Genomic DNA, 56,280 nt, shown 5'->3' with positions numbered 1-56,280 from the left:
GAACCCTTTCAAGTGTTTAACTACACGGTGGATGCCGAACTGCGGGTCGCACTTGATGAGTAGATGGACGTGATCAGGCATGATTTCCATTTCCACAATCTCAGCTCGAAGTTCTTCTGGTTTAAGCTGGAACAGTTCATTTAATCTTACATCAATAGGAGGTATTAGAACTTTGCGTCTATATTTCGGGCAAAATACAACATGGTACTTACAGTCAAATGTTGCATTGTGATTACTTTCCACTTCTCGCTGTGACATCGATTCATTCCAAGAAAATTATACCATAAAACAGTAGATTGCCATTGGGTGATAAAGGCAGCTTTAGCTGCCCTTCACCCGAAGCACCTTACATCCCCATAGCTAAAGCAAGGGGTCTTTCGGCGCTAAATTACAATCTCGAAAAGCTCGAAAAGGAAACGGCCGGCAAGGACGCAAACCTTAACCTAGCGGCTAACATCGGGGCCAGCACGCAAGAAATCAACCGCAAGAAAAGCGCAGCTACCGCACTTAAAGGCGCAGCCATGATTGTCGGCGGCGGGCTTCTGCTTGCCAGCGCTGCCACGCCTGTCGGCTGGTTATTGCTTGGCGTTGCAGGCACAATCGGCGGTATTACCGCCATCTATAAATTTTATAAGAAACGTACGCGCAAGGAAGAAATCGTTGATCGTTTCCTTGGGGTGGATAAGAAGGTTGCCGAGCTTCAAGCGGCTGATCCGCAGGCCAAACCCGACAAGTCCGTCATTCGCGGCAGCTTGCTCCAGCAAAACGGCTTTAACTCCGTTGGTCAATGCTACAGCCAGATCATTACCGACCTCGCTCATACCGTTTACAAGAAAGGCGTCCTAGAATCCGATCCGCAGTATATTACCTTAATCAAAAATATCGGCCTAACGCCTGATTCTAAGAAGAAAACACCAAAAGTCGATCTGATTGCGAAAAAGCTGCACACTTAGATGCAGCCGGGAGGTATATATGACAAACTTTTCAACAGGCCCAAACCGTCTGCTGCTATTACTGGAGACCGACTATCAAGCCGAAGGCTTTCAAACCGGCTGGGCGGAGCCCACATCCGACGATCCGTTCCGCTCGTTCATTGTCCAGTTTGATGAGATTGGCGAGGAAGCGCGGGACATACAGCTGGAGCTTTGCTTTCTTCCGAATATGGAGGATGCCAAGGCTGCGGGCATTTGTATTTTGCAAACCTTCGTTACGATTGCAGAAGAGGTTTCCTCTGCTTATCACGGAGAGCTTCTCTGCTTAGCGGCAAAGCTGAATACAATTCTGCCTCTTGGCGCATTCGGATTGTTCGAAGACACAGGCGTGGTTTATTTCAAGCACAACTCGCTCCTTCTGTTAGGTAATGAGGACGTATCCAACGTCAAAGCCATCGATACGCAAAACGGGCTTATTCTTCACCTTCACCAGCTTTATATGGAGGCATTTCTCAAGGTTGCAGCAGGCAAGGCCTCTTCCGATGATATACTGGAAACGCTCACTCTGTAGCCGTTTTGACCGTTTGCTGCTAGATTAATATCTTCTCACATACGTTTCCGCCAATCGACAATTTTCTGCTCGGATTGTATAATTCTGTTGTTCCTTCAAAAAATAACGGTGGTGACGATTATTTTATACGCACTCTCTCTAGTGGTTTCCTTTGCAATCGTTTATTTCTTGATACCGCCCTTTGGCAGGCTGGCTTTCCGTCTTGATTTTGTGGACAAGCCTCGCAAGGACGTTGAGCGCAAGCTTCATCGAGAGCCAATTCCACTCACGGCAAGCTATGTGATCTTTATTGGTTTTTTCCTTACGTATTTGCTAGTCACCAGGGATTTCTCCCTGCAGACCGGCGCTATTTTCGCAGGGGGCGTGCTGCTGCTCATCATTGGTACGGTCGATGATTGGTATAAGACAAAGGGCAAGGATTTCCCTTCGCTTCCCAAATTTATTGTGCAAATATCGGCTGCGGTGCTTGTTTATGCCTCCGGCATTTCCTTCACCGGATTTTACAACCCGTTATCAGGCGAATATGTACTGCTTCCTGTCATTTTGCAATTTTCGCTCACTATTTTATGGATATTCGGCGTTACGACAGTCATTAACTTCTCCGATGGCATGGACGGGCTGGCTGGCGGACTTTCTGCAATATCGGCCGTCACGCTTTTTGTTGTTGCCATTGCAAAAGGTCAATCCAACTCCGCCATTATGGCCATTATTTTAGTAGGGGTCACCATTGCCTATTTACGATACAACAAGCCGCCGGCCAAAATATTCATGGGTGACGCCGGAGCTACCTTTCTCGGATTCATCTTGGCGGTTATCGCGCTGGATGGCGCTTTTAAGCAAGCGACCGTCATGTCGTTGTTCATTCCGATTTTGGCGCTGGGCGTTCCAATCTTCGATAATTTGTTCGTCGTGGTGAGACGGATGCTGCAAGGAAAAGCGATCTATCAGGCAGATGCCAGCCAAGCGCATTACCGCCTGCTCCGGGCGGGCTTAAACCATAAGCAGGTCGTTATGTTTCTCTGCTTAATCAGCACCTGTCTATGCTTATCCTCTATTATTTTGCTGCTTGTTCAGATTTAAAGTTAGCCAGTACAGCAAGCTGTATAGCTGACTGTCAAAGGCAGCTCAGAATAAAACTAAACTCTTTAACAGACGGTTTGAAGAGGCTGTCCATAAAGGCATATTGCCTTTGGGACAGCCTCTTCGTTCGTTCACCCTTCATTTTGAGCAATAAAAAGACAGTACCGCAGGCCAGTTCCACTGTCCATAATACGAATCCGCAATGTCGAGCCGTTTGATCCACTCCCCAGCATGGCGTCCGTTCTCATCCGCCAACATCACGTCTGCCTCAGCCCCGTTATATTTCACCCAAGCCAGCATCGAATGCAGCGCAATTGGATTGTAAGCGCCATGCTTCTTAGACGGCTTCGTGATTAGCTTCTGCCTGCCGTTCTCCAGCTCCACCCTGACTAGATAAGGATATGCAGCTTCGGACAAGCCGCTGCCTTCCTTCGATTCGACTGCTCTCGACACGACCATATGCGCCAAACCCTGCCACGCAAAAGCTTGATCGACAAAATCTTTAGGCGTATATTCAGCCGCTTTCTCCGTGGTCACCGCCAGCACCCTCAGCTGTTTATTCCTTGTTGCCTCGCGTCCAACTCCGGCAATATAGGCTAAATGGTCACCGCGGTCTGCCCATTCAAACCACTGCGCGTTATTCACCATCTCGTCCAGTGTCCGAAATACGACGCCGTCCGCTGAAACGACGCACAGCGTATTGCTATCGGCCGATAATGAAGCCGTCGGCGTAGCCAGAAAAGCGATCCAACGGCCGTCAGCAGACCATTTGAACACGCTTGTCCCAACTGCAAAAAAATCATCCGACTGCTTTGGCAGCACGTGAACCGTTATATATTGACTTATGTCTCCCAGTGCTTTAATCGGTATCCGGTAAAGAATGATTGGCGTCCATCCGTCTGGCAGCAGCTCGGACTGCGAGGACGCAAAGAAGCCATCGCCGCTTGGCAGCCATGAGTAATTGCCGATTCCATCAGCTGTTCCAAGCGGTTTATTAGGGCTTCTTGCATCGACATATTGCAGCTGTCCGTTCATTTGATAGGCCAGCTTCTCTTCACTAGGCGACCACTGGAAACGAGATCCGCCCTCCGGATGGACAAGACTGCTCCTAGCCGTACTCAGCTCCAGCACCCAAAGCTCCTTTTCGAATTCTCCCTTCGTATAAGCGAGCCACTTCCCGTCAAACGACCACCTCGGGTTTCGGATAAAAGGCCCGCCGGCCAGCTTCTTCTCTTGGTTATTTCTCTTTATCCAAAGATCTCCGTTTCTCACAAAAGCGGCAATAAGCTCGTTGTCCCCCTTTACGGCCTCAGCGTCTTCCGTACCTCCTGCCATCCAAACCAAAGCAAACAACAACATGGCCAACCCTATTTTCAAAGATTTCACGTGTTCTGCCTCCTCCGAAAAATCACATTAAGGTTACCGTTCCCTCCAGCCGCCGAATCATACTTCTTTTCACTCGCAGCCTTGCGTTTTGTTGTTTCCGGTTGGATACCGGTTTGTAACTGTTCTGTTACGAATTTTTTCGTCTTTCACTCTATAATTGCTATTACAACGATTTATCATCCAGAGGGGCTGAACATCATTTTTTCAATCCGTATCCACACTAACCGCTGCTTGTCTCACGATCTTCGTCTAACCCGCCATGCCGCAAGTCTCCCCATCCCGTGTTGCGAAGGAGGAGTATGCCATGCCTAAACCAATCGGCAACAGCGGCCGATATATGCCCGGGCTCGATGGCCTGCGCGCAATTGCTGTTCTCGCTGTTATCGCCTATCATCTAAACCTCAAAGCCGTGCCGGGCGGTTTGCTTGGCGTGAGCATGTTTTTTGTCCTCTCTGGGTATCTCATTACCGACATCTTGCTTAAACAGCTGGGCCAAAGAAAGTCGATTGATTTAAAAACATTTTTCATCCGCCGAGCTAGACGGCTTCTGCCTGCCATGTTCCTCATGATCGCATTTGTATCCCTATGGCTAATGATCAGCGATGCCGACAGACTCTTTTCCCTAAAAGGAGATATCGGCTCCGCTTTACTCTATATAAGCAACTGGTGGCTCATTTTTCATGAGGTCTCCTATTTCGAGAGCTTCGGCCCCGAATCCCCATTCGGGCATTTATGGTCGCTCGCGGTCGAGGAACAATTTTATCTCGTATGGCCGCTCGTATTGATCGCTGTCATACGCTTCGTTCCAAAACGCGGCATGCTCGCCTTATGGACGCTTGCGGCAGCCGCAATCTCGGCCGGCGCTATGGCGCTGCTCTATCAGCCTGGCATGGATCCAAGCCGCGTTTACTACGGTACGGACACGAGAGCGTTCGCTCTCCTTATCGGTGCGGCGCTTGCCGTCGTCTGGCCGAGCTGGAAGCTTTCCGCATCGGTTTCCGTCCGTGGCCGCCTTCTTTTGGATACCGTGGGAACGGCTGGTTTGATTATTATTTTGTTTATGATCGGCCAAACCGGTGAATACGATGCTTCACTATACCGCGGCGGCATGGTGCTGCTCGCTATAGCAACCGCGGCCGTCGTCGCTGCAACGGCGCATCCCGCAAGTAAACTTGCACAGCTCATCGGCAGTAAATTTCTTGCGTGGATCGGCGTCCGCTCCTACGGCATTTATTTGTATCATTATCCGATTATCGTATTGACTACACCTACTGCAGAGATCGGTGAGCTCCAACCTGTACGCGCTCTTATTCAAGTCGCTCTTACCTTTGTTCTTGCGGAGCTATCCTGGCGGTTTGTGGAGGAACCGATTCGGCATGGCGCGCTGGGCAAGCTATTCGCCTTGCTTAAGAAGCAAGCTCTGCGGATTAGCCTTCCGCAATTTCGTAAATCAACGTCTTATTTCGCAGGCATCGTGCTTATTGTTTCCTGCGTTTCCTGCACTAGCAGCGTCGATTTGCAATCTGCAAACAGCAACGGCAGCGATATCGGCACGGTTAAGCCCGGCCATTCTAATGAGGCAGCTGAACTGCCTAATACGGAAAAACACATGGAAGTCGGCCAAGGAGGAACGGTTACAAAGCCTGATTCGAATGGGCAAGATAAACCGGCTCCAACTCCAACATCAACATCGACGCCGACGCCTGAAGATCCCGCTTCATCCATCGGGAAACCATCGGAAGAACCGGGTTCAGGTGCAGTAGGTGGCAAGAAGCAGCCAGATACCGTCACAGCGGGAGGCAAGCCTGTAACCGATACAACAACGGATACGGAAGCAGCGGGCAGCAGCAGCGGTACGGCAAAGCCTTCGGATGGCAACGAGCCTGACGCTTCCGGCAATGTAAGTAAAATTACGGCAATTGGCGACTCCGTTCTGCTAGATGCAGGTCCCTATCTTGAAAAACGGCTGCCAGGCATCCATATAGACGGCAAGGTTGGCAGACAGTTTTCTCAAGCAGAGGAAATTATTAACGAGCTGAAAAGGAACAGCAAGCTAGGCGACAAGGTCATTATCGAGCTTGGCACAAACGGGGCCTTTACTGCCAAACAGATGAATGCGCTGCTTGATGCAATCGGAGAAGAACGCGAGGTTATAATGGTGAACACGCGCGTACCGCGCAAGTGGCAGGATACCGTAAATAAAATGCTAGCCGAAACGGCCAAAAACAATAAACACGTGACTGTCGTGGATTGGTATTCCGCAAGCAAAGGAAAAGAAGATTTCTTCTCCAAGGACGGCGTACACCTGAAGACGCATGGCGCGGAGTTTTATGCGGATTTGCTGGCTGATGCTATTTGAGAATAAATTTATGAGGTTATTTTTTGCTGGGCGGCTCCCAAATTAAATGATCTCGCACACTATCCCATGTAGCAGGAATTTCTCCTGCTACATGGTTGGTATTAGGCTGAAGTCTACACTTAACAGAAATATCTCCTGTTATATGAATGGTATTGTGCTACGGTCTATACTTAACTGGAATTTCTCCCGTTACATAGTTAGTATAGTGCTGCAGCGTTCACTTAGATGGAATTTCTCCCGTTAAAGTAAGCGTTCTTAAGTGAAAATCGCCAATCGATACGAATTAACATGATGTTTACCCGTTATATTCAATAAATCCGAATAAAACGAACAATTAACGGAAGTTTCTCCTTCTAAATTAAAAGCTGCATAGCAGCATCCTGCTGACGTTAACGGGTTAATAAACCAAGCCTAAACGGCGGTCGTTGTCCTCCATAGTAAAAGCTGTTGTTTTGCAGAGATAGAAATGTACACCTATTAGTGGTAACTTAATAATTCGCATCTAAAAAATGGAGCAGTTGAGCGCGATTCCATTCACATCGCTCTCAACTGCTCCATCTTATTTACCTGCCCGAAGCTCAAACAACCTCGCGGTTCTCACGTCTTGCAAGCTAACCTCCAGCATGCCTTCCGCTTCATGCCAAACCATTTCAGTGCCATGCGATTCGGCAGGATACACGCACCTCATCTCCAGCTGCTGTTCCTTCCACCTTGCAAGGGGCAGCTTAACCGTAGGCGAGCTTCCCTTAATGCGCCACACGGCCAAATAAATCCGGTCCTCATGGCGCAGGCCATAGCTGATCCAGTCATCCTGCTGTGTCGGGAGACCGAGCGGCCAGAACGGCAGCGCTGCAGAAATATCGCCGCGAATGATTTTATAATAATCCAATGCTTCCTTTACCAGCTCTCTGCGCCGCGGGCTAAGCTCCGCCAAATGACCGCTCTGGTGAACCCTCAGCAAAAGGGCGTTGACCATGTTGAAAATAACTTCCTCATCGTCGCCCTCGCGCAGCGGATAGGACCAAATGGCCGATTGCTCTGGAGTTAATACAGCCGGTGAGCTCGCAGCAATCGCCGCGTATTTCACGTAATCCTCTTGGTCGCTTGTCGACTGAATGCTATGCCTGCTCAGCATCGCATAGTCCATGCGCATGCCGCCGCTAGAGCAGTTCTCAATAACCAGGTCCGGATACTTGGCGAACGTTTTGTCGAGCCAGCTTAAATACGCGCGGTTATGTTGAAGCAGTCCATCCCCATAGCTGTCGGCATCACTTTCTGTTCCAATGCCGGCATTGATGTTGTAATCCATCTTGATGTAGCCGACGCCGTAATCCTCGACCAACCGCCGAATGACCTCATCCGCATGGGCAATAACCTTCGGATTGCGATAGTCGAGCTGATAACGGCTGCGGTCCTTGACCCGCTTGCCGTGACGCATGAAAAACCAGCTGTCATCGGTCTCCGCCAGCTTCGGACTATTGATGCCCATTACTTCGAGCTCCAGCCATAAGCCGGGAATTAATCCTTTGCCGCGGATGTAATCCAGCACATACTTGATGCCCTCCGGGAATCGCTCCTCAGAAGGCAGCCACTCACCAACGCCGTCCCACCATTCGCCCGGCGCATACCAGCCCGCGTCGATACAGAAATATTCACAGCCCACATCGGCGGCGGCATCAATAAGCGGAAGCAGCTTCTCGGTGGTAGGAGCACCCCATAGGCAGTTCATATAATCATTGAAAATAACCCGCAGCAGCTGGTTATCCTCATTCGGTCTCCGAATACGTCTGCGATACGTCGTCAGCTGCTCGATGGACTCTTCGAAGCCGCCTTCTACCGAGCCAATGGCAAGCGGCACCGAGACAAATTCCTCGCCTGGCGCCAGCTTCAGCCACCAGTGATTGTCATGCTCTGTCGGACCGCTGATGAGCACGGTCAGCAAATCAGACTGTTCAATGATTTCCCAGTGCCAGGAGCCGTTATGCTCAATTTGCCAGAACAAGCTAGTTCCTGCTTCCTCATTTTGCAGAACAGCCATCGGAATATGCTCTGCCGCTGACCATGAGCCGGTATTGCTGCAGGATACGCGCTTGGAGCCGCGGTCAATCAAATGCGACATGCCCAGCTCCGGCAACTTGTAAGAGCGCCATTGCAGCTCGCTTTGCCAGCCGTTATGCGCCAAGTAGAGCCTCATTTTTTCATCGCGGTCCTGCTGGCCTTCTTTGTCGATTCCGGTCAGCGCAAAGGAGGACACATATTCCACTTCTGCATCCGAGGCTCCCTCATTCTTTAGCACCGTCCAGCTGCGAACCGTTTGTAAGCCGTCATAGAACTGAAAATGCTGAACGGCCTTTAATCCCGTAACCTCATCCCGCAATGCAAGCTCCAGCTTGCGTCCCCCTTCATTGCGAGAATCCTCATGCGAATCATATATCATTCTCAGTCCGGGATAAGAAGCACGATGCGTACGCCCGTGATACTCCGCTCGGTCCTCGCCTGTTAATTGCAGCTCCAGCAGCCGAAAGCCCGGCTTTTGCTTCTCTTCAATAATATCCTTAGCCAAAGGCTGTGCTCCAAAATGGAGAAAAAACACATCGCCGCTTTCGGTAATCTCAAACTGCAGGTGCAGTCCGTTTTCTACGATTTCAATAAGTTTACTCATCGCGCATCCCCATCCTTAACCGCCATTTTTTCTGCCCTAAAAACAGCTTAACTCAGCACTGTAAAAGTGCTGAGTTAAGAAATTGCCTATTGATAGCCTTACTCTGCAGAACCGAATTGAACCCAAGCTTTCTGAATTTCGTCAATGGCTTGGTCTTTCGTTTTGCTGCCGCCGATGTAAGCTTGCATCAACTCACCAAACTTTTGGTGGAACGTATCTAGAGAGTAGTTAACCGACAAATCGCCGGATTTTTCTGTTTTCATAATCTCTTCCATTTGCTTCGGCATATCCAGCTCAGGAAGCGGAGCATCCTTAATTGGAGGAATAACCTTCGCTACGCTGGAGAACCAGTTTTTACCGTAGTCGGAAGTGTACAGCCAGTTGAAGAATTCAATCGTTTCTTTTGCAACTTTAGAATCTTTGTTAATGCGAAGCGCTTGGTCCGCACCAGTTACGAGCAGTGTTTGCTCTGCTTTCTCGCTTACAGGGTAACCAACGATGCCAAGCTCAAAGTCTGGCGTAATTTTTTTGATCGCTTCTTCATCCCATGCGCCTTTGCCTGTCATGAATGCTGCTTTGCCCGAAGCGAAGTCACTTACTTCAGCATTGCTGTCACGCTCAAGCGGTTTGTTCGTGCCATGTTTTACAGTCGTATCGATGAAGCTGAAGAAGTTGTCTTTCAATACAGGATGATCATTGAACGTTGTGTCGCCGGCAATAAATTTGCCAACCAATTCTTTCGGCGTGATGCCTGCATCTTCAGCAGCCGCATTCACGAAGTTTTGGAAAATATGTTTCCATACCCACCACTCTTTATAAGCGTTGGCAAACGGCGTGATGCCTTTTGCTTCAAGCTTCGCGATCGCATCCTCCATTTGGGAGGTTGTTTTCGGCACTTCAGTAATGCCTGCTTCCGCAAGCAGTTTTTTGTTGTAAACCATGTTCATCAGATTGCCTTTGACCGGGAAGCCAAGCACCTTGCCGTCTTTGGAGCTCATGTTGATTTTGACAGAATCGGTCATTGCAGCCGCAAGCGGCTCGTTAGTCAAATCCGCGCTGTATTCAGCAAAAGTGTCGATATCTCCGCCCGCAGTCGTTTGGAATACGTCCGGCGTGCTTCCTGCAGCGATTTTCGATTTTAGAACCGTATTATAGTCGGCTTGCATAATTTCTAGATTGATTGTAACGTTTGGTTTTACTTTTTTGTATTCTGCGATGTATGCATTGAAAGCATCTGTGTATTCTGGAGAGGCAGTAAACATATTGATTGTGACTGGCTTATCCGTGGCTTCCGTATTATCACCGGTATTTGTACCCTCGTTGTTGCCTGTCGTATTGTTCTTGTCGCTGCCGCAAGCAGCCAGTATTCCGATAATCAGCACTAGGCTGACGGACAGTGCCAGAAATCTTTTAAACATTGTAATGCCCCCATTTCCTTCATTGATTGTGGTCTACGATGCCTATTTTAAAGAAAAAGAAATAGGATAAGAATGCACATAAGTGAATAGTTAAGGGTAAAAAAGTGTCATGCTGCATGCAGTTCACTTTTTAACCGTTCACTTCGAGGACCGATACTCGGTTGGCGACAACGAATAATAGTTGCGGAATGCCTTGCTAAAATAGTTCTTATCCTTGTATCCCAGCATTTCCGAAATATCTTGGATTTTCAGGTTTGGATCGTCCAGCAGCTCCTTCGCCTTGTCCATTCGAACCCTTTGTACATACTCATGAATCCCAAAACCGAACTGCTGCTTAAACAGCTTCATCAAATATTCCCTGCTCAAAAAATACTTGTCCGCAAACATTGAAATTTTGATTTCCTCAAAGTAATGATTGTCGATATAGGTTTTAATATCCCCTACTTCAAACGGCTGATTCGTCATCTGGGATTTCCTAATTTCACCGCTGAAATAATCCAAAATTCCACTTAAAAGCTGCTCGAATTGATCAATATTTGCAAAATCAGTAAAAATGCCGATATCCCGCAGCGCATGGTCACCCCTTAGCGGCAGTTCCTCCTGGTTAACACCCAGCTCAATCGCCATATCGTTTAGCAAAATGACGAATTCATGCAGCGCGCGGTCCGCTTCGCAGATATTAAACCGATCCGAGGAGCGCCATTTTTTCACATAATCGCTCAAAATCGTTTTGGCATTATGTACATTGCCGCTTTCCAGCGCGCTGCGAATGACGAGAATCCGACTGGTTAAGGACTGACTGTCCTTAGGTAGCGCTAATTTATCAGAAGCACTCGCAACAATTGCACCCTTCAGCTTAAGCAGATCAATTCCGCTAATGGATGCTTTGGCCGCTTCATACGAGGAAGCGAGCTCCAGCGCTTCTGTCGTAGAATGTCCGATACCGACAGCTACGATCACGCCGAATAGCTCCTTTAAGGTGGAAACTACTTTATTTAACTGATGCATGGAGCGATAAGCGATATCCTCCGGGTACCCGCCCTTCATCGTTAGAATCGCAATTAGCTCACGCTCCTGCTTCGGACTGGCGAAGCTGAATGCCCCGAAATGATCACCCGCAATTTCATTCATCACATTGGCCACCGCAAAATGCAGCAAATCCGTGTCCTCATGGAATCGGCTCTTTCTAATCTGCTCCAAATTGAGCACCCGCAGCACGACGGCCGTAAAACGATTGCTTGGGTCGTCCGCGCCGATCAACGGCAGGAAAGCTTCATTCGACTGGCTCTTGAAGCTCCGCTCAATAATGGATTGATACACTTTCTCCTTCAGGCGCGGCAGCGACATATTTAGCGTGATGTTGCGATTAATAAAATCGCTCTCTTTCTTTCGCTTCGCATCCAGCACATCGATCGCCTTGCGCAGCGATTGATTCAAATCCTGCCGATTTACCGGCTTTAGCAAATAATCGACAACCTTGGAGCGAATCGCCTGACGCGTATACTCAAAGTCGTTGTAGCCGCTTATGACAATCGTCAGCAAATCGGGATAATCGCGCTCTATGATTTGCAGAAGCTCCATTCCATTCAGCTCCGGCATCTTCATATCCACCATGGCCAGATCGATTTTTTGCTCAGCCAGCATCGCAAGACCGACCTTCCCGTCCGTCGCCTCCAGCACCTCTGAAACGCCTAATCCCTTCCAATCGCCTAAAATACGAATCGCCTCGCGAAGCGGCTCTTCATCATCAATTATGAGTACACTATACATGGCTCACGCCCCCCAGCGGTAATAACATTTCCATCTCCGTGCCTGTCTTATCCGTATGGATAATCAGCTCTGCTTCATCCCCGTAAAGAAGTTTCAGCCGCGTATTCAAGTTAACGAGACCGATGCTCTCGTTCTCATCCTCACGGTCCTTCCACTCATTTAAAAAGGATTTCCGCACCTGCTCCAGCCGCTCGGGCGTGAAGCCCGGCCCATTATCCCTTACCGAAATAACGGCATGTGAATCGGTTATTACGGCACGAATATCGATCGTAATGGTGCTCGATACCTTTTCCAGCGCATGCTTGATCGAATTTTCTACAAGCGTCTGAATAGACAGCTTTGGAATTTCCAATTCCAGCATCGAATCCTGCCAATCATAGGTCACCTGCAAACGACTGCCGAAGCGCGCCTTCTGGAGAGACAGGTAGTTCTCAATATGCTTCAGTTCCTCTCTTGCCCGCACGATATCCTTCCCGCTAATGCAGTAACGCAGCGTAAGCGCCAAAGCATCGATCATATCGGCTATGTCATAACGTTCGTTTTTCAAAGCTTTTGTCGAGATTGCTTGCAGCGCATTATATAAGAAATGGGGATTAATTTCGGCCTCCAGCGCCTTTAATATCGCATTTTTCTCAACCAGCTTCATTTTGTAGCGTTCATTAATCAAATCATTCGTACGTCTCACCATTAAGTTGAAATGACGTGATAAATAAGCAATTTCGTCTCTGCCCTTCACCTCGGCTTCTGCATCAAAATCACCTGTACTAAAACGGTTCATGTGATAGGACAGCTTCTGCAGCGGCTTCGTAATCGCATTGGAGAAATAAGTCACGCCGATCGTGGACAGCAGCAGGAATAGAAAACCGATAATAAAGCTTAGATTCCGTGTCGTCCTTGCCGCCTCATAAATTTGCGAGTATGGAATCGGCTTAACAAGCTTCCAGCCCTCCTGTTCACCGATATCGTAGACAACAAGATACTTCTGACCCGCCTCCGACCACGTTAACTGGCCGTTTGGCTTATCCGTCAGCTTATCCGCTAAATCCATCGATTCCGCCCTTTTATAAAAGCTTTTGTCATCCGTATAAAACGGTTCGTTGTCCGGGCTTAAGAATAATAAATGCTGGCCCTCGTCAAAAGGAATATCCTTTAGGATCTCATCGCTTACCGAGGAATCGAAATAAAAAGACAGGACCGCTTGCGGCTGCCTGGATACGATGGAGCGCAATACCCTGTGATAAGCCATAAAGGTGTCTTCTGTCTGAATGGGATAGCCTACCTCGGACTCAGGCTCTACAAAGGACTGATAGGAGCGGTTGAAGGGGCTTTCCATTGCCTTCGAATACCATGACAATTCAGAAATCCCCGGCTCCGTGCCCGTTCGTACCGAGATATTGTAGTTTTCCTGGGAAATAGAATAATATTTTTTCTCCTTTACGACGTAAAGATAAATCGCTTGAAGGTCATTCCGTGAATAATAAAGCTGGCGCAAATAATTTTCCAAATACATCTTAGAGGCATAGTCCTCCGATTCGTGCATGATGGCATACGTAATCTCATCGAACCGGATTTGCGGGAGCGAGAGCTGCTCCATTCCTTTCAAATAATCCTCCATATTCTGATTGACGAGCAGCAGGTTATTGGATGTGCTGGCGATGCTGTTCGTCACGGACTCCTTCTGGAACATCTGATATGAAATAAAAGTCAACGACGCGACAACGAGTATAATAATGGTCGTGAAAAGCAAAATAAGCTTGTTCACCAGTCGTCTATTCACGCGCTCGACCATTGCCAATGCTGCTTTAAACGTTTTCGTTATAATGGTCTTCTCATCCTTTCATCGCATCATTCCGTTCACCTTTTTACCCCTAACTGATTTCTTAAATCCATTTTGCCGGGCGGATGGCTGTTTTATAATACACATTATAGCTAATCCCGCTTTTTTGAAATATAAATTTAGATGAACTCCGTAGAAAAGAGGTGCGACGATGTTTAAAGCATTAGGTAGAAAATGGAGCGAAAAGCTTGAATTCGGCATCTTCACCTTGCCTGTATTAATTTGTATCGCCGTCGCGTTTTACATTCCGTTCGCGATGACCATTCGATATTCCATGACCAAATGGAACGGGATTTCCAAACATCCGAAGTTTGTTGGCCTTGATAACTTCAAGCAAATTTTCATGGGCGACACGAACTTTGCGAACTCCGCATGGTTTACGATCAAATATGCGGTCCTTTATATCGTCATTGTCAATGTTCTTGCCATATTGCTTGCTGTCGTACTCGACATGAAGCTGAAAAGCTCCTCGTGGCTGCGTGCAGCATTCTTTATCCCTTATATTCTTAGCTTGGTTATTGTCGGCTTTATCTGGAAATTCATTTTCATGCAGGGCTTTGAATCGCTCGCGCAGAGCACAGGCTGGGGCATATTCGATCTTAGCTGGCTCGGCGAACCGGGGCTCGCCTTCGTCTCGATCCTGCTCGTATCCATCTGGCAATCGATCGGCTTTTATTTAGTTATTTACATTGCCGGCTTACAGTCCGTGCCTGACGATTTGAAGGAAGCCGCGACGGTAGACGGAGCAGGCCCGGTAAGACGCTTCTTCAGCATTACGCTGCCGCTGCTTGCGCCATCGATTACGATTTCGGTATTTATGGCTTTAACAAACTCCATCAAAGTATTCGATGTCATTCTGTCGCTGACTGGCGGCGGACCTGGCGGTACGACATACAGCATCGCGTATGACATTTATAGAGATACGTTCCAAAACAATCTTTACGGCTACGGTACGGCAAAAGCGCTTATTTTGTTCGTTGCTGTATTGTTCGTAACAATCATTCAATTGACGCTCTTCAAACGCAGGGAGGTTGAAGCCTGATGAAAACGCAAAGCAAAGCAAGAGCAGGTCGCATTGTACTGGAAATCGTTATGGTGCTCCTCTCGCTCGTGTTTCTATACCCGTTGTTCTTGGCCATCAACAACTCGTTCAAGAGCTTTGGCGAGGTCATGACCGACGTCGTTGCCCTGCCGAAGCAGCTCGTATTCGAAAACTATTCCTATGTATGGTCGTTCATCAACTATCCGAAGCTGTTTCTCAACAACTTCATTATTACAACCGTAGGGCTTGCGGGGATCATTCTCGTCTCCTCGATTGCCGCTTACAAGCTGGCTAGAACGAAAACGCGCTGGAGCGCACTGCTTTATCTCGTGTGCATCATGCCGATGCTCATCCCGTTTCAATCGATCATGCTTACGGTTTTGCAGCTGGCTAAGGACTTAAACCTATCCGAGAGCACATGGGGACTCGGCATTCTTTACTGGGGCTTTGGCGCCCCGCTCGCCGTCTTCATTTACCACGGCTTTGTGAAGGGGATTCCGAAGGAAATTGACGAAAGCGCGACAATTGACGGCGCATCCGGCTTCAAGCTGTTCTTTCTCGTGATCTTCCCGCTGCTGAAGTCGGTTACAACGACAATCATCATTATCGATGTCATGTGGATTTGGAATGACTTCTTGCTTCCGCTTCTTATGGTTAACGGCTCGCCTGATACCAAAACATTGACGCTCGCAGCCTATACCTTTGTCGGTCAATACACTTCCGACTGGCAGTATGCAATGACTGCTATGGTTATGGCCGTGCTGCCATCGATCGTCGTATTTATCTTCTTGCAAAAATACATCGTTAAAGGCGTTGTCGCCGGAGCGGTGAAAGGTTAATATCTCAAACGACAAGAGGCAGCTCCAAAGTCATGGACTTTGGAGCTGTTTTTTTCTAGCTGCAAGATACGACTCAAATTCCGGATATATGCGACCAAGTGTTTGATTTATTAAGCCGTTTCCAGCATGTTTTTAAAAACCAATTCTTTAATTTGCTTCGGGTACTTCCTCCCCGTTCGGTGTGTAATACTAAGTGATACTTAGCATTACATATTTGGTATTCGGACTAAATGTCTTGACGATATTGGGCTTTCCAGACGTCGTCTCATTCGTTTCGACTGTCACGGTTCCAGCAGAAAGCCAAGGAAAGTTAGATCCCACGACAGCCTTATCTAGCAGTTCTGGTCGTATTCAAACGCGTGATATCCAAGCGCAGCCGCATCAAGCCCGAATAACTTATAAATGCTTTTATTACAAAAAGCCCCTACCGGCGAATGATCGCCAAGTACGGGCTTTTTTGGGTTAGGCTCTTCGAGCAGTGGGGAGATTATAGCACTAGCAGCAGTAATAGCAACGCAAGCAGTGCGGGCAGGCCTTGTGCGACGAGAATCGACTTCTTCGCTGTTAATCCGCCGTAAACAGCGGCCACAAGAACACAGATTAAGAAGAAAAGCTGGATTTGATGGCCGAAGCCGGCATTCGGATGAATAAGCCCCTTAAATCGGCCTTTCGATTGAGAACTGCTCGCCAAGCTTCGCATAATCGCTTCCCGCCAAGCGGCTGACCGGCTTCAAAGCCTTGGCATCGATGCGTCCGTTTTCATACAAGGCTTCATCAATATGAAAACGAACGACTCGGCCAATTAGAAGGTCGCATGCCGGTGATTCTGCGCTGCCGCCAAGCGGGAGCGCTTGCTCCAGCACACATTCCATGCGGATTCTCGCCTCGGCCACCCCGGGCACGCTTATCGCTTGGCTTGCCACGGGCGTTAATCCCGCGAGCACAACCTCGCTCTCCTCCGCCGGCAAATTCGCCGCCGTTACATTGATCGCTTCGACGTAGCTCTCATCCGATATATGGACAACGAACTCCCCTGCGCTGACGGCATTTCGGGCGGTGTCCTTTTGGACACCGCCCGGTTTGCGCTGTACGGATACCGCCACCATTGGCGGATTTGCCGTCACGATATTGAAGAAGCTGAAAGGTGCTGCATTCAGCACCCCTTCGCTAGATCGCGTCGTAACAAAGGCGATGGGTCTTGGCACAATGCTGCCGATGAGCAGCTTATAATTGTCCTGCACGCTCTGGCTCGCTGGATCAATGGTTTTCACGAACAGCCCCCCTTTTACGGCAATAAGTTACAATTAATTAGTCCTTGAAAGCTTCTTTATACCAAGCAGCTGCGGCTGCTACTTCGGAGCTCGTCAGCTGATGACCGAACTGCTCCCAGTGGAGATTGACGGCTGCGCCCGCTCCTTGCAGCAAACGGTTAAGCTCTTCGGTTTCCTGCGGCGTGCACAGCGGATCATTTGACCCTGCGCCGATAAAACAAGGAACGCCAGTCAGATCAGGCAGCTCTAAGCCGCGGATCGGTACCATGGGATGATGCAATATTGCCCCGCTCAGCGTGCCTTTATAGTGGAACATGAGACTTGCCGCGATATTCGCGCCGTTGGAATAACCAACCGCTACAAGATTGCTCCGGTCAAAGCCATACTCTACAGCGGCGCTATCCAGAAAATCATTCAGCTCCTTCGTGCGGAAACGCAGATCCTCTAAATCGAATACGCCTTCAGCAAGCCTGCGGAAATAACGAGGCATCCCATTCTCGAGTACGTTGCCCCGTACACTGAGTACAGACGACGCAGGCGATATCCGTTCGGCGAGCGGGAGTAAATCCCGCTCGGTGCCTCCCGTGCCATGCAAGAGCAGCAGTACTGGCGCAGTTTGATCCGATCCTTGTTTAAAAATATGCTTCATCATTTGTCCTCCTCCAGTACCCTTACTTCAAATGGCGATAATAATTGCTCGATTTGTGTGCGATGCCCTTCAAACCATTCAGGAAGCATGAGTTTCTCGCCCAAGTGCGCCGTCTCTTCATCACGGGAGAAGCCCGGAGGATCCGTTGCAATCTCGAATAAAATGCCGCCCGTTTCCCGGAAATAGATGGCGTTAAAATATTGCCGGTCTACGATTGGCGTAGGCTGAAAGCCATTGCTTTCCACGTGGCTTCTCCACAGCGCATGCTCTGCGTCATCTTTTGCCCGCCAAGCGATGTGATGGACCGTTCCTGCTCCGCCGTGGCCGGGCTCCATGCTTGCGATGTTGACGTCGATGATGTTGCCTAGATCTCCTGTCGACTGAAAACGGACATAGCCGCCTTCTTCGCCGACCTTCGTAAGCCCCATCACATTGACGAGCAGCTCTGCGGTTTGAGCAGGGGCCGTACTGTACAGGATGGCTCCGCCGAACCCTTTAATCGCTTTATCTGCCGAGACGCCGCCAAAAGCCCACTTGCTTTGCGCACCCTGTTCACGGGCTACGATTTCAAGCTTCAAGCCGTCCGGATCTTCGAATTGCAAATAATTTTCGCCGAATCTGGCCGATTGCGTAAATTCAACATGCAGCTTAGCCAGCCGCTCCTTCCAGAAATCAAATGCATCTGCTGGCACCACATAAGTCGTGTAACCGACTTGACCGCCACCAATCTTTCCTTTGCGTGAATTCTCCCAAGGGAAAAACGTAATAATGGTGCCAGGACTGCCTACTTCATCGCCAAAGTACAGATGATATACCTCTGGGGCATCAAAGTTAATTGTTTTCTTAATTAATCGAAGTCCAAGCACTCCTGCGTAAAAATCTGCCGTAACCTGTGCGTTTCTTACAAAAGCAGTAATATGGTGGATACCAGTCGTTTGGGTTGTCATATCAGGTTCACTCCTTATTTTATATGAATATCGAAAGTAATGTAACTAACGAAATTACCGATTAACGAATGATTGCGTCAAGTGAATATTCGCCCGCTCCCGTTAATGCAATACCTATAGCAATGGCTAAGAGCACGAGATTATATTCATAACCGTTGGCAGTAGCCCAAAGCCCGTTCTGTCCATGCACCTTTACGATAGCGACCAACATGGTGAGCACGATCAGCGCTGCGGCAAGCGGAGTGAGTAAGCCTGCTGCGAATAAGATCCCGCCGACCAGCTCCATCAAACCGGCAACAACGGCCATTGCCACGCCTGGCTTAACGCCAATGGACTCTAACCAGCCGCCCGTTCCTTTTGGACCATAACCTCCGAACCAACCAAACAGCTTCTGTGCGCCATGCCCTACGAACAACAATCCGACAACCAGACGAACGATCAACAATCCCAATGCAATACTCATTTTAAATTCCTCCATTTTTGTTTTATTGTTTTTATTACCAATTAAAGAATCTCTAATTTAAGATATATGGCAAGCGATTACGGCTTCCAGCTTCCTTTGACTGCTGGATACCATTTACTTGATATAAATAAGGGGCTGTTTTCTTTAAGCGTACATTCTTATATCTCAAGCGTAAACGGCTGACGCCGTCCTTGGCGGCAAAAGCTCGTTTCGCGGTGAAATATAAGCATCGTATAAGGTTGAATTTTATACTTTCTTATATTTTAAAATAAAGCCCCGCTACTTGTAATGCTCCTGTGCAAATCTCCCCAGCTTCTTGAGCAGCTTGCTCGCGAGCTGTTTCTCTTCCGGTGATAGTCCGCCTACCGCATGCTCGATCGTTTCTTGATGTGCTGGAAACACATCCTCCACGAATTGCTTGCCTTGATCAGTCAGCTCCGCATAAATGAGTCGTCTGTCTTCCGTTGATGCTCTGCGGCGTACCGCCTGTTTCTTCTCCAGCTTATCCACTACATACGTAATGTTGCCGCTGCTCATCAGTACCTTCTCGCCGATTTGCTGCAAGGGCTGCGGTCCTTTGTGATATAAAAGCTCCAGCACGCCGAACTCCGTGCGGTTCAAGCCATTCTTACGAATATCGCGATCCGCATGTGCGTTTACCCACTGGGTCGCTCTAGACAGCGCGATGAAGAGCTCTAATGAATCATTTGGTTTTTGATTTTCCTTTGCCATGATTATCACTCCCTTCTGCGCTGCATTTATCTTTAATTTAATTATCTTGAATTAAAGATAATATATTTTGAACCAACTGTCAACACCTTTTCTAAAAATGATAATATTCATTTGATTCCGTGCCGCAGTCACAGCCTTACACACAACGACACGTATTACATTATGCCTCTATAATGCAATCTCCATCCGACGACCATCAGGTTCATCAGCCATCCACCGCATAACTGGTTGCAAATGCGTTTCCTTTCAGCCAATATCAACTTATAAGGGAGGCGAAATCAATGCTGCATATTGTAAATGGGGACTCTGTCGGAAATAAGCTGAAGGAAGCCGGCGCTCAAGGTGATGTACTCGTGTGGAGGGAAATGTATACGGAAGGCCCCGTATTTCTCCAGCCGGAGCTGCCTGCGAATAGGATAGCTCGAGGCGAATACATGGAGCAAGCAATCGGCATACCTTTGGAAGAATGGCAGAAATCCGCGGAAGCACAGGAAAAACAGCTTGCGGGCTATCATCTTTATGATGATATCGTGCTTTGGTTCGAGCATGACCTGTTTGACCAGACCATTCTGAGCTATTTGCTGCATTGGTTTTCGCAGCGAAGCTTAGGCAAAACGAGGCTTCATTTGTTAAGCATCAATCAGTTCCCGGGCATCCCGTTATTTCATGGCTTAGGACAGCTCTCCGCTGCCGAGCTGTCCAGCCTCATGAATACCTGGGAAGAAATTAGCGGCGAGCAGCTAACGCTAGGCAAAAAAGCATGGGAGGCATACACAGCAAAGACACCAGAGGCGATCCCCGCGCTGCTTCGTGAGGATACCTCTGCCCTTCCTTTCCTGGAGGATGCGTTCAAGCTGCATTTATCCCGTTACCCTTCCGTGCAGAACGGCCTTGGCGTTATCGAGCAAACGACGCTCGAGCTGCTTGCGACAGGAATCGATACGCCTATGCGGCTCTTTCAACAAACAGGCGACAAGCATCACGTGCTTGGCATGGGCGATATCCAGTATTGGTTTTGTCTGCGGCAGCTCTCTCAAGGAGCTCATCCGCTCATTGCCCTTGAAACCAGCGTCAGCATCCCAGGCTTGTACGATTCACCCCAAAGCTTCCTGCATTCAAAAGTAAGCTTAACTAAGCTGGGTGCTGAGATTGTTAGCAACGGCAAGGATTGGGCAAGCATACACGGTATCCATAAATGGTTCGGCGGCGTCTTGCTTTACGGTCTTAATCCTCCATGGCGATGGGACAACAAGCATTCCGCAATCGTTCACTCCTAGCTCAAACAGCCTGCCGAGGAACCCCGGCAGGCTGTTTGATGTTTACCTCCACCAAACGGAAGAGGGATATGACGCCGCTTGGATCAGCACGGTCTCGCCAATTTTGGGAGTCGAAATTCTCGCGTTACGTTCCTTGGCAGCCTTCACGGCGCGTTCCACTGGATCTGTCCAGCTATGCAGCGCCAGCGTGAAAGCTCCCCAGTGTATCGGAATCATTACTGCCCCACGCACGTCCAAATGAGCTTGTATGGTTTCTTCGGGCATCATATGAATGGCAGCCCAGCGCTCGTCATACTGTCCGCATTCCATTAAAGTAAGGTCAAACGGCCCGTATTTATCGCCAATTTCTTTGAAATGGGGGCCGTAACCGCTATCCCCGCTAAAAAAGACCTTTGCCTCGCGTCCATGTATGACCCAGGAACACCACAGCGTGGCGTCACGATCCGTCAGGCTCCTGCCGGAAAAATGCCGCGCCGGCGTACAAGCCAGCCTGAGTCCTTCATAGTCAAACTCATCCCACCAATCATGTTCCTCTATGTTGGCTGGATTGACTCCCCACATTACCAAATGAGGCGCCACCCCTAGCGGAACGATAAACCGCTTCACCTTATCTTTCAGCTTAACTATCGAACCATAATCCAAATGGTCATAATGATCATGAGAAATCAGTACCGCATCGATCACCGGCAGCTTCTCGATTTCAAACGGCAGCTTGCTGTTGAATCTTTTTCCGCCAATGAACGGAAACGGGGAAGGCGCATTGCCGAACATCGGATCAAGCAGCAGGTTTTTTCCGTCCAACTGCAGCATTGCCGCGGAATGGCCGAACCAGGTAAGCTTAGGCTGCCGGACGCCCCGCTTTGAATAGGCATCGCTCATATTCTCGATGACAATCGGCTTACCAGGCTTTGCATGGGGATTGCCTCTAATGAACGCAATAAGCAGCTTAAGCTTTTCGCTTGTCGTGGTGTCCATCACGGTAGGAATTGCATTTCTGAACTTCTTGCTTGCGTACTGCTTCGAACCGCTCAGCTGCTCCCGCCTTTCCTTGGATGGTCTGGCCCCGAACGCAGGGTAATATTGCAGCAGCAAAAAGACAGCGAGTACACAAACAGCAAGAATACCAATCGTTATGAACATTTTATCTAACCTCTTCCGTCTTCGCTTTATAATCACAGAAAAAACCGCTATTGAAGTATACGTTACTACTTCAACAACGGTTTTATCAAGTTTACGTTAAAGTCAGCCTAGGCTCTTCTTGTTCCTCGCAAAATGGCGCTTAAGATCAGTACGACCACAATGGCCCCGATAATGGCTGGGATGAGAGCGAACCCGCCAACCGATGGACCCCATGCACCAAGAAGAAGCGTACCTAACCAAGCCCCGATAAAGCCGGCTATGATGTTACCGATAATTCCTCCCGGAACGTCACGCCCTACCAATAAGCCGCCTAACCAACCGATGACCCCACCAACGATTATCGTCCATAAAAGACCCATATTCATCTTCCCCTCTCTGTCTTGCGATATAACTAAGAGTAACCTCTACAGCACCCTTTGAAACAAAACAAAGAGGTATAAAATATGGAAGCTGCGTAAAGAAGGGGCAATTTCGTCCCAATCATCGCAAGAACACAAAGGGTCTAATCCGCCGGGAGCGTTACCTCAAACAAAGAGCCTTCATGCAGCCGGCTTGCTACCGTGACACCGCCGCGGTGCAGCTCAACGATTTTTTTCACGATCGACAAACCGAGCCCGCTCCCGTCGGCTGTCCTCGTACGCTGTTTATCGCCTTTATAGAAGCGTTCGAAAATACGCAGCTGATCTTCCTTAGATATCCCGATTCCGCTATCGGAAATACTCACTTTGATTTCATTGGCTATCCGATGCAGAACGATTTTTATGCTCCCTTGCGCGGGGGTGAACTTGATTGCGTTATGGATGAGGTTCATCCACACCTGGCTGAGCATCTCTTCATTGGCCACAATGTCGGTTTCCTTCAGCTCGAGTTCGAGCTCCAGCTCCTTCTCCAGCCACTGCGGCTCGCAAGCCAGCACAATGTTCTCAAGCTGCGTATCGAGGCGATAGCGCTTCGTATCAAGCTGCTGCTGCTCAGCTTCAAGCGTGGTCAGCTTGAGCAGATTATCGCTGATTTTGGACAGACTCGTCGTTTCCATTTCAATGATGGATAAATAATGCCGCTGTTCCTCCGGGCTAAGGTCCTCGCGCTGCAGCGTGCTCGCAAACCCTCGAATAGAGGTTAGAGGAGATTGAATTTCATGCGAGACATTTGAAATGAATTCTTGGCGCAGCAGCTCAACCTGCTTGAGCTCATGGGCCATGTCATTAATAGACTCGATGAAAGCGCCAATTTGCCCGTGATATTTCTTGTCTCGGTCGAGCATGACATTGAAATCGCCTTTGGCCATCCGCTTTAACGCATCCATCATTTCGACCCAAACGAGCCTTTGCTTCGAATGGGTGAACAAGTTGATGATCACGACCAGCAAAATTAAGATGAGAACGCCCAGTCCCCAGTTTACGAGCTGTAAAACATATTCAGGCAAATCCACCACATGGCTGGCATAGTACCAATCTGTTAACCAATAAGCAAGTGAGAAAGCGGCGCCGCTGAATAGGAATACCATGGCCGTGGACCCTGCGACGCGCAGCGCAATCTGGACTTTGGATAATCGACGCTTCATTTTAATGCCTCCAACCGATAGCCCAGGCCGCGAATCGTACTGATTTTGATCGAAACATCCCATGCCACAAACCGCTCGCGCAGCCGGTTAATATGAACGTCGAGCGTTCGTTCGTTGCCATCAAAATCATAACCCCAGATGGCTTCGATGAGCTGGTTCCGTGTCAATGTCCGTCCAAGGCGGCTGATTAGCATGAACAGCAGCTCAAACTCCTTCGGGGGAAGGTTCATATATTCGGCATTCACTCTCACCTCATACGTCTGGCGATCCAGCGTCAGCTCTGCAACGGTCACCTGCTGCGATACTGCAATCCGGTAGCGCTTGAGCAGCGCCTTAACCCGGACGGTCAGCTCCGCAGGGTCAAACGGCTTCACTAAATAATCGTCCGTGCCCAGATTGAAGCCCTTTAGCTTATCACCCATTTCGCCTTTGGCCGTCAGCATCAGCAGAGGGATATCGTATTGCTTGCGCAGCTCTTTGCACAGCTCCCAGCCGTCCATGTTCGGCATCATGATATCCAAAATAACCATATCAGCGGGCAAATTCTCCATCTGGGCAAGCGCTGCTTGCCCGTCTGGCGCTTCTTGTACGAGCAGGCCCTCCTTCTGCAAAATAACGCGGACAAGCTCCCGTATATGCGGATCGTCGTCTACAACGAGCAAGTAGCCCATCTCATCGCCCCCATCTCTCGCTTATGATGCCGTTTTGTTCATGCGAAGCTGTCCATTGGCAAACTCGCGATACATCGTATGGCTCGCATACAGCTGATCATGCGTTCCGACGCCTGTAATGACTCCCTTTTCTAAAAATACGATCGAATCCGCATCCACAACCGTCGACAATCGATGGGCAATGACGACCGTTGTCCGCCCGATCATCAGATTTTTGAGCGCGTCCTGCACAACCTCTTCCGATTTGCTGTCTAAATTCGACGTCGCTTCATCGAGCATCAGAATATGCGGGTCCCGCAGCAGCGCTCTGGCAATCGCAATCCGCTGCCTTTGTCCGCCGGAGAGCTTGATACCGCGCTCCCCAACCTCTGTTTCATAGCCGCTTGGCAATGCTTCGATAAATCCATCCGCATACGCCATTCGAGCAGCCTGCTCAATCTCCTCTTGTGTCACGTCGCGGATCAAGCCATAACATAAATTATCTCTTATCGTTCCCGCAATAATTGGACTTTCCTGCGAAACATAGCCGATCTGGCTTCGCCACGAGCGCAGCGAGGCATCCCGGATGTCCGTACCGCCAAGGCGGATAGCGCCCGAGCTTGGATCGTAGAAACGCTCCAGCAGGGAGAACAGCGTCGTCTTGCCGCTGCCGCTGGGCCCGACAAGTGCCGTCACCTTGCCCGCTTCTATCGTTAAGCTTACATCCCGAAGGATCGGCTCCTCCGGTTTATACGCAAAGGAAACATTCTCTACCTGCAGCGTTTGGTTCATTTCCGTAACGGCCTTGCCGCTGTCCTGGTCTTCCTCTTCCGATTCTATAATGCCAATAATGCTCTCCGTCGCACCCATCGCCTTCTGAAATTGCGTAAAGAACTGCGAAATTTGCGTAATCGGCAGCACAATTTGGAACAGATACATGATGAACGCGACTAATTCGCCCGCAGTCATAGCGCCGGATGAAACCTGCACGCCGCCAAACCCGATCAGGCAAACGAGCAGCAATAATATAATAAACGAGACGATCGGCGAAATAAGCGCCTGCATGCGGGCTTCTTTCAAGCCGAAGCCGAACAAATTTTGAATGCCGATGCGACCCTGCTCGTATTCGGCGGGCTCGGAGCCAGATGCCTTCACCAAACGAATTTCCGAGACGACCCGGTTCACGACCGAGGTAAATCTGGCGTTTTCTGCTTGCGTCGACTTGGATATACTGTACATTTTGCGGCCGATTGGCACCATAATTAAAGCAGCTACCGGAAAAACGGTAAGCATAATCAGCGTCATTTGCCAGTTCATATAGAACAGGATCGACAACGCTCCGATAATCGACAAAATTCCAGTGAAAAAGCCGGTTACATGCTCCGTAATAAGGCCCTTCAGCAGCGCCGTATCGTTCGTTAATCGGCTAATCGTATCGCCGGAAGACTTATTGTCATAGTATGGAACCGGCAAGCGCAGAAGCTTGCTCCATAGGCGTTCGCGAATCGATGACACGATTTTGTTGCCGCTGTAATGCAGCAAATAAACCGAAACGCCGCCAGACACGACCTGTGCGATAAAAGCGGCAGCCATGCCGACGATTTGCATCGTGCTCAATGAGCCAAGCGAGAAGCCGTTGACCATGTTTTTCGTAAATAAAGGAATCGTCAAACTTACAAGCGTCGTAATTACGCTAAGTATAACCGCCACGGACAGCATTAATTTTGGAGGGTTCGTCTCCATAATGAGTCCTATGAATCGCTTAACATTGCTTTTTTTATCGTTCATCGGTATCACTCCTGTTTCTCTATTCTCTCCACCACGATTCTTAGTTTACCTTTCTTATTTAAACGCAATTTAAACGACGGCTTTACATTTATCGGCATCCATACCCTACTTCACGGACGGCTTCTTTATATGGTAAATTGAGGTAATGTATAAATCAATAAATATCCGTTTACATGCAATTTTAGGGGGCTTCTTATGAACGAAGAGCAGGTTGTTATAGGAATCGACGGGGGCGGGACGGTTACCCGTGTCATGGTTTGTAATCTTAGGGGCCATGTGCTTTCTTATATAGAGCGAGGCTCCGCTTCCTTCTACAAGGATGAGAACGCTGTTCAAAATGTACAAGGAGCCATATCAGAGGCGCTGCGGCAAGCGAATCGAACGAATGATCACGTGCAAGCGCTAGTCGCTGGCATAGCCGGTTTTGATGCGCCGAACGATCTGGAATGGATTACGCCTTTAACGGACTTGCCCGGCTTGACCTGCCCGAAATGGCATGTCAACGATGCGGTATCCGCCCATTCCGGCGCCTTGATGGGCGAGCCCGGCATCGTTGTTATCGCCGGCACGGGTTCCATTATTGTAGGGATAACAGAGGACGGCCAATTCATACGCAATTATGATTTTCACCATTATGCCGCAAGCGCTGCCCGGTTTATCGCCTATGATGCCGTTTATGAAATATTAGCCGGCAATACGGATGATGCCGATCAGGAGCTTGTGCACGCGATGCTCGCGCATTGGGAAGTTTCATCGGTCGACGAGCTGGCTGCCGCAGCCAAAAAAGGGTTTGCCGGGGATCGCCGTGAGCGCGATAAACAGTTCGGCGAATTTGCCCCGGCCATCACCGCAGCCGCAGCGCAAGGAAGCACCGTTGCCATCCGTGTGTGCAATCGCGCCATTGACCAAATGAAGGTCGGCATCGAGCTGATTGCCGCATCCTTCGCAAGCAGCAAGGTACGCGTCACCTTCATTGGCAGCGTGGCGAACAGCCCTTATTTCTTAGAAAAGCTGGGCCAGCAGCTTTCACGCGGAAACCGCAAGCAATTCAGCGTGATGGAGCCGCAGCTCTCGCCTGTGATCGGCTCTGTCTTATTAGCCTTGAAAAACTTGAATATTCCTATTGATTCCAACGTCATCGGAAATCTGCAAATTGAATTATCCAAGTAGTATGGCTCATCATGCTCCAGCTATTGACTTTAACGTTACGTGCACCTTTATGCTGGGGAAGCTGGGGAGGTATTATTCCCAATCATTTAAAGGAGGGCTAATCCATGCCGGATCATAACGCCATTTATATGAATGAAGCAGAGCGTTATCATGAATTAATCGCGAAGCAGCCGAATTTGAAACCGGTTATTGAAGCCATCATACCGATTAAAGGATTGGATGTCGTTGATCTGGGAGCCGGATCTGGCAGGCTGACAACCGTGCTGGCTGAAGAGGCTGGATCGGTTATCGCACTCGATGCGCAGGCAGCTATGCTGCGAATTACGGCAGAGCGGCTGAACCATGCGGGACATACGAATTGGAACACGAGAGTTGCGGATCATCGAAGCTTGCCCTTGGAGAATCAAAGCGCGGATTTAATTGTGTCAGGCTGGAGCATTTGTTATTTAGGAAGCGATGAGCAGCCGGAATGGGAACTTAACATTCGGCAGGTTATGAGCGAAATCAAGCGCGTGCTCCGCCCGGGCGGAACCGTTATTCTTTTTGAAACGATGGGGACGGGCTTCGAAACGCCGAATCCCCCTAGTTTCTTAATTCCCTACTACACTGCCCTGGAGAAGGACTATGGATTCTCGCATCGCTGGATACGAACCGACTATACGTTTGACAGCACGGAGCAAGCGGAGCAGCTGACTCGCTTCTTCTTCAGCGATGAGCTGGCTGACCGGGTAGCTGCGCAGAAGCTCGTTCATCTGCAGGAATGCGCAGGGATCTGGTGGCTTCAGCTATAAGCTGTTAATCGTCAGCCGGGCTTTTGAATGCTCCAGGTCGTCATGCACCGTTTGCCCGCTACGATGACCGTTTTGAGCGGTTCATACCATTGCCCGTTCAGCTGCTCGGTCAATCCTAGTATCCGTTCCTCATTCACGAGAAAACGTCTGCTTCCGTCAGGAAGCAGATAGCGCCCATCGCCGATTGGCTGCATACTGGACTCCATGCCGATAGAAGACGCCAATCGTGCGAAAAGCTTGCCGCCAGGTGCCAGCACGCGCCAAAGCTCATTCACCATTTGCTCAAAATGAGCTTCATTGTCCGCGAAATGCAGAACTGCGCTGCTGATGACAAAGTCGAAGCTTGCGTCCGCAAAGCTCATCAGCTCGACAGGCTCAACCCGTGCCTGCTCCGACGACCAATCAGTCGCATAAGCAGCTCCCAACCTCTGAACTTCTAAAATAGCCGCCTCTGAGCGGTCGATCGCGTAAACCTCATAGCCGCTGCGAAGCAAATAGACGAGGTTTCGTCCGGAGCCGCAGCCTGCATCGAGAATTCGCATCTCCTTCGTTATTCGTCCCTTCATCAGCTGATCGAACAAATAAATATCAATCTCGCCAAAAAGCTCCTTCAGGTCCGTTATCATAAGGTCGACCCGCTTTCCTATTCATTAATAAACCTCGTAGAGGTATATCTTGGTGCGATAGATGTCGCGGCATATAATCACCTGCTCTGGCTCCCAATCCGGAAGCGCGAAGCAAACGCTGATCACATATGCGCCAGGCTTTAACTGCTCCCGAAATACCGTACTTAACCGCCGCATCGCCCCCGGATAAAGGTAACACACAACCCTATCCACATCCCGGTACGAATATGTGTATAAATCACCCCTAATAAACGATACAGGGGGCCGATTTTCGAGTTTGGCGGCCAAAAAAGATATCCACATGGGGATAACTGAATTTTCTATTCCGATGATTCGCCAGCCCCTGCAGCTTCTTCCAATCTGCAGCGCAAGCGTCCCCCAGCCCGATCCCGCCTCCACCATGATTCCACGGCCCGGCAGCCGTTTCATCAACTGGGCGATCTCCCGCCGCACAGGCGCCGATGCAGGCATGGGAGAAATCCCGTTTCGCCAGCTTACATAAACGATGGATAGCATGGCAACCAGCATCACTGCTGCCGCCGCAAGCATTACAGCCTGATAGACGAAGCTTTCCATAATAATCTCCTGACCTGTATTCAGGACGCCTGCAGCTGCCTGCTTATCTTTCTTCGCACCTGGAGCTGCGCAGCATCCTCTAGCTTTAAGACTTATTCCCTCTGCGAACCTTAAGTTGCTTGCCCTTAACCGTCGTATTTCGCATTACCTCAAGCACCAGCGACCCCTTGCCGTTCAAAATCTCCACATCCGTCACGTTATCCAATATCGTAATAATCCCGATATCATCGGCGGATACACCTTCAATTTTGGCAATCGTTCCGACGAAATCAACGGCTCTAAGCTTCTTTTTCTTGCCGCCATTAAAGTTCAGCTTCATAATCTGCTTATTTAACTGTTCGCGCTTGTCCTTTTTGAGAACCGGCCCGATATTTAGCTTCCGCTCAAAATCCTCTCGACGAAGATCAACAGCCTCTTCGGAAGGCGCTTTTGCTTTATTAATGCTAAATCCAATGTAGCTCTCTATTTCGGCTAAGCGTCTTGCATCCTTTGAAGCTGCGAAGGTGATCGCTTTGCCGGTCTTGCCTGCTCGTCCGGTTCTTCCCGTACGATGGACATAGCTCTCCTTCTCCAGCGGGATATCAAAGTTAATGACATGCGTAATATTCGTAATATCGATGCCTCTCGCAGCCACGTCCGTTGCAATAAGATAACGGAATTGCCCTCTCCGGAAAGCGTTCATTACTTCAAAGCGCTCATCCTGCTCCATTCCGCCGTGAATGCGGTCGCAAGGATAGTCCAGCTCTGCCATTTGGCGGAATACCTGATCCACGTTTTCCTGGGTGCGGCAAAAAATAATGCAGCTATCCGGGTTTTCAACAATCATCACATCTTGCAGCAGGGAAAATTTTTCCGTTTCCTTCACTTCGATAACGGAATGCTCGATCGTTGCTGTCGTTAGCCCCTCCGCTTTTATCTCCACTCGCTCTGGGTCGTTCATATATTTGTGCGACAGCTTCGCAATGTCATCCGGAAACGTAGCCGAGAACAGCATCGTCACCCGATCTGTCGGCAGCAGCTCGATAATGGACTGTACCTGCTCGATAAAGCCCATGTTCAGCATTTCATCCGCCTCATCAATGACCAGGTACTTAATGCGCTCAATAGGAAGCGTGCCCCGTTCGATATGATCATGGACGCGGCCGGGCGTTCCTACGACCATATGCGTTCTTTGCTTGAGCTCCGCTTTCTGAACATGAAAAGGGGCTTTTCCGTAAACAGCCATCGATTTAATCCGTTTGAAACGCCCGATATTCGTAATATCTTCATTAACCTGAAGAGCAAGCTCCCTAGTCGGCGTAAGCACAAGCACCTGAGGCTTGTTCTCATTCCAGTCGACCAGCTCGCATAACGGAATGCCGTAGGCTGCTGTCTTGCCGCTGCCCGTTTGGGACTTAACGACCAAATCCTGCTTCTCCAGCGCTACCGGTATGACCTCACGCTGCACCTCTGTGGGCGTTTCGTAACCCAGGCTCGTAAGTGCTCGAACAATTTCATCACTCAGGGAATAATCCGTAAACTTTATTTCACTCATCTATATACCTCTTCTACGTTTTATTAGTTATTTCATTCGCACTCTTAAGGATAGCACAATAACTTCCCTTTGGATCCCTTTATTGATCTAGTATGTTCAAACCCGCTTCTTATGCAGTCGGAGCAGCGTCAAAAACTTTCTTTTGCGCTGAAGTGATCCAATTTGCATTCCCCTCGTGAGCCTTAGTAAGAAAGCAAAACAACAAAAAGGTAAACTTCTTCATTGGGGTATTATATGGCGCGTCAGATCGCTGCTTCCAAGAGCAGTACTACAAAAAGTGAGTACTAGTTCGCTTTTGATTGGGTCATTATAATACAAGACATACCAACCAGAAAGGCATGTGAGTCCAATGCTACGATTAAACGTTACACGTGTCGGCTTCCTCATGGGCGTGTCTCTGCTCCTTGCTTCCATCATCTACTTTTTCGCTGCCAATTGGGGCGGTCTCGCCCGTGCCGATAAGATTCTCGCCTCCGCAGGAATCATGGTCCTTTTCTATGGCGCATCCTTCGTTTTTTCCAAAATGAAAATCATGCTCGGACATCACTCTTTTTTGTCCGCTATTTTTCTAGTCGGCGGCTGTATCTCGTTCGGCGTTGCCGTTGCCCTGCTTAATCAAATCTATAATTCCCATGCCGACAACTACGAGCTCTTTCTGGTCTGGTCGATTCCCGCTCTGCTGCTGGCTTTTATTACACGCTTTAATCCATTCTTCGTATTGGCTTATACGCTGGTCCATTTGATGCTGTGGCAGTACTTTTTTCCGAGCTCCCTTTATATCGCCCGCAGCGACAACGAGATTGGGCTGATCGGCTGTATGTTTGCCCTCATCAATCTCATCTTGTTCGCAATAATAGAAGCCAAACGATTTTCTTCCGCACCTCTGAAATTCGTAAGCTTCATTGTCTTCCATATTTCACTGCTCTATTTAACGAACTCCACGCAATTCGAGCTGTTTGGACCTTGGATGAATATCGTGAGCGTGGCTGCAATCGCAATTGGTTTCTATTACTTCATCAAGGTTCGTTTGGATAAGGCCATGCTTACGCTTAATGCGCTTGCCGCATCGGCTTTTGCAGTATTTAAATTTTTGGAGCTGCTGTCGGAGCATGCTTCAACTACCTTTTTTGTTCTCGGACTTCTCTTTGTAGCTGTGCTGCTGACTGGAAACTTCTTTTTCTTCCGTTTTCTGAACAAGTTGGATCCGCATGAAGCAAGCACGGATAAGCAGGAAGAAATTCTGCAAGCCGAAGCCCATCATGGCACCCTTGTTGGTAAAATCGTCTCTGCAACCGTTACCGTCATTGGCGTATTAATTGGCAGCATTTCTTTAGTTGGCTTAGTTTTTCTCGCTTCTGACGAGGTAGAGCCGCAGCATGTGCTATTTGTTATTTCTCTGCTGTTTGTGCTTCCCATGCTTCTGCTGCCCCGCCTAAACGCCGTTATCCGTTACACGGTGCTTACGATCGGATATGCCGCAGGGATGATCGCGATCGCTTGGATCGACTTGGCAGGTTTAACCTTGCTTTTCTTAGCCGTTACAGTGGCCGGTTGGTTCAGGCTTCATGGACGGGCACAGCATTTCTTCATTTATTCTTTAATCAATGTGAATATGGCAATTCTGCTTTTCCAGCTGTTCGAATACATCCAGTACTCCTATTCTTTTATCGTGATTATCTTGACAGCACTAAATGCCGTCATCTACGCAAGCCACCATTTGCTCGCTGAGGGGGCTCATAGACGGCATCTGCGTGAATGCGGATTGCTGTTCATGCTGCTCCTGCTGTTTTGGCTTACATTCATGGAGGATATATTCCCTTATTCTTATGAGCTGTTTAATCTAATAAACTTCATCGTCGTAACCGTTCTAGCCTTTCTGTTTGTCCGACGCGGCCAAGCACTCGAAGCGTCAGTTAGCTTAGCGTTTTGGTTTCTGTACTTGGCGTACAAATATTATGATTTATTCTGGACGCTGTTCCACAAGTCGGTTACCCTTGCCTTGTTAGGCATACTTGCCATTGCGGTTACGTATTTCTTCGCTTACCGGGCACGTGCGAGTGTGCCCGATGACGCCGACGCGTACAGGCATCTGCTGCGCAGAAGCCCGATTTTAATCGCCATTGTTGTTGCTCTGCAGCTTGGATACGTTGGATACCATGCGGCAACGAGCGAAGCGTTACTCTCCAGCGGCACTTCTGTTAAGCTGGCTATTGAGCCGCTGGACCCGAGATCACTGCTTCAAGGTGATTATGTACGGCTCAACTACAGCATTTCTACGCCGCCAGCAAGCATCACCGAGGAGTTGGAGGCGCACGGAGGCTCTAGGCGAATCAAGGTTGTGCTTCTGCAAGGCGATAATGGCGTATACGAACTTGAACGTATATACAAAGCCGGAGAATCGTTAACCGGCAAGGAGATCGTTATGAATGGCATCTCAAACGGCTGGGATAACATCTACTACGGGATTGAAACGTATTTTGTCCCCGAAGGCACTGGCGTCGAGACCGAACGAAATGCTCATTTTGCGTATGTAAAGGTTGGCACAAACGGTGACGCGCTCCTTGAACGATTAAGCAAAGATTAAAGTAACCGGCCTTAATATTTTCAAAAAAAAATAGCAGGACATATCCGGCCCCCATGCCGCATACGTCCTGCTATTTTTATAAATATGTCAGCTTGCTCAGATCCGGAAATTCCTCCAAATAACCGTTTCGCTCCAGCTCCATCAATGCTTTGCGAATGCTTTGCTCGTCTTCCCCCGATTGGTCCGAGAGCGCCAGCAGCCCAGCCAGCGTAATATCCTTATGTTCCTTGCAATAGGTCAGCAAACCTTTGGCTGCCCAGGATAAACGGTCATCCTGGAATTCCCCGATCATTTTACGGAAAACTTTATGTGGAATTAACTGCTCATTTACTAATGCCTGCATGGCCTTTATCGCAAGCTTTGTCGACATACGGCCCTTTTTAGCAACCTCATCTATGGTGAGCGATGCGGAATCGGCGGTGCTCGAGCTAAGTACGATATAAATCATTTGCGAATAGATATCCAAGTTCGGATTATAAAAAATTTCGGTAGAAACGGTGAAGTTTCGTACGTTACCAGGTGCAATGTCAGTGGTCATGTTCTTTCTCTCCCTTCCGATTGGTATATACCATAATAAAGGTTCGGATACAGGGTTTCAATTTAGGCTTTATTAGAAAATGTTAATCGTATCCGTCTTTGCCTTCCAATTCAATGACAGCATGATAACGGTATTTGTCCAATTCGATTCGTCCATCCTCGCTCGTTTTAACGCCTTCTGCGTTTAAGTAGAGAATCTGCATATAGCGGGCTTCTTCATCCATGATTGCAATTTCGCCCTTTGCATTAACTACTCTGTGCCAGGGAAGATTATGAATACCGCTTAGCGAATGAAGAATTCGGACCACCTGCCTTGCGCCCCTGCGGCTCCCGGCTTGCTCCGCGATTTGACCGTATGTCATAACCTTTCCTTCCGGAATGGCTTGTATGATGGCGACGACTCTATGCGTAAACGGCTGCGTGGCTCTCACTCTCCTTATGTTCATCATTTTCACATATTCTTGAGGGTTCGATTAGCTCCTTTCATCATACCTTATAGAAGGGCTTGAGCGCTGTTCAGGAATTGGATGAAAGCTGGTCAAATGATCAGGCATCACCCAAAAAGCCAAAAATTGGTGTGAAAATAGACAAAATGTATGCATTCCTCTGTTCCCGATGACAAATTGCAATATTTTTTTGCCAAAAGTAATAAATTTCTTTTTAACTTTTTGTGAAAACGATGTAGAATAGAAGCAAAGGGTTCAATCCGATTTCGTCATACTCGCTAACTCATCCTTCTCCAAGAAACTTGGGTAAGGCTGTTACTAACGCACAGTCGTCTTTTTGAAGAACTATGTGAAAAGTGTAACAAACTTTATGGATGTTCACTCACTTCTAGCGAATGACACAATTGAGACCATAACTTACTTTCAAATTAGCGTAAAGGAGGACATTCTATAATGTCACAACCATCTGCTGGACAAGAGGTCGCAGCTAGCCTCGTTGAAGAAAAGCAAACGTTAGATGTACTTGATCAATTAATGAAGCCGGAGGTTCAACAGTCGCTGACTGTGCTCGTGGACAACCTTCCGAAATTGGCTGAAATGGTAACACTAATGACCAAAGCTTATGATTTCGCACAAAACATCGCTACAGACAAAGTATTGATCAACGATTTCGCTCAAGGTATCGGTGAATTCGTCAAACCGGTTCAAGAGAAAGCAAAAGGTATCGCAGCTGCAGCAATTGAGGCTGGCGAGCGCTCACAAGAAACAGCTAACACTTCTGTTGGCTTGTTCGCTATGTTGAAAATGTTGAAGGATCCGGAAGTTCAAAAAACGCTGCGCTTTGCACAAGCTTTCCTTAGCGTACTGTCTGAACGTAAAAACGAAAAAGCATAATACACTGATTACGCATAGAACGAACGGAGGATGAACATGTCGAAGCAAATTTTAATTCTTGGTGGAGGTTACGGCGGTCTTCTTACTGCTCTAACGGCCCGCAAGCACCTGACTGCAGCAGAAGCCAGTATCACAATCGTTAACCGTTTCCCAACTCACCAAATCATCACTGAGCTGCACAGACTTGCCGGGGACACAATCGCTGAGCAAGCCGTTGCGCTGCCGCTTAGCAAGCTTCTTGGCGACAAGCAAGTGAATATCATCGTTGATTCGGTGAAAGAAATTAAACCAAACGAAAAACAAGTTGTTCTTGCGAGCGGTCAAGTACAGAAGTACGATACGCTTGTTGTTGCCCTAGGCAGCGAAACGAACTACTTCGGTATCCCTGGTCTGGAAGAGAACAGCCTTGTTCTTAAATCCGTTGCCGATGCTAACCGCATTCGCAAGCATGTTGAAGACCGTCTTGACGCTTACAAAAAATCAGGTAACAAAGCAGACGCAACGATCGTTGTTGGCGGCGGCGGCTTGACTGGCGTTGAGCTTGTCGGCGAATTCGCTGACAGACTTCCAGAGGTTTGCCGCAGCAAAGGCATCGACTTTAATGATATTTCGTTGTATTGCGTAGAAGCAGGCCCTGCCGTTCTGCCAATCTTCCCGAAAGTATTGATCGACCGTGCGGTAACAAGCCTTGAGAAACGCGGCGTAAACTTCATTACGAGCGTAGCTATCACTGAAGCAACAAAAAACTCCGTATCGCTTAAAGACGGACGCACTATCGAATCCAGCACAATCATTTGGACTGGCGGCGTAAAAGGCAATCCAGTTGTCGGCAGCAGCGGCCTTGCAGAGGACCGCGGCCGTTCAACGGTTACGCCTACTCTACAATCGACTTCGCATACCGATGTATTCCTTGCCGGCGACTGTGCAGTCGTATTCCCAGAGGGCGGCGATCGTCCTTATCCTCCAACGGCTCAGCTTGCTTGGCAAATGGGCGAAACGGTAGGCTTCAACCTAGCGGTTCAAATCAAAGGCGGCGTAATGGATAAATTCGTTCCTGTATTCTCCGGAACGCTTGGAAGCCTTGGCCGCAAAGACGGCGTAGGAACAATCGGCGGAAACGCAACGCAGCTGAAAGGCTTGCCTGCATCCCTGATGAAGGAAGCAAGTAACATTCGCTACCTGTCGCATATCCATGGTCTATTCGCTCTAGCGCACTAATACACACAACAAATAGAAGGAGGGCTTGATGCCCTCCTTCTTTTTGTTGTCCTTTTTTTTGCAAACAGCCATTCTTATGATTAGCCCGCTTATGCCTTCGTAATCTGGTTTTTTCCCGAATCCTTAGAGGTATAGAGCGCCTTATCGGCCAGCTGGAACAGCTCTTCAAATGTCAAGCCGTTCCTGTCCACAAACGCGATACCGCCGCTGGTCGTAACTGAAATTTGTTTTCCCTCGCTTAGCGAGATCTCGGTTTGTTCCAGCATTTTACGCAAGCGTTCCGCTAATTCCAGGCTATCGTCTTCGCTTCTCCCCTTTAGGAATACCGCAAATTCCTCGCCGCCTACCCGGCCAACCATCCCAATGTCCGCATAAACCTGGATCAGCAAATTGGAAATCGTAATGAGTACCTAGTCACCGGCCAAATGCTCGTGAACATCGTTCACCTTTTTTAAAATCATCGATATCCAAAAGCAGCAAAGAGAACGAAGTTCCTGTCTCACCGAGCTGCTCTCTTGCCTTCTCAACAAAATGCCTGCGATTGAATACGCCCGTTAGACCGTCGATTGTCGCTTGCGCATACAACTTCTGTCCCGTTTCTCTGGCATGATGCGCTTCCTGTACCTTATATTCCATTGCTCTTCTAAGCCGATGGAAGACGTAGACGATTGCGATTAAACTGGACATAAACAACAGCAAAACAAAGCTATGGATAAGCATAATCGTCGTAAACTGGTTATATGCGGCCTCACCGATTTCCTGTTTGCTCACGCTGTAAAGTTTATTTCCGATATACACACCGTTCAACAGCAAAATAAAAGAGCAAACGATGAACATAAACCAACGATCGACATACATGCAAAATAACGTCGCTAAGGGAAATACAAAAGTAAAAGTAACGGGTGTTGTAGCCGTCATTAATGTAAATACATACATGATGAAAAAACCGCTAAAGGTGGAGATTCTTACATACCTTGTGAGTGGGTTATTCCTATAAAAAAATGTGCCGACAATAACTGAGATATTACCAATGGAAATGGACGTCTTGTCACTGCATTTATACAGCATAAAAATACCCAGAATAATCTGAGTATGAAGGGAAAAGTATTCCAAAGCACTACCAAGTATTATCTTAGAAATACTCAGTAGTGCTTCGGGTTACAAAGTAATACTTGATACCACTTTACTCGTTTTATCAGGCTGAAGCGTGAGTTTTATTAGTCCCTAACTCCGTTTAGCTCCATGCTTCAATGTCATCATCATCGATTTCTTCTTCAACAACCGGTTCAACTGCAGGAGCCGCAGGAGCTGCAGTTGCCTCTTCTGCCGCGGCTGCCATTTGCTCCATGCCGGCAGTCACTTGAGGACGTGCCTCATTTTCTTGCGGTATGACCGTGGAGCTCTGCAGTCTGCTTCTCTCCATGGGTACGAATGCCTGCAAATTCCGGACACCGTTTAATGCGATTTCATTCTCTACCAAATAACGAAGAGAATCCATTAGATTCGACTGCGTATTCAACCACTGCATGACCAAAGGATCCTCTGTCTTTTTTGTTTTCAAGCTTATATTTTCACCGGGCAGCTTAGTCTTTTTCATTTCAATCACCTACCAGAATCCGTTAGAATATGCCTCAAATTAGTTTGAGGAGGCTTATACGGGTTGAACCGCCTTGTTTTTGAGCGCCTCATAAATTTTACCCCGCACAAAAGCATCAAGCCCCATCGCATTAAGCTGTACGGCATACTCAGCCGGAATATACAGCAGCTGCATTTCCCGCTCTGCGCAAAGCTCTTTAAGCTGTGCATATAAGACAGAGCGCATAAGAATACTTCCGCCCCCGTATACGCAGATCAAATCAATTTCGTTACGCGCTTTGGTCAGCTGTTTTTTGACATGCTGTACAATCTGCCTAACCTGGCTCTCAAGCGGTCTCTTAAGCGTCTTAAGCGCCCGTGCATGATACTTGTGCGCCGGGTTTTTGATCACGTCGCTGAAAAATTGACGCGGGCTGTCCGGCAAATGAATGAGTCGATTAAACTCTTGCAGCGCTTCTTCAATGGCATAACCTGCGCCGTGATGGCTGCCATGAACGAATTGACGCAAAAACTTATTGCCTTCCGTGATCGGGTATTCCGTAGAACCATCACCGATATCTACGTGAAGAATACGCTTATCCTTAAAATAACTGCCGGTAAATTTCTTCTCGATGCCGTAGGATTGAAGGAAATCATCAAAGATATCCCCTTCTCTCCAGCTGCCCGCCGCATCCTTCTGCAGGGTGAAAATAACCGGCGTAGCTTCAGGAACGACCTTAGCAAACGGGAATACGATTTTCACGGCTACGCGCTGAATGCCTAAGTGCACCGTTACATGATGCGTCCCCGTAGTGAAGCGCTTCTCGAACTTTGTAGAGGTCTCATCTGTATGCTGGGTAACCGGCAAAGCTGTTGCCATATCGACTTCCACATCGATTTGTTCAGGTATTTTTTTCTCTTCCTCATAAGCTTTCTGTACGGCCATGGCCGCAATTTGAGCCAGTGTATTGATAACGGGGAGATCCATATCGCTTTTCAGATCTATACCGATTTGAAGGTTGTCCAAAATTTCTCCGCTCTCCAGGGCAAACTTCCCGACATAATACATCGCCGGTCTTGCCGCAGGCGAATCAATCGTTACGACCAACTGGTCTTGTAGGTTTTTGATAAAGCTTTCCGGTGTTTGCTCCTCGCTCCAAGGGAGCTCGTCCACCGTGCAATTCACATTTGGCTGCTGGACCAGTTTACCGTCAATAATAAGATCATGCTCACTGTTTCCGTTATCGTTGCCTACAAAGAAATGAAAATTCATAATCGCTTTCCTCCTAGAAAAAGTTTTGGGAAACAAATCTAGCTTCCAATGATTGTTATTCAGCATAATGCATTCCTAGGTAATACTTTGCCATACTTAGTGTTAGTTTACATCAATCTAGAGTCCCATAGCTCATTAATCTTTTCTCATCTGTTTTTGTCGGAACCTGCTTATCAGACTCGTATATCCAGCAATGCTGTCGTTTTCACCTATTTTCGCCATAAAAAAAAGCTAATCCGTCATCGACGAATTAGCCTTTTTTTACTAAATACCGCTAGTTGAAGGTTTGTGGAAATTGCTTAATGATGCCTTCCGTGAGGGCATCCGCATCCCAATTCTTTTGAAGCCTAGCCATAACATCCTCGCTGAGCAGCTGCAAATGAACATACAGAAGGTCTTTGAGCGCTTTCTCGGACCAATTCGGATTCTTTTTGCTCAGAAATGCCGCAATATCATCCGCGTTTCTATGCCACTCTTTGTTGAATTTTGCTGCATTCGCTTGATTCCCGCTTGCTAAGGCGCCTACTAATTTGCCTGCAATAGCGATATGCTCCTGCAGAAGCACAGTAAGCTCATTGCCAACCGCCTCGCCATAAAACGGTTTGAAGCTATCCCCGATGTCCTGCTGGTTTTTAAGCAGCCGCTTCAGCATGACATCCTTATCCTCGAGCCCTGACAATGCACTCACTATGTAATTTCTCGTCCATAGTGCATGTTCCATCCATAGTTTTCTCGAATCTTCTTTCAGCTTTACGGCTACTGGGCTTGCATAGCCCTCATGACCGTGCCGATGATCCATCTCGATAGCTTGAACCCTTAGCGGGGCGGAACTGGCCGCGACTATCGCACATAAAATAGCGGCGATGAGAAATTTGCTCTTCATTGGTACCTTCTCCTTAATGATTCGAATGGAATAGCCTGTTATATTGTTAGCTATTCCTCGTAAATCATTCGTAAAGGGTACTTAAACTCGTTGGCATCCCATCAATGCTCTTTTGATTTTTCTCTTTCCTGTATGACTCGAGGCCTTCTTCCCCCTGCTGTACAGCCCAGCGTTGCAGGGTTTCCCGCTCGCCGGTATACGACATAAATGGGATGGAGTAGCCGCAAGAGGTCTGCACCTTATGCACATCGATGTCAATGATCTGCCTCACCCCCGGAATCGGCGTAAAGAGCGGATATAACGCCGCCCATTCCGGTGAGTCCGGCAGCACGACAGTGCCGGTGCCGTATAGTCTCAAAATGTTTGGCGCTCCGTCGAATGCGCAAAACATGACCGTCACTCTTCCGTTTTCTTCAAGATGCGCGCTTGTTTCATTGCCGCTGCCTGTCAAATCCAGATAAGCAACGCGATTAGCGGACAAAATCCTAAGCGAATCATGTCCTTTGGGCGAAAGATTGACATGCCCTTCTGCCGATAGCGGAGCCGAACCAACGAAGAAGATATGCTGCTGGCGAATAAACGCCTCATGCTGAGGTAACATGGCATCAAATTGCTTTCCCATTTTGCCCTCACCCTTTTCAAGAGGAATGAATAATTACGCTGCTTTAATTTGCTCTGATTTCCAGAAGCTCATATTTAATAACGCCCATTGGCGCGTTGACGCTAATAATGCTTCCTACGCTTTTTCCAAGAAGCTCTTTGCCCAGCGGGCTTTCATAGGAAATTTTATTTTCCGCGACGTCCGCTTCTTCCGTACCAACAATTTTGTACGTAATTTTCTCTGAAAACTCAATGTCATTTAAGATAACGGTCAAGCCGATATTGACCTTAGAGAGATCAAGGCTATCCGCTTCAATGACACGGGCTTTTTTCAGCATTTTAGTTAGTATAATAATTCTAGTTTCCATAAATGACTGATCGTTTTTGGCCGAATGGTATTCACTGTTTTCCTTTAAGTCGCCGTAGCTAATCGCTAATTTAATCCGAGCGGCCAATTCCTTGCGCTTTACGTATTTCAAATCGTCCAGCTCGGATTGCAATTGCTCTAAGCCCTCTTTGGTTAAAATCACTTCGTCGTTCGACATTTAAACAGCTCCCATTTGCTTTCTTCCTCTAATCTTACCCTATATTTCAAAAATAAGCGAAAAGCGATGACTTCCAGCTGTCATCGCTTTACTTCGAAATATCAATAAAACCCTCGCCGAACACATCACGCACATCATGAATGGTAATAAAAGCATTCTTATCGGCAGCCTTCACGATTTTTTTCAGCGTGCTCAGCTCCTGCTTGCTAATGACGATATAAAGGATTTCCTGGGGCGTTTTCGTATAATACCCGCGCCCGTAAATAACCGTAACGCCCCTATCCATCAGTACGTTGACCTGCTCGGCAATCTTGTCCTGCTCCTTGGAAATAATCGTCACGGCTTTCTTCGGATTCACACCCTCAATAATGAAGTCCATGACCTTCGTTCCTATATATAGCATGACAATCGTCAGCATAAGCGCCTGTGCCCCAATAATGAAATAAGATGAGAAGGCGACAATTAAGTCGAAAAAAAGCAGCGCGTAGCTGATATTCCAGTCCAAATACTTATTTGCGATACGCGCAAGAATCGTCGTGCCGGCGGTTGTCCCTCCGACCCTGATAATAAGACCGATCCCAATTCCTCCGAACAATCCGCCAAACACAGCATTAACCGTTATTTCATCCGATACAATACGCCAATCCTCGGTCAAATGCAGAAAGAGGGAATGAAACAACACCGCTGCAATCGTATAAAACACCGTTCTTCTATCCAGAAAGCGGTACCCGATAAGAAGGAGAAAGGAATTGAAAATTAAACTGACCAGACCCGGCGACCAGCCGAATAAATAATATAAAATAATCGTAATGCCGGTAACTCCGCCTTCGCCAAGCTCATTCGGAATAACGAATAGGTTGATTGCGAGTGCAAAAATAAGTGCTCCAGCCATAATGATGAATAAATCCAATGCTTTTTTCTTCATATCCAACACCCTTCTCAGCCGAAAATAACCCCATGCAGCATGTTCATCTTAACAGAAAATATATGGAAGCAGAAGGCTGTCACGTTAACGCAAAAAAGAACATTCCCACTATTGGAAATGTTCTTTGTGAGCCGTCGTTTTCTAGCCAAGCTGGAGCTCTTGGGATTTTTTGATTTGCTTGCTTCTTAGCTGTCCGCAGGCTGCATCGATATCTGTGCCGTGCTCCAGGCGAACGCTGACGCTGACGCCTTGCTTCTTCAAGGTGTCGTAGAAGGCGCGAATGGTTTCCCGATCCGTCCTCTGATATTGGCTATGCTCGTCCACCGGATTGTACGGAATGAGATTTACGTTGGCCAGACTGCGGCGATTCCCGATCAGCTCGGCAAGCTCAAGCGCATGCTCCTTCTGGTCGTTTACGTCCTTGAGCAATATATACTCCAGCGTAATTCTGCGATTCGTCTTCTTCAAATAATAATCGATGGATTCCATTAATTTCTCGATCGGAATCGCCCGGTTAATCTTCATAATGCGTGTCCGCAGCTCATTGTTCGGCGCATGAAGGGATACGGCAAGATTAACCTGCAAGTCCGAGTCGGCGAACTCTCTGATTTTGTCGGCTAAACCGCTTGTAGAAACCGTAATATGTCTTGCGGCGATCGCAAGCCCTTTTTGGCTTTTGATAACGCCGATAAAATCGGTCATGTTTTTGAAATTATCGAACGGCTCGCCAATACCCATGACGACCACATGGCTTACCTGCTCACCCTGCTGCATCCGGTCCAGGTGAAGCTGAGCCTGCATAATCTGCTCGACAATTTCTGCGCTGGATAGATCGCGGCTCTTGGCAAGCAGTCCGCTCGCGCAGAAGCTGCAGCCAATGTTGCAGCCTACCTGAGTCGTGACACAAACGGATAGACCGAATTTATGCCGCATTAATACGGTCTCGATCAAGTTGCCGTCCTTCAGCTTGAACAAAAACTTGTTCGTTCCGTCCGCCGATTCCTGCCTCGTATGCTCGGTAAGCGTCTGGAGAACAAAATGCTCAGACAGCAGCTGAACGCATTCCGCCTTCACATCAACCATATCCGTGAATGACGTTACCCGCTTCCGGTACAGCCATTCCCACACCTGTGATGCCCGGAACTTGGTAAAGCCGCGCTCCTTCAGCCACTCCGTCAGCTGCTCAAACGTTAATCCATATATAGATGGTTTATTCATATGTTATCCTCTTTTCAAAACTGCAAAATCCAGTCCTATTCTGCCTATACAGCCGAAACTTATAATCTGCTTATTATTGTCCCAAAATTGGCCCATTAAAACAAGAGGGGAGTGCCGCCATTTATTTAACATTGGTTACAAGCGTAAACGGCTGACGCCGTCCTTGGCGGCAAAAGCTCGTTTCGCGGTGAAATATAAGCAACGTATAAGGTTGAATTTTATACTTTCTTATATTTTTAAAAATAGGGACCCTCCTAGTGCATCAGCATCTAGAAGAGTCCCCCTCCGTTTTTCATTTATTCTACGAGCTTCTTGGATGCGAACAAAAAATAAACAAAGAACATGCCGCATAGGACAGCGATGAAACCGAAGCCGCCGAAAATATCCAATTGGGAAGAATAATAACCAAAACCCAAGCCTGTAAAGGTAAGCAGGAAATTTTCGCCCAACGATTGGAATGATCCCATGGTCGCTCTCATTGACGAATCGATTTGATGATGCAAATATCCTGCGGCAAGCGGCTCTATAATGCCTGCAGCCAAGCAGATTACGATTACGGCTGCCAGGCCGCTGAAATCTTTGATGACCGACATATAAATAAAGCCCGCCGTCAAAGCTGCCGTAATGCCCAGAAGCAGCGCTCTATAGCTGAACACGTTTTTCAGCTTGTAGGCTAGAACATTGCCCGGCAGCCTGAGAAAGAAGACCGCAGCCGAAAAGAGTCCAAAATAGATGACCGGGATATTTAATCTCTCCAAGTAGATTTGCCAGAACTCATCGATAAAGTTAATGGCTGCTCCCGTTACCATTCCCGATAAAAGCACCAAACATAGTCCCGGATTGCTTTTGAAAAACCGCACAGAGGATGTAATATAAGTTTTGAATGGCAGCGACTCTTCATCATCTTCGATACTGTTCCAGACTGGCTCAGCCAAAAGAAAAGTTACGCCAAGGGAAACAACCATCGCCCCTAATGATATCCAATAATTAAGCTCGTAGCCAAAATGACTGGCCAGGAAGCTCCCGCACAAGGCAGCGATGATAATAGAAATCGTATCCAGCGCGTTTAAACGGCCTATTATCTTCTCAAAATGCTTCTCTTTCCCTTCCGCCAATAAGGAATCATACAGCAAAGCATCCTCTGCTCCGCTGCTTGCGGAATGGCCGATCGCCGCCAAAAAAACGACCAGCGCAAAATGCCAAAACTCCGTAGCAAAAACCAGGATAAGAAACTCGCAGCACCCAAGCAGAGCGGACAAAACGAGCATATGCTTCCTTCCCCACTTATCCGCCATAATACCGGAGGGGACCTCAAATAAAACGATCGTAAACGCAAAAATAATTTCGGTATACACGACCATCTGAATGGTCATGCCTCGATCTTCCCAAAATAACCTCTCAATAACATAGGCGGGAATTAAATTATAAAAAAATCGAATAACGAATAGCTTCCAAATGTTCGGCAGATAGCCCATGAATAACGGCCCCTCTCATTTTTGATTGCAATTGCGCAATCAAATTACGGAGGCGGTCGCGGACGATATGACCTTAAGGATTAACAGGGAGGTCTTGCAATTCTCATGTCATGATCCCCTTTAACTAAAGGAATAGGAACCTCATACTTGAATGATTGAGCTTATTATATCTTAAAATCGGACTAAGCGATAAAGAAAAATACCCTTTCCAAAACTATTCTTTTGCGGATATTGCATTTTCGCTTTAAACTAATAAAATAAACGCCGATGTTGTATATAATGAACGACATTTTTCGACACAGCCACTTGCTTAGTCGTTGCCTATTTGGAGGATTTTCTAAATGATCGATAACCTTTCAGAAAAACGCATTAAAAGCCTGCTAAAAAGCTGCGGTCATCATTCGCACTCTCATTTATATTACCTGAACGATAAGGAGTGGTTCTGGGATTCCAAATATGAATCTCTGCTTGTTTATCGTTCTGTCGGAAACCGTAGAATTGTGCTTGGGGACCCGCTCGGTAAGCCTAGCTCTGTGAAATTGCTCATTGAACAGTTTATTGCGAGCTGCAAGAAAGATAAAAAAATTCCTGTATTTTACCAAACAAAATCAGCCTACCTTCCCCTCTATCATGATTTAGGCTTGAAAAGCACCAAAGTTGGCGAGGAAGCCCAGGTAGAATTAGCCAACTTTCATTTAAAGGGGAAGCCATGGCTTAAACTGCGCAATCGCATAAGTAAATTTCAACGTAACGGCTTTACCTTTGAGGTGCTCCAGCCTCCTTATTCAAACTCGCTGCTGAACCGCCTTCAAGCCATATCGGATGAATGGCTCGCTAAACGTAAAGAGAAAGGTTTCTCCGTCGGTTTTTTCTCAAAATCATATATCAGTCAATTTCCTATTGCCGTTTTGGTTGGGCCAGATGGTAATTACGAAGCATTTGTTTCGATTGCAGGCGAGCGCCCACACAGCGAAACAACCAATAAACCCGCCTTTTCCAGACGAATCACAGTTGACCTTATGCGATATACGAATGCTTGTCCCCATGGCACCATGGATGTTCTGTTCGTATCTTTATTCTTGTGGGCTAAGGATAAAAGCTATGATGTTTGCAGTCTTGGGATCGCGCCATTAGCAAATGTCAAAGATCATCTGCTCGCCAAGCTGCTCTACAGGTATGGTTGTAAACTATATAACTTTAAGGGCCTTTATGAATATAAAAATAAATTCGCCCCGCATTGGGAGGAAGTCTATTTTGTTTATCCGCCCGGTACTCTACCCCTAAACGTCGCGCTGCTATCTCTCATTATTCATAGGCCAAAGGATCGGACTCACAAACATAAACAAATTGCCCTATCTCCTGCGGCGGAAATGGATTCCCCGTTTGAAAAACGCGCGTAATGAAACTACTAAAGATGCTGCCTCAAAAGGCTATGAGCCTGATTTAGGCAGCTTTAATCAAACCCATAACCTTCCGGCAGCACATTTGGGATGTCGTCCCTTTTGTATTATAATTTGCTGTATAACCTATTGGACTGGAGTTGTGGGATGACAATGAAAACGGAGATTATTGAACGATTTATCTCATATGCACAAGTAGAAACGCAGTCCGATGAGAGCAGCGATACCTGCCCCTCGACACCGGGACAGCTTGTGCTCGCCCGCAAGCTGGTTGAAGAGCTTGAAAGCATCGGCATGCAGGACATTACGATGGACGCGAATGGCTATGTAATGGCCACTCTTCCCTCTAATACGGATAAAGATATCCCCACTATCGGTTTTCTTGCCCATATCGATACGGCAACCGACTTCACCGGCACAAACGTAAAGCCGCAAATCGTAGAAGGCTATGACGGGCAAGATATCATTTTGAACAAAGAGCTTAACATCGTCCTTTCACCAAAGGATTTTCCAGAGCTTTCCGGTTATGCGGGACACACTCTAATAACGACAGACGGCACCACGCTGCTTGGTGCGGACGATAAAGCCGGTATTGCGGAAATTATGACTGCCATGGCCTTTCTCCTGCAGCATCCTGAGGTGAAGCACGGCAGAATACGCGTTGCTTTCACACCGGACGAAGAAATCGGCAGGGGTCCTCATCGGTTCGACGTCGCTGCTTTTGATGCTGTTTATGCCTATACGCTAGATGGCGGTCCATTAGGCGAGCTGCAGTACGAGAGCTTTAACGCTGCGGCGGCCCACATTACATGCAAGGGCAAAAACGTCCACCCAGGCACAGCCAAAGGGAAAATGATCCACTCCGCCAAAATAGCCATGGAGCTGCACGGAAGGCTGCCTGCTGAAGAAACGCCAGAGCAGACCGAGGGCTACGAAGGCTTCTTCCACCTCACCTCCATTGAAGGCGACGTTGAGGAAACACAGCTTCGTTATTTGATTCGAGATCATGACCGTCATCGGTTTAACGAGCGAAAAGCGGAGCTGACCCGCGTGGCTCAGGAGCTGCAGCAAAAATACGGAGATGACCGAATCGCGCTTGAGATCAAAGACCAATACTTCAATATGAGAGAAAAAATCGAGCCCGTCATGGAAGTCGTGGATATTGCGAGACAGGCGCTGGAAAACCTCGGAATTACTCCGGTTATAGAGCCAATTCGCGGCGGCACGGACGGCTCTCAGCTATCCTACATGGGGCTGCCGACACCGAATATCTTCACCGGCGGTGAAAATTATCATGGCCGGTTCGAGTATGTTTCGGCTGATAATATGGTGCTGGCCGTAAATACCATCATTGAAATTGTTAAGCTTTATGAACAAAGAGCATAGCAATACACGCGGCATTTAGCATGCTGGTACGTGCCGAGCTTCATTTGAGGAACGCAAACCGTCTTCGTATGAATTGAATTATTGCAGCGTGAAAAAAACTAGCCTGGCACATTACGTGATGTGCTTGACTGGTTTTTTGTTTTATTAGGATGCTGACATTGAATCTCTTTTGCCATGCTCTATAAAGCTTGATAATCTTTTCTGAAATAGTTGTAACGAAACGGAGGCTTTCCGGTCTTATATAGGTGAGGAAGTGAGAGCGTGCACGATTTTGAGGGAATCTATCATGAGTATTTCCGAGATATTTATTTATTTGTGTTCTCTTTGAGTCGAAATGAAATGATTGCCGAGGAAATAACGCAAGAAACATTCTTTAAGGCTTTGAAAAGCATTGATTCCTTTAAGGGTCATTGCAAAATTAGCGTATGGCTCTGCCAAATAGCCAAAAACACCTACTTTTCCTATGTTGAAAAGCAAAAACGTTTCGAACCGGAAAGCGTACTTGAAAAAGCAAGCCCCGACAATGTTGAAGCTGCCCTCTTGGACAAGGATGATGCTCTCAGCATTCATAAAGCGTTACATCTTTTAAACGAGCCCTATAAAGAAGTATTTACCCTAAGAGTATTCGGAGAATTATCCTTTGCCCAGATCAGCCAGCTGTTTGAAAAAACCGAGAGCTGGGCAAGGGTCACCTTTTACCGCGCTAAACAAAAAATACAAGATTCACTAAAGGAGGAACAGCGGCATGATGAAATGTGAGGTTATTAAAGATTTATTGCCATTATATATCGATAACGTGTGCAGCAGGGAGAGCGCAGAATTGGTCGAAGAGCATCTCGCAGCATGCGGCAGCTGCAGGTCAGAATGGGAAAACATGCGAAGCGAGCTGAGAGTGCCGCAGAATACTGTCGATATGAACCGCAGGGAAAGCCATCTTCTAGAAGCGATGTCTGCCTACTGGAGCCGTTCTAAATTAAAATCTTTTTTGAAAGGGGGCGTCCTTGCTTCATTATCCCTCGGAATCGTCATTTCGGCCTACTTTGGCTTGACGGAATGGAACATTATGCGCGTTCCTGCGGATATCATCGAGGTGAAGGACACCAGCCAAATGAAAGACGGCCGAATTGCCTTTCATATGCGGCTGACAGACGGTTATGATTTGAATCAGATTAGCTACGATATGGACGAAAACGGGAACTTTTATATGATTCCATACCGGCCTATTATCAAGAAAAAACCAATCACTACTTTTGGACTTTTTAACATGTACCAAACAAAGGACCCTTTTATCAATGGAGTTTATCAAAATAAATATGGCGCAGACGCAAAAATCACTGCCCTTTATTTGGGAACGCGGGATGAAAACATTCTGATCTGGGAAGAAGGAATGAAGCTTCCTCCAGCAAGCGATACAGTTGAGGCAGAACTGAAGAGATAACACCCAAGAGACTACCTCGAAAGGCTAAAGCCCGTCGAGATAGCCTCTTCGATTAATGGGAGATCAGTTATAGCGGTCTGATTTGCGTTAACAAATACTAGGTATTAAATAACCTTTTCCAAATTCTAATGTATAAAATACAATAGAAACCTGAAATTACATGAATTTGAGAGTCTACACTGCAGTAATTACAATAGAAATGTCTTCTAAGGCAATAATTGAGCCAGAAATCATGCATTCTACTGTAGTAACTGCATTGTAGAAAAATTGTGCAGGATTGAGGAGTGTTTCTATTGCACAAACTACACTGTAGCTTGGGACAATATTATCTGCGACAACTGTAGGTATAAAATTTTGATCGATTTACAAGCGTAAACGGCTGACGCCGTCCTTGGCGGCAAAAGCTCGTTTCGCGGTGAAATATAAGCAACGTATAAGGTTGAATTTTATACTTTCTTATATTTTAAATAAAACTCACATCATACTGATTGTTAGCAAACGTATTTATGCCTTTTTGACAAATTCGGACTTCAGCTTCATCGCTCCAAAACCGTCGATTTTGCAATCGATGTCATGGTCTCCGTCAACTAAGCGTATATTTCTTACTTTGGTCCCAATTTTCAAAACAGATGAGCTTCCTTTTACTTTAAGATCCTTGATAACTGTTACCGTATCGCCATCGTTTAAAACATTGCCATTGGCGTCTTTAACGATTTTGTCGGCCTCAGCGAATGCGGTATTCTGCTCTAAACTCCATTCATGGCTGCATTCCGGGCAAACCAACATGTTTCCATCCTCATAGGTGTATTCCGAATTACATTTCGGGCAATTAGGCAAATCCGTCATGGTTTACGATCTCCATTCGTTTGATTCCCTCTACTATACGACGGTTGTCCAAATAAATCAAAAACCGTCAACCCGCTGCAAAATCGTGCTGCTAACCTTCGCAACCTTGCTTGTTTCCGCGGGCATCCGCTCGCTGCCAAGCATTCTGCTCATCCCGTTCCAGGATGAATTCGGTTGGAGCAGAGGCGGCATTTCCAGCGTGATCTCCATTGGCATTTTTCTATACGGGCTGGTAGGTCCATTCTCAGCGGCCCTGCTGCTCCGCTACGGCATTCGTAAAGTCGTCATAAGCTCGCTTACCGTACTGGCCGCTAGTCTGGCGGTAACGCCGTTCATTCACACCTTGTGGCAGTTTGAGCTGTTATGGGGGCTTGTGTCTGGTCTAGCGACCGGCATGATGGCCAACGTTCTCGGCGTTACGGTTAGCAATCTGTGGTTTGTTAAGCGAAAAGGCCTCATCATCGGCTTGTTTACGGCAAGCGCCGCTACCGGCCAACTGCTGTTCCTTCCGCTTTTCGCCAAAATGACAGCCGATTTTGGCTGGCGGTACGCCATCTACACAGCAGTAGCCGGTATTCTGCTCGTGCTTATCGCCGTTGCAATCTGGATGCGCAACCACCCGTACGATGTCGGTGCAGCACCTTACGGCTCGGATGAGATGGTGAAGCCTGCTATTTTTAAAGGCAATCTGTTCCTTACTCCCTTGCAAAATCTTCGTTTCGCTATGAAAAATGCCACCTTCTGGCTGCTTGCCGGAACATTCTTTTTCTGCGGCTTCTCGACCAACGGTTTAATCGGGACACATCTTATTGCCGCGTGCAGTGATCATGGCATGCTTGAGGTCACAGCTGCCGGTCTGCTCGCCATGATGGGGCTGTTCGATTTGTTCGGCACAACGATTTCCGGCTGGCTCTCCGACCGGTTCGACAGCCGCTGGCTGCTGTTCTGGTATTATGGGCTGCGCGGATTGTCGCTGCTGTTCTTGCCCTACGCACTGGACGCAACGCCTGCCATGCTCGTCGTTTTTTCCGTTTTCTACGGTTTGGACTGGATCGCAACCGTTCCGCCTACAGCTAAGCTTGCCAGCGAAACGTTCGGTAAAGAAAAATCCGGCATGATCTTCGGCTGGATCGTCGTCGCCCATCAAATAGGTGCCTCCACGGCCGCCTATGGAGCAGGCGTTATGCGCGATTGGTTCGGCAGCTACTCCCAGGCTTTCGTTATTGCCGGATTCGTTTGCTTCTTTGCAGCTTTAATGGCTGTCCGGATCCGTAAAAACAATGCTGAAAAAATTCACGCGACAGCCTAAGTATTGGAACGCGGAGTAAAGTAGACAAATAAAATCAGCCCCGACACCAGTCAGGGCTGATTTGCTATAAGTTCCAGTTGCTTGCTAGCTCTTGCTATTCCAAGCCTCTGTGAGCAGCTCGCCATTTATGCAAACGCCGGCCAGTGCTCCTAATGAAGCGGCTGTAATCGCTTGGTACAGCTCCGTTGCCGCATCTCCGGCACTATACACGCCTGGTACATTCGTTTTGCCAAAAGCATCGACGATCACAGTTCCTGTTTCCTTCATCTTACAACCTAAGGTTTGCGGCAGAGTTGACCCGGCAGCAAGCTTCGGCGCGAAGAAAATGCCTGTACACGGAATGCTTGTGCCATCCTCGAGCACAACCCGCTCCACCATACCCTCACTGGATTCGATACGCAGGATTTTGGAGTCATACGTTGGAACGTTATGCAGCTTAAGCTCCTCGCGCTCTTCATCGGTCCATTCATCGGGTCCATCGGTGCAAATGGTATATTGATTCGTCCAACCTGACAGCATTTTGGCCGAATGAAGCGCTCGTGCACCTTTGACGATCAACACAAGAGGTTGGTCTCTTAGCTCCCAGCCATCGCAATAGGGGCAAACAAAGGCGCTTTTGCCATATACGTCTGTCAGTCCGTTAACATCAAGCGGGAGATCCTTCATTCCTACAGCAAAAAGCAGCTTTTTACTCCTGTAGGTTGCTCCCTGTGCGGTCGTGGTTTCAAAATGACCGTCGGTTCCTGTAATCGTTATCGCCGCATCCTCCACAAATTGAACGGCCGGATACGCATTTATCTGCTCCTTCGCAATGCGCCGAAATTCACTGGGGCTGATGCCGTCCCGGGTAAGAAAACCGTGCGTCTCGCGGGTAACCCGGTTCCGCGGACGCCCCTCGTCAATAACCGCCACGCTTTTTCTTGCCCTGCCGAGTACAAGCGCCGCATTCAAACCTGCCGGTCCGCCTCCAATAATCACTACATCAACCGTTTGTTCCATTATAATCATCCTCCCGGATCTTTAATATCCATAATTAAAGCGCAAGAAGCTTATGGCTTCTTGTTTACTGCATGGTTGTGATTATGGGAGGCCGAATCGATCACCCACTGGATCGTATGCTGCTGCAAGTAATCATGCATCTGCCGTTCGGCGCCGCTCATTACTTTTTTAACCAGACATTCCTTGCCCGCTGTGCGGGTAGCCGTATGTGGATCCAATGCATCCGCTTCAAAAAACAATTGATGGCGCTGCTCATCGATATTAAAGCAGTCGTATAGATGCTGCCGGCCTTCGACAACTTGAATGACCTCAAGAAACGTAATTTGATCGGCTTCCCTTGCGAGCTCATAACCGCCGCTCACACCCGTAACCGCGCGTACGATGCCATCCTGCCGCAGCTTTGACATGATTTTGGACAAGTAGCTTTCCGAAACGCCAAGCGATGCCGCTAGTTCCTTGATGCCTACGTTGTGACCTCGTTCTGCATATGCTAATTGAATCAATGCATGCAGGGCGTAACCCGTGCTTTTGGAAAACTGCATGAGTATCTCCTTTCATCCAAATGAAATCCTTTTTATTATAGACTCTTAGTGTCTATTATAGACATTCGGGATCCATTATACAAGTGCAAGACGTATTTCGTTTTAGTGTTCTTTATTTTAGAAAAAACCGCCAATCTCACATGGACTTTGCGTCCCGTATTCTGCAAGACAATACGCTATTGTTTCATAAAGATTGAAATCCAGCGCGCTTTTGTGAGACAATCAATAAAGCGATTACATAAAAAGCAGCACTGAAACTTAGGAGGAATGAAATGATGAGAACGATAAAGCTTGGAACCAGCACGCTGGACGTGCCTGTAGTTGCAGTTGGATGCATGCGTATCAATTCACTCGACAAAACGGAGGCGGAGCGCTTTGTTCAAACAGCGCTGGAGCAAGGCGCGAATTTTTTTGAGCATGCTGATATTTACGGCGGCGGAAAATGCGAGGAGATCTTTGCAGATGCCATCCATATGAACGAGAGTATTCGTGAAAAGATCATCCTGCAATCCAAATGCGGCATCCGGCAGGGAATGTTCGACTTCTCCAAAGAACATATTTTGACTTCGGTCGATGGTATTCTAAAACGTCTGAACACGGATTACCTGGATGTTCTGCTTCTACACCGTCCGGATACATTGGTTGAGCCGGAAGAAGTGGCGGAAGCGTTCGATCTTCTTGAGAGCTCGGGCAAAGTACGCCACTTCGGCGTATCGAATCAAAATCCGATGCAAATTCAGCTGCTGAAAAAATCGGTCAAGCAGCCGCTTGTCGCAAACCAGCTTCAGCTGAGCATTACCAACACGACGATGATCTCGAGCGGATTCAACGTGAATATGGAGAACGACCCAGCCGTTAACCGGGACGGCAGCATCCTTGATTTCTGCCGTTTGAACGACATAACGATCCAGCCTTGGTCACCATTCCAATACGGCTTCTTCGAGGGTGTTTTCCTGGGCAGCGAGAAGTTCCCGGAATTGAATGCCAAGATCGATGAAGTCGCGGCGAAATACGAAGTCAGCAATACGACGATTGCCATCGCGTGGCTTTTGCGCCATCCTGCCCGCATGCAGCCGGTTATCGGTACGATGAACATCGAGCGGTTAAAGGATTGCAGCAAGGCAAGTGTGATTTACCTGACACGCGAAGAATGGTACGGCATTTATCGCGCAGCAGGCAATGTGCTTCCTTAAGACGCTTAGTCCGCAATAAAAAAAAGGTTGGACTGGATGCAAATCGCATCCTGCCCAACCCTTTTCACTTTATATTTATTACGCTTTATTCGAAGAACCGAATTCACGCATTTTACCTTGAACCGTTGCTTTAATCGCATCGCGGCCCGGGGACAAGAATTTACGCGGATCGTAAACTTCTGAATCAGAAGTCAAGATTTCGCGAGCAACTTTTGTAAACGCGATTTGGTTCTCTGTGTTTACGTTGATTTTTGCAGTTCCCAGCGAGATAGATCTCTTAATATCCGCTGTAGGGATTCCTGTACCGCCGTGCAATACCAATGGAAGCTTGATTGTTTGGCAGATCTCTTCCATTTCTTTGAAGCCAAGGTTTGGTTCGCCTTTGTAAGGGCCATGTACGGAACCTAGTGCAGGAGCAAGGCAATCGATGCCTGTAAGCTCAACCAGTTGCTTACACTCTTGAGGATCAGCGTAGATAACGCCCTCAGCGATAACATCATCTTCTTGTCCGCCAACCGTACCAAGCTCAGCTTCTACGGAAACGCCGCGCTCATGCGCGTAAGCAACAACCTGTTGCGTTGTTTTTACGTTTTCTTCGAATGGTGAGTGTGATGCATCTATCATAACGGAAGTAAAACCAGCATCAATCGCTGCTTTACATTTTTCAAAGCTTGAACCATGGTCCAGGTGAATTGCAACAGGAACCGTGATTTTCATTTCTTCTATTAGGGATTTCACGATTGCAGTTACAACTGTGAAGCCTCCCATGTAACGAGCAGCACCTTCGGAAACGCCAAGAATAACTGGGGATTGCTCAGCTTGAGCAGCGCCAAGGATTGCTTGTGTCCACTCTAGGTTATTGATGTTGAATTGACCAACAGCGTAACCTTCTTTTAAACCTTTGTTCAACATTTCTTTCATTGATTCCAAAGCCATGATAAATCCTCCTTCAAAATAATTGCAATTTAATAACTCGACCTTTCAATCATACCCAATTCATCCGCAGTTTAAAATTGCGTCCGCAAACTGCAGCGATACTGGCACGAACGGAATCGGCTTTTCCACGTTCACGTTCTACTTATCAGTCTACATGTTATCACAAATTTCGTTATAAGACTACCTATAGGCAGGGAGGATTGCTTTACATATTTCATTGTCATTTGATGCAAGGGAGTGGTTATAATGGTTGTGACGACTCCCCATGCCTAAAGGCAGGGGCTTCTCAGATCATCGGGATTCGTAACCTCACCCCTCCTTGAAGGCTCCGTCCGAGCCTAATGCTTTTCATGGTTACGATACTAAAGCGCGTTGCAAAATGTTTCGTGCCGCGTTCACATCGCGGTCAGCGACATATCCGCACGGATCACATCGATGCGTTCGAACAGCCAGCGTCTTTTTCACCATCTCACCGCAACTGGAGCATTGCTGAGACGTGTTTCGCGGATCAACTTGAACAACTGTACGACCGGCGCTTTCAGCCTTGTACGTAGTGAATTGAACAAGCTGGGTCCAGCCAGCATCAGCAATACTTTTGGCAAGGCGATGATTTCTAACCATCCCCTGCACGTTAAGATTTTCGAAAGCGATGAGTCCATATCGATTCACCAATTCCCTTGATACTTTATGAGCATGATCTTTTCGGCCGTTAGCCACTTTTTCATGGCGTTTGGCAAGCATACGGACGGCTTTCTTTCTTCGGCTCGAACCGCGCTGCTTACGAGATACCGAACGCTGCATTTGTTTCAATTTTCGTTCATTTTGACGCAGCCGTTTCGGGGCTTCATAGGTCTCGCCTTCGGATGTGACAGCCAGATGCTTCAAACCGAGGTCAATACCAACTTGTTCCGCCGAAGCAGGCAGTGTTTGCTGCTCGACTTCGCAGGAGAAACACGCGTAATACTTCCCATTTTTGACGGTCAC

General features: G+C 47.8%; 54 protein-coding genes and 1 pseudogene. 18 read left to right on the top strand and 37 right to left on the bottom strand.

What is annotated here, in order from left to right; translation table 11 throughout:
• Window positions 1-258 (bottom strand): IS200/IS605 family transposase (tnpA, locus tag RCO25_RS27640; protein ID WP_308999298.1); only part of this gene is annotated, 258 nt, incomplete at its 3' end.
• Window positions 259-302: 44 nt separating this feature from the next.
• Between tnpA and RCO25_RS27635 the strand changes: the two genes are divergently transcribed.
• The 3 genes from RCO25_RS27635 to RCO25_RS27625 all read left to right on the top strand — a co-directional run bounded on the left by RCO25_RS27635 (window position 303) and on the right by RCO25_RS27625 (window position 2,583).
• Window positions 303-953: a hypothetical protein gene (locus tag RCO25_RS27635; protein WP_308999297.1), complete on the top strand. Its 651-nt coding sequence runs from the start codon at window positions 303-305 to the stop codon at window positions 951-953.
• 19 nt (window positions 954-972) lie between these two features.
• Window positions 973-1,503 carry a type III secretion system chaperone family protein gene (locus tag RCO25_RS27630; protein WP_308999296.1) on the top strand — a complete coding sequence of 177 codons (531 nt, stop codon included), beginning with the start codon at window positions 973-975 and terminating at the stop codon, window positions 1,501-1,503.
• Between the two features lie 111 nt (window positions 1,504-1,614).
• Window positions 1,615-2,583 carry an MraY family glycosyltransferase gene (locus RCO25_RS27625; RefSeq protein ID WP_308999303.1) on the top strand — a complete coding sequence of 323 codons (969 nt, stop codon included), beginning with the start codon at window positions 1,615-1,617 and terminating at the stop codon, window positions 2,581-2,583.
• Between the two features lie 138 nt (window positions 2,584-2,721).
• On the opposite strand, the gene RCO25_RS27620 is transcribed toward RCO25_RS27625, so the two are convergent.
• Window positions 2,722-3,969, bottom strand: coding sequence for a TolB-like translocation protein (locus tag RCO25_RS27620; protein ID WP_308999295.1), 1,248 nt, complete (start codon window positions 3,967-3,969; stop codon window positions 2,722-2,724).
• Window positions 3,970-4,273: 304 nt separating this feature from the next.
• Between RCO25_RS27620 and RCO25_RS27615 the strand changes: the two genes are divergently transcribed.
• Window positions 4,274-6,328 carry an acyltransferase family protein gene (locus RCO25_RS27615; RefSeq protein ID WP_308999294.1) on the top strand — a complete coding sequence of 685 codons (2,055 nt, stop codon included), beginning with the start codon at window positions 4,274-4,276 and terminating at the stop codon, window positions 6,326-6,328.
• A gap of 559 nt (window positions 6,329-6,887) precedes the next feature.
• Here the strand turns inward: RCO25_RS27615 and RCO25_RS27610 are convergent.
• The 4 genes from RCO25_RS27610 to RCO25_RS27595 form a co-directional block, all read right to left on the bottom strand.
• On the bottom strand, window positions 6,888-8,990 hold the full coding sequence (locus RCO25_RS27610) for a glycoside hydrolase family 36 protein (RefSeq protein ID WP_308999293.1): 2,103 nt from the start codon (window positions 8,988-8,990) through the stop codon (window positions 6,888-6,890).
• Window positions 8,991-9,088: 98 nt separating this feature from the next.
• Window positions 9,089-10,408, bottom strand: coding sequence for an ABC transporter substrate-binding protein (locus RCO25_RS27605; RefSeq protein ID WP_308999292.1), 1,320 nt, complete (start codon window positions 10,406-10,408; stop codon window positions 9,089-9,091).
• A gap of 138 nt (window positions 10,409-10,546) precedes the next feature.
• Window positions 10,547-12,178 carry a response regulator gene (locus RCO25_RS27600; RefSeq protein ID WP_308999291.1) on the bottom strand — a complete coding sequence of 544 codons (1,632 nt, stop codon included), beginning with the start codon at window positions 12,176-12,178 and terminating at the stop codon, window positions 10,547-10,549.
• Window positions 12,171-13,967, bottom strand: a complete 1,797-nt coding sequence (locus RCO25_RS27595; protein WP_308999290.1) for a sensor histidine kinase — start codon at window positions 13,965-13,967, stop codon at window positions 12,171-12,173. Before RCO25_RS27595 ends, RCO25_RS27600 begins: the two co-directional genes overlap by 8 nt.
• 199 nt (window positions 13,968-14,166) lie before the next feature.
• Here RCO25_RS27595 and RCO25_RS27590 point away from each other — a divergent pair, with 199 nt between their 5' ends.
• Both RCO25_RS27590 and RCO25_RS27585 read left to right on the top strand, forming a co-directional pair.
• Window positions 14,167-15,057, top strand: a complete 891-nt coding sequence (locus RCO25_RS27590) for a carbohydrate ABC transporter permease (protein ID WP_308999289.1) — start codon at window positions 14,167-14,169, stop codon at window positions 15,055-15,057.
• Window positions 15,057-15,896, top strand: coding sequence for a carbohydrate ABC transporter permease (locus RCO25_RS27585; protein ID WP_308999288.1), 840 nt, complete (start codon window positions 15,057-15,059; stop codon window positions 15,894-15,896). The genes RCO25_RS27590 and RCO25_RS27585 overlap by 1 nt, the downstream gene beginning before the upstream one ends.
• Window positions 15,897-16,383: 487 nt before the next feature.
• Here the strand turns inward: RCO25_RS27585 and RCO25_RS27580 are convergent.
• The 6 genes and pseudogenes from RCO25_RS27580 to RCO25_RS27555 form a co-directional block, all read right to left on the bottom strand.
• Window positions 16,384-16,533: pseudogene (locus tag RCO25_RS27580) on the bottom strand (DUF1304 family protein); the annotation flags it as partial.
• A gap of 19 nt (window positions 16,534-16,552) precedes the next feature.
• Window positions 16,553-17,167, bottom strand: a complete 615-nt coding sequence (locus RCO25_RS27575; protein ID WP_308999287.1) for a flavin reductase family protein — start codon at window positions 17,165-17,167, stop codon at window positions 16,553-16,555.
• A gap of 37 nt (window positions 17,168-17,204) precedes the next feature.
• Window positions 17,205-17,816 (bottom strand): alpha/beta hydrolase, encoded by a 612-nt coding sequence (locus RCO25_RS27570; protein ID WP_308999302.1) that lies wholly within the window; start codon window positions 17,814-17,816, stop codon window positions 17,205-17,207.
• Entirely contained in the window at window positions 17,816-18,763 is a 948-nt protein-coding gene (locus tag RCO25_RS27565; protein ID WP_308999286.1) for a ring-cleaving dioxygenase, read from the bottom strand. The genes RCO25_RS27570 and RCO25_RS27565 overlap by 1 nt, the downstream gene beginning before the upstream one ends.
• 61 nt (window positions 18,764-18,824) lie before the next feature.
• A complete protein-coding gene (locus RCO25_RS27560) occupies window positions 18,825-19,226 on the bottom strand; it encodes a DoxX family protein (protein ID WP_308999285.1) in 402 nt (133 codons plus the stop codon).
• 279 nt (window positions 19,227-19,505) lie between these two features.
• Window positions 19,506-19,958, bottom strand: coding sequence for a MarR family winged helix-turn-helix transcriptional regulator (locus RCO25_RS27555; protein ID WP_308999284.1), 453 nt, complete (start codon window positions 19,956-19,958; stop codon window positions 19,506-19,508).
• 281 nt (window positions 19,959-20,239) lie between these two features.
• On the opposite strand from RCO25_RS27555, the gene RCO25_RS27550 reads away from it, so the two are divergent.
• Complete coding sequence (locus tag RCO25_RS27550; RefSeq protein WP_308999283.1) at window positions 20,240-21,235, top strand: DUF1835 domain-containing protein; 996 nt, start codon at window positions 20,240-20,242, stop codon at window positions 21,233-21,235.
• A 42-nt stretch (window positions 21,236-21,277) separates the two neighbouring features.
• Here RCO25_RS27550 and RCO25_RS27545 read toward each other — a convergent pair whose 3' ends face one another.
• The 5 genes from RCO25_RS27545 to RCO25_RS27525 form a co-directional block, all read right to left on the bottom strand.
• Window positions 21,278-22,375, bottom strand: coding sequence for an MBL fold metallo-hydrolase (locus RCO25_RS27545; protein ID WP_308999282.1), 1,098 nt, complete (start codon window positions 22,373-22,375; stop codon window positions 21,278-21,280).
• 107 nt (window positions 22,376-22,482) lie between these two features.
• Entirely contained in the window at window positions 22,483-22,734 is a 252-nt protein-coding gene (locus RCO25_RS27540) for a GlsB/YeaQ/YmgE family stress response membrane protein (protein WP_308999281.1), read from the bottom strand.
• A 143-nt stretch (window positions 22,735-22,877) separates the two neighbouring features.
• Complete coding sequence (locus RCO25_RS27535; protein WP_308999280.1) at window positions 22,878-23,939, bottom strand: HAMP domain-containing sensor histidine kinase; 1,062 nt, start codon at window positions 23,937-23,939, stop codon at window positions 22,878-22,880.
• Window positions 23,936-24,610 (bottom strand): response regulator transcription factor, encoded by a 675-nt coding sequence (locus RCO25_RS27530; protein WP_308999279.1) that lies wholly within the window; start codon window positions 24,608-24,610, stop codon window positions 23,936-23,938. The genes RCO25_RS27535 and RCO25_RS27530 overlap by 4 nt, the downstream gene beginning before the upstream one ends.
• Window positions 24,611-24,631: 21 nt before the next feature.
• Entirely contained in the window at window positions 24,632-26,377 is a 1,746-nt protein-coding gene (locus RCO25_RS27525; protein ID WP_308999278.1) for an ABC transporter ATP-binding protein, read from the bottom strand.
• A 195-nt stretch (window positions 26,378-26,572) separates the two neighbouring features.
• Here RCO25_RS27525 and RCO25_RS27520 point away from each other — a divergent pair, with 195 nt between their 5' ends.
• Entirely contained in the window at window positions 26,573-27,547 is a 975-nt protein-coding gene (locus tag RCO25_RS27520; RefSeq protein WP_308999277.1) for an N-acetylglucosamine kinase, read from the top strand.
• A gap of 104 nt (window positions 27,548-27,651) precedes the next feature.
• On the top strand, window positions 27,652-28,338 hold the full coding sequence (locus tag RCO25_RS27515; RefSeq protein WP_308999276.1) for a class I SAM-dependent methyltransferase: 687 nt from the start codon (window positions 27,652-27,654) through the stop codon (window positions 28,336-28,338).
• A gap of 11 nt (window positions 28,339-28,349) precedes the next feature.
• Here RCO25_RS27515 and RCO25_RS27510 read toward each other — a convergent pair whose 3' ends face one another.
• The 3 genes from RCO25_RS27510 to RCO25_RS27500 form a co-directional block, all read right to left on the bottom strand.
• The gene (locus RCO25_RS27510) at window positions 28,350-28,964 is read right to left on the bottom strand and encodes a class I SAM-dependent methyltransferase (RefSeq protein ID WP_308999275.1); all 615 of its coding nucleotides are present in this window, start codon (window positions 28,962-28,964) and stop codon (window positions 28,350-28,352) included.
• Window positions 28,965-28,988: 24 nt separating this feature from the next.
• Window positions 28,989-29,540, bottom strand: a complete 552-nt coding sequence (locus tag RCO25_RS27505; protein ID WP_308999274.1) for a class I SAM-dependent methyltransferase — start codon at window positions 29,538-29,540, stop codon at window positions 28,989-28,991.
• An 85-nt stretch (window positions 29,541-29,625) separates the two neighbouring features.
• A complete protein-coding gene (locus RCO25_RS27500; protein WP_308999273.1) occupies window positions 29,626-31,074 on the bottom strand; it encodes a DEAD/DEAH box helicase in 1,449 nt (482 codons plus the stop codon).
• Window positions 31,075-31,423: 349 nt separating this feature from the next.
• Between RCO25_RS27500 and RCO25_RS27495 the strand changes: the two genes are divergently transcribed.
• Window positions 31,424-33,658, top strand: a complete 2,235-nt coding sequence (locus tag RCO25_RS27495; protein WP_308999272.1) for a GDYXXLXY domain-containing protein — start codon at window positions 31,424-31,426, stop codon at window positions 33,656-33,658.
• A 76-nt stretch (window positions 33,659-33,734) separates the two neighbouring features.
• Here the strand turns inward: RCO25_RS27495 and RCO25_RS27490 are convergent, their stop codons facing one another.
• Complete coding sequence (locus RCO25_RS27490; RefSeq protein WP_308999271.1) at window positions 33,735-34,196, bottom strand: hypothetical protein; 462 nt, start codon at window positions 34,194-34,196, stop codon at window positions 33,735-33,737.
• Window positions 34,197-34,278: 82 nt separating this feature from the next.
• The gene (locus RCO25_RS27485; protein WP_308999270.1) at window positions 34,279-34,626 is read right to left on the bottom strand and encodes an MGMT family protein; all 348 of its coding nucleotides are present in this window, start codon (window positions 34,624-34,626) and stop codon (window positions 34,279-34,281) included.
• A gap of 468 nt (window positions 34,627-35,094) precedes the next feature.
• On the opposite strand from RCO25_RS27485, the gene RCO25_RS27480 reads away from it, so the two are divergent.
• Both RCO25_RS27480 and RCO25_RS27475 read left to right on the top strand, forming a co-directional pair.
• A complete protein-coding gene (locus tag RCO25_RS27480) occupies window positions 35,095-35,535 on the top strand; it encodes a DUF1641 domain-containing protein (RefSeq protein WP_308999269.1) in 441 nt (146 codons plus the stop codon).
• Between the two features lie 36 nt (window positions 35,536-35,571).
• Window positions 35,572-36,753, top strand: coding sequence for an NAD(P)/FAD-dependent oxidoreductase (locus RCO25_RS27475; protein WP_308999268.1), 1,182 nt, complete (start codon window positions 35,572-35,574; stop codon window positions 36,751-36,753).
• A gap of 89 nt (window positions 36,754-36,842) precedes the next feature.
• Here RCO25_RS27475 and RCO25_RS27470 read toward each other — a convergent pair whose 3' ends face one another.
• The 10 genes from RCO25_RS27470 to RCO25_RS27425 all read right to left on the bottom strand — a co-directional run bounded on the left by RCO25_RS27470 (window position 36,843) and on the right by RCO25_RS27425 (window position 45,247).
• Window positions 36,843-37,151, bottom strand: coding sequence for a GGDEF domain-containing protein (locus RCO25_RS27470; protein WP_308999301.1), 309 nt, complete (start codon window positions 37,149-37,151; stop codon window positions 36,843-36,845).
• A 16-nt stretch (window positions 37,152-37,167) separates the two neighbouring features.
• The gene (locus RCO25_RS27465) at window positions 37,168-37,689 is read right to left on the bottom strand and encodes a GGDEF domain-containing protein (protein ID WP_308999267.1); all 522 of its coding nucleotides are present in this window, start codon (window positions 37,687-37,689) and stop codon (window positions 37,168-37,170) included.
• A 298-nt stretch (window positions 37,690-37,987) separates the two neighbouring features.
• Complete coding sequence (locus RCO25_RS27460) at window positions 37,988-38,350, bottom strand: hypothetical protein (protein ID WP_308999266.1); 363 nt, start codon at window positions 38,348-38,350, stop codon at window positions 37,988-37,990.
• Window positions 38,351-38,404: 54 nt separating this feature from the next.
• The gene (locus RCO25_RS27455) at window positions 38,405-39,601 is read right to left on the bottom strand and encodes a ParM/StbA family protein (RefSeq protein ID WP_308999265.1); all 1,197 of its coding nucleotides are present in this window, start codon (window positions 39,599-39,601) and stop codon (window positions 38,405-38,407) included.
• A 274-nt stretch (window positions 39,602-39,875) separates the two neighbouring features.
• Window positions 39,876-40,484: a glycosyltransferase gene (locus tag RCO25_RS27450; RefSeq protein WP_308999264.1), complete on the bottom strand. Its 609-nt coding sequence runs from the start codon at window positions 40,482-40,484 to the stop codon at window positions 39,876-39,878.
• Window positions 40,485-40,548: 64 nt separating this feature from the next.
• A complete protein-coding gene (locus RCO25_RS27445; protein WP_308999263.1) occupies window positions 40,549-41,106 on the bottom strand; it encodes a pyridoxamine 5'-phosphate oxidase family protein in 558 nt (185 codons plus the stop codon).
• A 43-nt stretch (window positions 41,107-41,149) separates the two neighbouring features.
• On the bottom strand, window positions 41,150-41,629 hold the full coding sequence (gene greA / locus RCO25_RS27440; RefSeq protein WP_308999262.1) for a transcription elongation factor GreA: 480 nt from the start codon (window positions 41,627-41,629) through the stop codon (window positions 41,150-41,152).
• Window positions 41,630-41,717: 88 nt separating this feature from the next.
• On the bottom strand, window positions 41,718-42,554 hold the full coding sequence (locus RCO25_RS27435; protein ID WP_308999261.1) for a YitT family protein: 837 nt from the start codon (window positions 42,552-42,554) through the stop codon (window positions 41,718-41,720).
• A gap of 141 nt (window positions 42,555-42,695) precedes the next feature.
• On the bottom strand, window positions 42,696-43,772 hold the full coding sequence (gene rlmN / locus RCO25_RS27430) for a dual-specificity RNA methyltransferase RlmN (protein ID WP_308999260.1): 1,077 nt from the start codon (window positions 43,770-43,772) through the stop codon (window positions 42,696-42,698).
• A gap of 296 nt (window positions 43,773-44,068) precedes the next feature.
• Entirely contained in the window at window positions 44,069-45,247 is a 1,179-nt protein-coding gene (locus tag RCO25_RS27425) for an MFS transporter (RefSeq protein WP_308999259.1), read from the bottom strand.
• 341 nt (window positions 45,248-45,588) lie between these two features.
• Here RCO25_RS27425 and RCO25_RS27420 point away from each other — a divergent pair, with 341 nt between their 5' ends.
• From RCO25_RS27420 to RCO25_RS27405, 4 genes are all read left to right on the top strand, one after another.
• Window positions 45,589-46,647: a phosphatidylglycerol lysyltransferase domain-containing protein gene (locus RCO25_RS27420; protein ID WP_308999258.1), complete on the top strand. Its 1,059-nt coding sequence runs from the start codon at window positions 45,589-45,591 to the stop codon at window positions 46,645-46,647.
• 153 nt (window positions 46,648-46,800) lie between these two features.
• A complete protein-coding gene (gene pepT, locus RCO25_RS27415; RefSeq protein ID WP_308999300.1) occupies window positions 46,801-48,033 on the top strand; it encodes a peptidase T in 1,233 nt (410 codons plus the stop codon).
• Between the two features lie 261 nt (window positions 48,034-48,294).
• Window positions 48,295-48,792, top strand: coding sequence for an RNA polymerase sigma factor (locus RCO25_RS27410; RefSeq protein ID WP_308999257.1), 498 nt, complete (start codon window positions 48,295-48,297; stop codon window positions 48,790-48,792).
• Window positions 48,779-49,471 (top strand): zf-HC2 domain-containing protein, encoded by a 693-nt coding sequence (locus tag RCO25_RS27405; protein WP_308999256.1) that lies wholly within the window; start codon window positions 48,779-48,781, stop codon window positions 49,469-49,471. Before RCO25_RS27410 ends, RCO25_RS27405 begins: the two co-directional genes overlap by 14 nt.
• 504 nt (window positions 49,472-49,975) lie before the next feature.
• Here the strand turns inward: RCO25_RS27405 and RCO25_RS27400 are convergent.
• Window positions 49,976-50,317, bottom strand: coding sequence for a zinc ribbon domain-containing protein YjdM (locus RCO25_RS27400; protein WP_308999255.1), 342 nt, complete (start codon window positions 50,315-50,317; stop codon window positions 49,976-49,978).
• Here RCO25_RS27400 and RCO25_RS27395 point away from each other — a divergent pair.
• Window positions 50,316-51,626, top strand: a complete 1,311-nt coding sequence (locus tag RCO25_RS27395) for an MFS transporter (RefSeq protein WP_308999254.1) — start codon at window positions 50,316-50,318, stop codon at window positions 51,624-51,626. The genes RCO25_RS27400 and RCO25_RS27395 overlap by 2 nt on opposite strands.
• Before the next feature lie 84 nt (window positions 51,627-51,710).
• Here the strand turns inward: RCO25_RS27395 and RCO25_RS27390 are convergent, their stop codons facing one another.
• Together RCO25_RS27390 and RCO25_RS27385 are read right to left on the bottom strand one after the other, a co-directional pair.
• On the bottom strand, window positions 51,711-52,625 hold the full coding sequence (locus RCO25_RS27390; RefSeq protein WP_308999253.1) for an NAD(P)/FAD-dependent oxidoreductase: 915 nt from the start codon (window positions 52,623-52,625) through the stop codon (window positions 51,711-51,713).
• A gap of 50 nt (window positions 52,626-52,675) precedes the next feature.
• Window positions 52,676-53,167 carry an RrF2 family transcriptional regulator gene (locus RCO25_RS27385; protein WP_308999252.1) on the bottom strand — a complete coding sequence of 164 codons (492 nt, stop codon included), beginning with the start codon at window positions 53,165-53,167 and terminating at the stop codon, window positions 52,676-52,678.
• A 275-nt stretch (window positions 53,168-53,442) separates the two neighbouring features.
• Between RCO25_RS27385 and RCO25_RS27380 the strand changes: the two genes are divergently transcribed.
• Window positions 53,443-54,360 carry an aldo/keto reductase gene (locus tag RCO25_RS27380; protein ID WP_308999299.1) on the top strand — a complete coding sequence of 306 codons (918 nt, stop codon included), beginning with the start codon at window positions 53,443-53,445 and terminating at the stop codon, window positions 54,358-54,360.
• Window positions 54,361-54,438: 78 nt separating this feature from the next.
• On the opposite strand, the gene RCO25_RS27375 is transcribed toward RCO25_RS27380, so the two are convergent.
• Window positions 54,439-55,296, bottom strand: coding sequence for a class II fructose-bisphosphate aldolase (locus RCO25_RS27375; protein ID WP_308999251.1), 858 nt, complete (start codon window positions 55,294-55,296; stop codon window positions 54,439-54,441).
• 354 nt (window positions 55,297-55,650) lie between these two features.
• Window positions 55,651-56,280: RNA-guided endonuclease InsQ/TnpB family protein (locus tag RCO25_RS27370; RefSeq protein ID WP_308999250.1), on the bottom strand; the 630-nt coding region annotated here is incomplete at its 5' end.

This window comes from Paenibacillus sp. LHD-38, assembly GCF_031157315.1.
Classification (GTDB): Bacteria; Bacillota; Bacilli; order Paenibacillales; family Paenibacillaceae; genus Pristimantibacillus.
Note: the sequence above shows the minus strand (reverse complement) of the source record. Positions and strands in the feature narration are given on the sequence as shown.

Bases quoted from the DNA above. Each gene is read 5' to 3' on its own strand.
- RCO25_RS27385 (WP_308999252.1), bottom strand. From the start codon at position 53,167: ATGCAGTTTTCCAAAAGCACGGGTTACGCCCTGCATGCATTGATTCAA.
- rlmN (WP_308999260.1), bottom strand. From the start codon at position 43,772: ATGAATAAACCATCTATATATGGATTAACGTTTGAGCAGCTGACGGAG.
- greA (WP_308999262.1), bottom strand. From the start codon at position 41,629: ATGTCGAACGACGAAGTGATTTTAACCAAAGAGGGCTTAGAGCAATTG.
- RCO25_RS27610 (WP_308999293.1), bottom strand. From the start codon at position 8,990: ATGAGTAAACTTATTGAAATCGTAGAAAACGGACTGCACCTGCAGTTT.
- RCO25_RS27460 (WP_308999266.1), bottom strand. From the start codon at position 38,350: ATGAAAAAGACTAAGCTGCCCGGTGAAAATATAAGCTTGAAAACAAAA.
- RCO25_RS27505 (WP_308999274.1), bottom strand. From the start codon at position 29,540: ATGGAAAGCTTCGTCTATCAGGCTGTAATGCTTGCGGCGGCAGCAGTG.
- RCO25_RS27560 (WP_308999285.1), bottom strand. From the start codon at position 19,226: ATGAGTATTGCATTGGGATTGTTGATCGTTCGTCTGGTTGTCGGATTG.
- RCO25_RS27455 (WP_308999265.1), bottom strand. From the start codon at position 39,601: ATGAATTTTCATTTCTTTGTAGGCAACGATAACGGAAACAGTGAGCAT.
- RCO25_RS27550 (WP_308999283.1), top strand. From the start codon at position 20,240: ATGCTGCATATTGTAAATGGGGACTCTGTCGGAAATAAGCTGAAGGAA.
- RCO25_RS27500 (WP_308999273.1), bottom strand. From the start codon at position 31,074: ATGAGTGAAATAAAGTTTACGGATTATTCCCTGAGTGATGAAATTGTT.
- RCO25_RS27375 (WP_308999251.1), bottom strand. From the start codon at position 55,296: ATGGCTTTGGAATCAATGAAAGAAATGTTGAACAAAGGTTTAAAAGAA.
- RCO25_RS27515 (WP_308999276.1), top strand. From the start codon at position 27,652: ATGCCGGATCATAACGCCATTTATATGAATGAAGCAGAGCGTTATCAT.
- RCO25_RS27435 (WP_308999261.1), bottom strand. From the start codon at position 42,554: ATGAAGAAAAAAGCATTGGATTTATTCATCATTATGGCTGGAGCACTT.
- RCO25_RS27555 (WP_308999284.1), bottom strand. From the start codon at position 19,958: ATGGCAAAGGAAAATCAAAAACCAAATGATTCATTAGAGCTCTTCATC.
- RCO25_RS27450 (WP_308999264.1), bottom strand. From the start codon at position 40,484: ATGAAGAGCAAATTTCTCATCGCCGCTATTTTATGTGCGATAGTCGCG.
- RCO25_RS27510 (WP_308999275.1), bottom strand. From the start codon at position 28,964: ATGATAACGGACCTGAAGGAGCTTTTTGGCGAGATTGATATTTATTTG.
- RCO25_RS27605 (WP_308999292.1), bottom strand. From the start codon at position 10,408: ATGTTTAAAAGATTTCTGGCACTGTCCGTCAGCCTAGTGCTGATTATC.
- RCO25_RS27495 (WP_308999272.1), top strand. From the start codon at position 31,424: ATGCTACGATTAAACGTTACACGTGTCGGCTTCCTCATGGGCGTGTCT.
- RCO25_RS27420 (WP_308999258.1), top strand. From the start codon at position 45,589: ATGATCGATAACCTTTCAGAAAAACGCATTAAAAGCCTGCTAAAAAGC.
- RCO25_RS27475 (WP_308999268.1), top strand. From the start codon at position 35,572: ATGTCGAAGCAAATTTTAATTCTTGGTGGAGGTTACGGCGGTCTTCTT.
- RCO25_RS27490 (WP_308999271.1), bottom strand. From the start codon at position 34,196: ATGACCACTGACATTGCACCTGGTAACGTACGAAACTTCACCGTTTCT.
- RCO25_RS27520 (WP_308999277.1), top strand. From the start codon at position 26,573: ATGAACGAAGAGCAGGTTGTTATAGGAATCGACGGGGGCGGGACGGTT.
- RCO25_RS27380 (WP_308999299.1), top strand. From the start codon at position 53,443: ATGAGAACGATAAAGCTTGGAACCAGCACGCTGGACGTGCCTGTAGTT.
- RCO25_RS27530 (WP_308999279.1), bottom strand. From the start codon at position 24,610: ATGGGCTACTTGCTCGTTGTAGACGACGATCCGCATATACGGGAGCTT.
- RCO25_RS27480 (WP_308999269.1), top strand. From the start codon at position 35,095: ATGTCACAACCATCTGCTGGACAAGAGGTCGCAGCTAGCCTCGTTGAA.
- RCO25_RS27465 (WP_308999267.1), bottom strand. From the start codon at position 37,689: ATGTATGTATTTACATTAATGACGGCTACAACACCCGTTACTTTTACT.
- RCO25_RS27615 (WP_308999294.1), top strand. From the start codon at position 4,274: ATGCCTAAACCAATCGGCAACAGCGGCCGATATATGCCCGGGCTCGAT.
- RCO25_RS27585 (WP_308999288.1), top strand. From the start codon at position 15,057: ATGAAAACGCAAAGCAAAGCAAGAGCAGGTCGCATTGTACTGGAAATC.
- RCO25_RS27390 (WP_308999253.1), bottom strand. From the start codon at position 52,625: ATGGAACAAACGGTTGATGTAGTGATTATTGGAGGCGGACCGGCAGGT.
- RCO25_RS27600 (WP_308999291.1), bottom strand. From the start codon at position 12,178: ATGTATAGTGTACTCATAATTGATGATGAAGAGCCGCTTCGCGAGGCG.
- RCO25_RS27425 (WP_308999259.1), bottom strand. From the start codon at position 45,247: ATGGGCTATCTGCCGAACATTTGGAAGCTATTCGTTATTCGATTTTTT.
- RCO25_RS27565 (WP_308999286.1), bottom strand. From the start codon at position 18,763: ATGACAACCCAAACGACTGGTATCCACCATATTACTGCTTTTGTAAGA.
- RCO25_RS27540 (WP_308999281.1), bottom strand. From the start codon at position 22,734: ATGGGTCTTTTATGGACGATAATCGTTGGTGGGGTCATCGGTTGGTTA.
- RCO25_RS27595 (WP_308999290.1), bottom strand. From the start codon at position 13,967: ATGGTCGAGCGCGTGAATAGACGACTGGTGAACAAGCTTATTTTGCTT.
- RCO25_RS27630 (WP_308999296.1), top strand. From the start codon at position 973: ATGACAAACTTTTCAACAGGCCCAAACCGTCTGCTGCTATTACTGGAG.
- pepT (WP_308999300.1), top strand. From the start codon at position 46,801: ATGAAAACGGAGATTATTGAACGATTTATCTCATATGCACAAGTAGAA.
- RCO25_RS27535 (WP_308999280.1), bottom strand. From the start codon at position 23,939: ATGAAGCGTCGATTATCCAAAGTCCAGATTGCGCTGCGCGTCGCAGGG.
- RCO25_RS27590 (WP_308999289.1), top strand. From the start codon at position 14,167: ATGTTTAAAGCATTAGGTAGAAAATGGAGCGAAAAGCTTGAATTCGGC.
- RCO25_RS27395 (WP_308999254.1), top strand. From the start codon at position 50,316: ATGGTTTACGATCTCCATTCGTTTGATTCCCTCTACTATACGACGGTT.
- RCO25_RS27445 (WP_308999263.1), bottom strand. From the start codon at position 41,106: ATGGGAAAGCAATTTGATGCCATGTTACCTCAGCATGAGGCGTTTATT.
- RCO25_RS27545 (WP_308999282.1), bottom strand. From the start codon at position 22,375: ATGTTCATAACGATTGGTATTCTTGCTGTTTGTGTACTCGCTGTCTTT.
- RCO25_RS27570 (WP_308999302.1), bottom strand. From the start codon at position 17,816: ATGAAGCATATTTTTAAACAAGGATCGGATCAAACTGCGCCAGTACTG.
- RCO25_RS27525 (WP_308999278.1), bottom strand. From the start codon at position 26,377: ATGAACGATAAAAAAAGCAATGTTAAGCGATTCATAGGACTCATTATG.
- RCO25_RS27405 (WP_308999256.1), top strand. From the start codon at position 48,779: ATGATGAAATGTGAGGTTATTAAAGATTTATTGCCATTATATATCGAT.
- RCO25_RS27400 (WP_308999255.1), bottom strand. From the start codon at position 50,317: ATGACGGATTTGCCTAATTGCCCGAAATGTAATTCGGAATACACCTAT.